This is a genomic window from Psychrobacillus psychrotolerans (assembly GCF_900115805.1).
In the GTDB taxonomy this organism is placed as follows: Bacteria; Bacillota; Bacilli; order Bacillales_A; family Planococcaceae; genus Psychrobacillus; species Psychrobacillus psychrotolerans.
In genome coordinates, this window is record NZ_FOXU01000013.1 from 1 (window position 1) to 55,642 (window position 55,642).

Below are 55,642 nucleotides of genomic sequence, written 5' to 3' on the forward strand. Positions count from 1 at the left end.
CACACCCGTTCCCATACCGAACACGGAAGTTAAGCTCTTCAGCGCCGATGGTAGTTGGGGGTTTCCCCCTGTGAGAGTAGGACGTCGCTGGGCACCAAAAAGAAGTCGTTACCGAGTTATATCGGTAACGACTTCTTTTTTCTATACTAGTCAAAAAAATAGACGACCATGCTCCAACCTTCACTAATGGAGTACTATACCCTGTATTCATTGGAGTGCCCGTGGAAGCGTCCACCTACTTGTATATCGCTCTACACTACCTTCAAAGAATGAAAGTGTGTTGAAACGGAAACAAGGAGTATTTTTCATTCTTTCCTCTCTTATGAATCCAGTGTTTGCAGGACACTTTTTAAACTTAAGGACAATTCATGTATAATAGAGAGAGAAATTAGAACGTATTGTGAGGTAAATATGATGCAAGAAAAAAGACCATTAGTTGAGGCATTGGAGCAATTTCATAAGAAAAAGTCGATTTCTTTTCATGTGCCTGGACATAAACATGGACTTTTATCCAATCTACCACAACTTATTAGTAATTCGATGCAATATGATTTAACTGAGTTAGATGGATTAGATGATTATCACCATCCAAAAGAAGCAATTAAAGAAGCAGAAGAGTTACTTACTAGACTATATAACACCGATGACAGTTTCTTTTTAGTGAATGGAACGACTATTGGAAATATAGCTATGATATATGCGACTTGCCAGTACGGTGAACAAATTATTGTGCAACGGAATGCGCACAAATCTATTTTTCATGCAATTGAACTGGTGGGCGCAGAGCCAATTTATGTATCACCTATATGGGATGAACATAGTAAGACGGCATCATATGTACCATTAGAGGTAATTGAAGAAGCAATTCAACAGTATCCTTTTGCTAAAGCAGTTGTCCTAACCTATCCAAACTATTATGGAGTTTGTTCTCGGGACTTAGAGGAGATCATTAACCTATGTCATAGTCTGGAAATGCCTGTGCTAGTAGATGAGGCACATGGCGCACATTTCCAGTCACATAAAGAGTTTCCAAAGTCAGCTTTGTTATATGGAGCTGATGTGGTTGTCCAATCAGCACATAAAACGCTACCTTCGCTAACAATGGGTTCATATATACATATTCGCTCTCACTTGATTGAAAGTAAGAGAGTTAATAAATACTTAAGAATGTTACAATCCAGTAGTCCTTCCTATTTAATCTTAGCCTCTCTTGATGATGCAAGAAGTTATGTGGAAAGATATAGCCCGATGGATTATAAACAGTTGTTGGATAGAAGAGAAGTGTTTATAGATGCATTAGAAACTATTCCATTAATAGAGGTAGTCCAAGTAGACGATCCTTTAAAACTGTTAATACGCGTCGAAAAATATTCTGGGTTTCAAGTGCAGCAAGCTTTTGAAAAACAAAATATATATGTTGAGCTTGCTGATATATATCAAGTCTTACTCATTCTCCCTTTACTAAAGGTGGAACATGAATTTCCGTTTGCAGAGATTAGAAAACGAATGAAATATGCTGTAGAGGACTTAAAAAAAGAGACTCCAGAGTATACGAGTAGCACACTTTACATGCAACAAAAAAATATTTCTACCTTACAGATGCATTTAGAACTAGTCAATGAGAAGCAAGGAGAATGGATTCCTTATGCAAGGTCAATCGGTAGGATAGCCAAGGGGATGATTGTTCCCTACCCCCCTGGGATTCCACTACTTCTACCAGGGGAAAAAATTACTGTTCCCATTCTAACGGAATTAGAGGTATGGATTGAAAAAGGTGCTTCATTTCAAGGGGAACATCAATTAGAGGAAAAGTTAATATATGTTGTGGAGGAGTAACTGTGCAAAAAAAAGGGTATTTTATAACAAGTGAAGGTCCAGAAGGTGCAGGAAAAACAACTGTTATGAATTTATTGGGTGAACGACTAATAGATGAAGGCTACGAGGTAGTAATGACTCGGGAGCCTGGTGGTATTATGATTTCCGAAAAGATTCGGGACATAATCTTGAATAATGAGCATACAATGATGGAAAGCCGCACAGAAGCACTATTATATGCTGCGGCTAGGAGACAACATTTAGTAGAGAAGGTTCTTCCTGCGTTAGCAGCTGGGAAAATTGTGATTTGTGATCGATTTATTGATAGTTCCTTGGCATATCAAGGGTTTGCTCGTGGTATTGGCGTAGAAGAGATATGGGCTATTAATAAGTTTGCTATCGGAGACACGATGCCAGAAAAAACATTGCTATTTGATATTGATCCAGCAGTAGGACTAGCTAGAATAAATGCTCATAAGGAACGAGAAAAAAATCGATTAGATGTAGAAAATTTAGCATTCCATCAAAAAGTACGAGCAGGTTATTTGTCATTAGTTGAAAAATACCCGGAACGTATACAAGTAATTGATGCCTCTCAGACAATTGAGAACGTTTTAGACGAAACATATGTAATCATCAAACGTGAGTTAGAAATAATTAGATAATTCGTGGTATAATAAAGAAAAAATATTAATAGGGGTGAGTATCGATGAAATTGATAGTAGCGGTAGTTCAAGATCAGGATAGTAATCGGTTGTCTAATGCATTAACAAAGGCAAAGTTTAGAGCAACAAAACTGGCAAGTACAGGTGGTTTCTTAAGGTCTGGGAATACTACATTTCTAATCGGTACCGATGATTCTCTAGTTGCTTCAGCTTTAGAGCTTATAAGAGATAATTGTAGAGCTAGAGAGCAGATGGTAGCACCTGTATCTCCAATGGGAGGAAATGCAGATTCGTATATTCCTTATCCTGTTGAGGTTGAGGTTGGAGGGGCTACAGTATTCGTACTCCCAATTGAACAATTCCATCATTTTTAATAATGAAGGAAGGAGTAGTAAACAGTGAAGATTAACCAAGATATGCGTGTCGGCATAGATAATATACGAAAAGACGCTATACAGAATGGAAATCAGTCAGTAAAATTTGGCCAAATGGTTATAAAACAAGAACAACGCATGCAGACAGATACGATGACAAGGCTACTAGGAGACATTTCCACAGCTGGAGATCGTCTCGCACGTTCCCGCAACCTACGTGATATGGCCAAATTTAAAATGCTTATCCGAAAATTTTTACACGAAGCCGTAGATTTTGGAATGGGGTTAAAGCAGTCCCATACATGGAATCGTTTCGGTGAAGGTAGAAAATTGAAACTTGTAGAAACAATCGACGAAAAATTAGTGGAATTGGCAGAAGAAATCTTAAACCAAGAAAAAAGTTCAATAGATTTGTTGGATAAAATTGGGGAGATAAAAGGATTACTGATCAATTTATACACGTAAGTTTCCCGTGTTTTCGCTTACTGCGAAACGCGGGATTTTTCACAAGAAAGTATATGCTTACACGAAGATTGCTGCAGAAGAACAGGTTGTTTCTTACATAAATAATTTTTCTTTTCTATAGAAAGAGGTGAAAGTTATGGAAAACTGGTCGATAGAGGATGTAGACAGATTACAACCTACCGTAGTTAAACAAATTCAAACAATTGTCTCTAAAAATCGAATCGGACATGCCTATATTCTAGAAGGGGCTAAGGGAACTGGGAAAGTGAAAGTAATGCAATTTTTCGTTCAGCTTCTTTTTTGTGAAAGTCCCGTAAATAATGTTCCATGTGAAACATGTCGATCATGTAAAAGATTAAAATCCTTCAATCACCTTAACTATATGCAACTAGAACCGGATGGTCAGTTTATAAAAAAAGGACAAGTAGATGAACTGGTTCATGCTCTAAGTAAAACAACTATTGAAAAGCAAAGAAAAATATATGTAATACATCATGCAGATCAACTAAATGCAAGTGCTGCAAACACATTATTAAAGTTTTTAGAGGAACCTCAAAGCGAGATAACGGCGATTCTATTAACAGATAAAATGCATGCATTACTTCCAACTATTCGATCAAGATGTCAGCATTTAAGTTTATCTCCAATGCCAACTGCTATCTTAAAACAGAAGTTAATACAAGAGGGAATCACTGACTCCATGGCGTCTACAGTTTCTAAAATGACGAATCAAGTAGAAGAAGCAATTAACTTGGCGAAAGATGAGCAGTTTGGACTTGTAAGGAAATCAGTGTTAAAATTGGTTGAAGCGAATGGAAGAAGTGTTCAGGATGCATTGATGTGTATTCACGAAGATTTTGGACCTTTGCTCAAAGAGAAAGAGCAGGCTGAACAAGCGTTAGATTTACTACTATTTGCATATCGTGATATAGTAGCTATAAAAGCAAGTCCCATCGCAGATTGTACTTTTCCAGATATGATTTCTTATTGGAAACAAATTGCTCTACAAACAACGTATGAGCAATTATCAAAGCAATTAGAAATGATTTTACATGCAAAACAAAACTTGCATAAAAATATGAACCGGACACTGATGATGGAGCAGTTAATGCTTAACCTGCAGGAGGGATTTACTTTTGTATAATGTTGTAGGAGTCCGTTTTAAAAAAGCGGGTAAAATATATTATTTTGATCCAGTAGAATTTGCTTTAGTGAAAGATGATTATGTAATCGTCGAAACAGCTAGAGGAGTAGAGTATGGTAAAGTTGTAGTTCCGATTAAGCAAGTTGAGGAACATGACGTTGTGCTTCCTCTAAAACAAGTAGTTAGGCCTTCTACTGATAAAGATCGCATCCAAGTAGAAGAAAATAGATTAGAGTCAGCCCAAGCCCTTGCACTAGGGACGGAAAAGATTATCGAAAGAAACCTAGAAATGAAGTTGGTAGATGTTGAGTATACATTCGACCGAAATAAGATTATTTTTTATTTTACCGCAGAAGGTCGCGTAGACTTCCGAGATTTGGTTAAAGATTTAGCATCCGTATTTAGAACTCGTATTGAGCTTAGACAAATTGGAGTTCGTGATGAAGCGAAAATGTTAGGTGGCATAGGTCCTTGTGGCCGAATGCTTTGCTGTTCAACATTTTTAGGTGATTTCGAGCCGGTTTCTATAAAAATGGCAAAAGATCAAAACTTATCACTTAATCCATCTAAGATCTCTGGATTATGTGGACGTCTGATGTGTTGCTTAAAGTACGAGAACGATGAATATGAAACTGCTAGAGAACAGATGCCGGATATTGGAGATAAAGTTGAAACTCCTGATGGCTTAGGTCGAGTAGTAAGTATGAATATTTTAGAGCGAGTTTTACGTATAGAGTTACCTGATCCACAACGTGTTCTAGATTATACGTTAGAAGAAATTACAAACCATGCGACAAATCAAGTGCAATGGTCGGGGCAATGAGGTGAATGTGTGATGGACCGCAATTTTTTTGATACAATTATAGATTTTGAAAAACAATTAGAGTCCACGCAGCTGCAATTTCGCGCTTTAAAAGAATTTGTGGCGATAATGGTTGAAGAACGTGAAGCGCTACAACAAGAGAATAATCATTTAAGACAACGACTCGATGAAATACATGAAAAAGAAGCAATGATTGAGAAATTACGAGACGAGAAATTGCATAAACTTGATGTAGGAGAGGGCCATGATAATCTAGCTCGACTATACCAAGAAGGCTACCATGTGTGTCACGTTCATTTTGGGAGTTCTCGTAAAGAAGAAGATTGTCTATTTTGTCTTTCATTTTTAAACAAACAAAACATCTAAACAATTGACTGATGCCACTCCATAAGTGGGTGTCAGTCTTTTGTTTTGCTTGGGGGTAATAAATATGGAACAATGGTTAAAGGATGACGAACGACTAGATTATTTGTTGGCAGAAGATTTACGTATTATTCAAAGTCCTTCTGTCTTCTCTTTTTCTTTAGATGCAGTGTTGCTAGCAAGGTTTGCATATGTACCGATGAAAAGAGGTAAAATCATTGATATTTGTTCAGGAAATGGAGCTATTCCATTATTTTTAAGCGCGCGAACAAATGTAGAAATTATTGGAGTGGAATTACAAGAAAGATTAGCAGATATGGCTACGAGAAGTGTTCAATTTAATAATCTGACCAACCAGATTACTATTGTGGAAGCAGACGTTAAAGGGATTGCGAGAGAGCTTGGTTCAGAAAAGTTTGATGTTGTTACTTGTAATCCACCTTATTTTCCAGCTCATGAGGCAAGTGAGAAAAACTTAAAAGAGCATTTAGCAATTGCCCGACATGAAATTCACCTTACTCTAGATGAAGCGGTTCAATCTGCTAGTGAATTATTAAAACAAGGTGGAAAAGCTGCTTTTGTTCATCGTCCCGGGAGACTTTTAGATATCGTCACCGCAATGAGAGCGAATCGTTTAGAACCAAAGCGAATCCGCTTCGTCTATCCAAAAGAAGGAAAAGAAGCTAATACGTTGTTAATAGAAGGTATAAAGGATGGAAAACCTGATTTGAAAATACTAGCGCCTCTATACGTGTATGGAGACGATGGTAAATACACGCAAGAAGTTAAAGAGATGCTGTATGGAAAAGAGTGAAAAACAGCATACTTTTTACGTCTTGGAATGCAAAGATGGATCTTATTATGCCGGTTATACAAATGACCTAGCGAAAAGAGTGAAGGTACATAATGAAGGCAAGGGAGCAAAATATACTCGAGCCAAACGGCCAGTCACTTGTATATACAGTGAATTGTATGAAACTAAGCAAGAGGCTATGCAAGCTGAATATGCATTTAAGCAGCTGACGAGAAAACAAAAAATAACATATATGGGGGCAAGTAAATGATTAAATCTCAGAAATCGACGGAACATGAACAGGGCAGCTGCTTGTATTTAGTTGCAACACCCATTGGTAACTTAGAAGATATGACGATGAGGGCTATTCGCATATTAAAAGAGGTAGATATTATTGCAGCAGAGGATACAAGAAATACCAAGAAACTGTGTAACTACTTTGAAATTTCTACACCACTGCTAAGTTATCATGATCATAACTTACAAGTTGGTGGAGAAAAATTATTAGAATTATTAAGAGAAGGTAAAAGCATAGCATTGGTTAGCGATGCGGGTCTTCCTTGTATTTCTGATCCTGGAGCAGATATTGTTGCTAAAGCAGTTCAAGAAGGTTTTGCGGTTGTACCAATCCCGGGTGCAAACGCTGCATTAAGTGCACTTATAGCATCCGGACTTTCGACACAACCCTTTTTCTTTTATGGCTTTTTAAGTCGCAATAAAAAAGAAAGAAAAGCAGAAATTGAAAAGTTGCAAAAAAGACAGGAATCCGTGATTTTATATGAGTCACCACACCGTTTAAAAGAATCATTACGAGATATGCAATCTATAATGGAAGGAACTCGCAAAATTGTATTAGCACGCGAGCTAACAAAGAAGTTTGAAGAGTTTTTAAGAGGTACAATTGACGAGGCTGTTGAGTGGGTGGAGCAGGCAGAGATACGTGGAGAATTCTGTATTGTTTTAGAAGGGAACGAAGAGGTTTCAGAAACAAGTGATGAAGCACAATGGTGGTCAGAACTAACCTTAGAAGAGCATGTGGGTCGCTTAATAGCAGAGAAACAATGTACTTCAAAAGAAGCTATTAAAGAAGTTGCGATTCAAAGAGGACTGTCTAAACGAGAAGTATATCAAAACTACCATGTAGAATAGAAAATTGTATGCCTAGGTGAGCCCCGACGTTCTTCTGAGAAGAGTTTTGTGGAGGAATAAGATCATAGGATCTACTCTTTATTCTATTTAATTATAAAAAAACCGCAAACTTAGTTAAGTTTGCGGTTTTTACAAAAATTATATGTAACTATTGGAATTTCAAAATTACTTAATGTTATTTTGAATCTCTTTAATTAGTAATTCTGCACCTTCTGGGCTTAAAATCAGTTTTCCACCAACTAGACGTAGGTTGTCATCTGATACTTCACCAGTTACAGCACAAGTCATATTTGGCATATATTTTTTTAGAATGATTTTATCATCATCTACGTAAATCTCTAATGCGTCTTTTTCAGCAATACCAAGCGTGCGACGTAATTCAATTGGAATAACTACACGACCTAATTCATCAACCTTACGTACAATACCTGTAGATTTCATATGAAAATTATTCTCCTCTCAAGAGTGCATATTTTTCGCCAAGATTCGACATAAACCTCTTTTATGTAATATATCATACCAAGTACTCCCATTTCCGTCAATAATTAATGCTTTAGCGAAAGAGAGAGTAACGATATAAATTTGATAATAAGTCGATTTTTTGTTAAAAAAATGATTATTTATTATGTAAATAGGAATTATTTTGATATATTATCTATTTTTTTGAAATTAATTATTTTATAATTTTCGTTCGACAAGACTGTATAAATGAATTGATTGAAACAAACTCTTCATTTAGATAGAATAAAGAATAAAGAGAATCAACATTGGAGGCATCTTTACATTGAAAGATCAACAGAAAACATTCTATTTAACAACGCCGATTTATTATCCGAGTGGAAAATTTCATATTGGCACCGCATATACAACCGTTGCTTCCGATGCGATGGCAAGATATAAAAGACTTAGAGGGTATGAAGTTCGTTTCTTAACCGGAATGGATGAGCACGGTCAAAAAATCCAAGAAAAAGCTCAAGAAGCGGGAAAAGAACCTCAAATTTATGTAAATGAAATTGCAGAGGCTGCAAAAAAGGTTTGGGCTTTAATGGATATTTCCTATGATGATTTTATCCAAACAACGGAAGAACGCCATACAAAAGTAGTGGAAAAAATATTCCAGAAGTTCTTGGATAATGGAGATATTTACAAGGGAGAATATGAAGGATGGTATTGTACACCTTGTGAGTCCTTTTTCACTGAGACTCAGTTAGTAGAAGGAAACTGTCCAGATTGCGGTCGTCCAGTACAAAAAGTAAAGGAAGAATCATACTTCTTTAATATGAAAAAGTATGCTGACCGTTTGTTGAAGTATTATGAGGAAAATGTAGATTTTATAGAGCCAGAATCTAGAAAAAATGAAATGATCAATAACTTCATTAAACCAGGTTTAGAAGATTTATCGGTATCAAGAACATCCTTCGATTGGGGTATAAAAGTGCCTAGCGATCCAAGACATGTAATCTATGTGTGGGTAGATGCTTTAACTAATTATATTACTTCATTAGGTTATCTATCAGATGATGATTCCTTATTCCAAAAGTTCTGGCCTGCGGATGTTCATGTAGTAGGTAAAGACATTGTCCGTTTCCACACAATCTATTGGCCAATATTCCTAATGGCTTTAGATTTACCGCTACCTAAAAAGATTTTTGCTCATGGATTTATCATGATGAAAGACGGTAAAATGTCTAAATCCAAAGGAAATGTCGTTTATCCAGAAGTGTTAGTGGAACGTTATGGATTAGATGCAACACGCTATTTCCTATTGCGCGAACTTCCTTTTGGTCAAGATGGGGTATTTTCTCCAGAGTCTTTCGTAGAGAGAACAAACTTTGACCTTGCAAATGACTTAGGAAATTTGTTGAATAGAACCGTTTCGATGATCAATAAATACTTTGATGGTAAAATTCCAGTAAATCTAAGTGAAACAACCGAGTTTGATGCAACTCTCCAGAACTTTGCCAAAAGCACAATCGATAAATATCAGGAAAATATGGAGAATATGCAGTTTAGCTTAGTACTTGGAGATTTATGGGCTTTAGTTTCCCGCACTAATAAGTATATTGATGAAACTCAACCTTGGGTACTTGCAAAAGATGAAACTACTCGAGGACAATTAGCATCTGTTATGACTCATTTGGCAGAAAGTCTTCGTCAAATTGCAACACTAGCTCAACCATTTATGACCAATAGTCCAAAACAAATTGCAGAGCAACTTGGTTTTACTGAGGATTATTTAAAATGGGACAATTTAGGATCATTTAATGTTATTAATGACGGTATAACAGTTATAAAAACAGGGGTTCCTATTTTCCCGAGACTAGATGTTGAAGTTGAAGTAGCTTATATTCGTGAACAAATGCTAGGTTCGGTTCAAACTCCTCAGGAAGAAGAAAAAGAAGAGGAACCTCAGGTAGAAGAAATAACAATTGATGACTTTTTTAAAGTAGACTTACGCGTTGCAACAGTATTATCTTGTGAAGCAGTGCCTAAAGCTGATAAATTATTAAAGTTGCAATTAGATATGGGGTATGAAAAGCGTCAAGTAATTTCAGGTATTGCACAGCATTTTAAACCGGATGAGGTTATTGGTAAAAAAGTAATCGTAGTAGCAAATCTCAAACCAGTGAAGTTAAGAGGAGAGTTATCTCAAGGAATGATTCTTGCTGGTGAAAAAAATGGTTATCTGACTTTAGCTACAGTAGATGAAAATCTTGAAAATGGCGCTCAAGTGAAATAAATTTCTAAATAGACCTGTCATTTTTAGACAGGTCTATTTTTATTCATATAATATTTTGGAATACTAATTTATACATTGCATATTACTGCAACCCTTATTAGAGCAAAGGAAAATTTGAAGAAAGTATTACTAAAATAGTATTAAAAAGAGTGTAATTTAACCTATAAAAGGCAGGGAGTAGTTCATATGTTTATCGATACACATGTACATTTAAATGCAGATCAGTATGAAGAAGATTTACAGGAAGTGATTGATCGTGCTTTGGAAGCTAATGTAAAAAAAATGGTCGTTATTGGGTTCGATCGTATCACAATTGAAAGAGCTATGAAGTTAGTGGAAGAATATTCTTTTATCTATGCTGTAGTTGGATGGCATCCTGTCGATGCGATTGATTGTACAGAAGAAGATTTAAGATGGATTGAAGAACTTGCGGCACATGAAAAGGTTGTAGGCATAGGGGAAATGGGACTGGATTATCATTGGGATAAATCTCCTAAAGATATTCAACAAGAGGTATTTCGGAAACAAATAAGGTTGGCTCAAAAAGTAAAATTACCAATTATTATTCATAATCGCGACGCAACAGAAGATGTGATTCGTATTTTACAAGAAGAAGAAGCGTATCTTACAGGAGGTATCATGCATTGTTTTGGGGGAAGTGTTGAAACAGCAAAGCAATGTATAGATATGAATTTTATGATATCACTTGGAGGGCCTGTAACGTTTAAAAATGCAAAGAAACCTAAAGAGGTTGCAGCAGAAATTCCACTGGAGTATTTGTTGATCGAAACAGATGCGCCATATCTAGCTCCGCATCCACATCGAGGAAAAAGAAATGAACCCGCACTTGTACCACTTGTTGCCGAGGAAATAGCGCGGTTAAAAGGAATTTCAATTGAAGAGGTCGCTGAAGCAACCACCAAAAATGCAGAAAGGTTCTTTAATTTAGCAAAGTAAAAAAGCGTTAATTAAGAGGTGTATAATTTATACCTTTTAATTAACAAGTTAACCTAATCGGTTGACAAGCTCTTTGGGACTCTATATAATCACTTCAGTGAACAAGGAGGCGTTTTTCATGTTACATAATCCCATGAAAAATCTGTTCTTTAATTCATTGAGGAGCAAGCAAACCTTAGTAAGTATAGTATCTTTACTATTGTTTCTTGCAGTGATTTCTTTCGTTTTATTCGAAGGAACAAAGAAAACTGTTGCTTTAACAGTTGATGGCAAACAACAAGAAATATTAACGCATGCAAATACAGTTGGTGAATTATTAAAGGATCACAAAATAGTAGTAGCCAATGAAGACTTTTTACATCCCTCAGTGAACACTTCAATCGAAAATAATTTATCGATTGAGTGGGAGCAGGCAAGACAGATAAAAATATCAGTAGACGGAGAAATTCAAACTCTTACAACTACTGAAGATTTAGTTTCAGAAATACTCGCGAAGGCTAATGTTGCAGTTACTGAACATGATGCAATAACACCTGCTGCAGATGCAGAGGTTGGACCTGATAACAATATTGCTATTGAAAAAGCATTTGAAATAACGCTTTTAGATGGTGGTGAAGAGAAGAAGGTACGGTCCACTTCGACTACGGTCGCTGACTTTTTAAAACAACAAAACATTCAATTGAGTGAATTCGACCGAGTAGAACAGAAAATGGATGAATCAATAGTTCCTAATTCTATAATACAAGTAGTGCGAGTAGAAAAGGTCACCGATGTAGTTGAGGAAGCAACAAACTTTGCTGTAGAAACGAAAAAAGAAGACTCGCTACTAAAAGGGAAAGAAAAAGTAGTACAACAAGGTGTAAATGGAACGGTTTCACGGACTTATGAAGTAGTGAAAGAAAATGGTAAAGAGATTTCTCGTAATATGATGAGTGAGAAGATAATTAAAGAACCCACTAAAAAAGTAGTGGCAGTTGGAACGAAAGTAATGACTGCTAGTGTTTCGCGTGGAACAAACTCAGCGGCAGCTCCATCTGGAGGGAAAGAGTTTTATGTAACTGCGACGGCATATACTGCTTATTGTAATGGATGTTCTGGCGTAACTGCGACAGGGATGAATTTGAAGACTAATCCTAATTTGAAGGTTATTGCCGTAGACCCTAGTGTTATTCCACTGGGTTCAAAAGTATGGGTAGAGGGCTATGGTCATGCGGTAGCTGGGGATACTGGGGGAGCTATCAAAGGGAATAAGATTGACCTTTTCATGGCTTCTAAATCACAGGCATATGACTTCGGTCGTAAAAAAGTACGTGTAAAAGTTTTAAACTAATCGTTATAGCTTTCCCTTTCATTGATTGGGAGAGCTTTTTTGCGTTATGATAGCTATAGCAAAAAGAAAGAAAAGAGGAAAACCGGTTGCAAATAAAAGAAATAATAGTTGTAGAAGGAAAAGATGATACAACTGCCATAAAACGTGCTGTAGAGGCAGATACTATTGAAACGAATGGTTCAGCCATTTCTAAAGAAACGCTTATGAAAATAAGTCATGCTCAAGATAAACGTGGCGTCATTGTCTTTACTGATCCTGATTATCCAGGAAGACGTATTCGTGCTATTATCGAAGAACAGGTTCCGGGTGTAAAACATGCATTTTTATCCAAGGAAAAAACGATTGCGAAAAACGGCAAGGGTTTAGGGATTGAACACGCGAAAGATGAAGATATTCGTACTGCTCTTTCTAATGTTTATACCCCAAAATCAGACACAGAAACGTTTTTAGAAATCCCGTTGTCTATTTTAATAGACGGACAACTAATAGGTCATCCCCATTCGAAGGAAAGAAGAACAAGATTGGGTGAACTATTGAAAATAGGCTACACTAATGGAAAACAGCTACAGAAACGACTATCTATTTTTCAGATTAGCCAACAGCAAGTGGAAGAAGCGATAGCACAACTCAATATGGAGGAAAAATAAAATATGCAAAAAGATATAGCTACACCAATACGGACACAAGAGATATTAAAAAAATATGGTTTCTCATTCAAAAAAAGCTTAGGGCAAAACTTTTTAATAGATCCAAATATATTACGTAATATTGTCAGTCATGCAGATCTTACGAAGGATTCCGCAGCAATTGAAATTGGGCCTGGAATTGGAGCATTAACCGAGCATCTAGCAAGAGCAGCAGGAAAAGTGGTTGCATTTGAAATCGACCAAAGGCTGCTACCAGTTTTAGCAGATACTTTATCTCCATATGACAACGTAGATGTTATTCATGCAGATATTTTAGAAGTAGATGTGAAACAAATCTTTGAAGAACAGCTTCAAGATTACAAAGACGTTATGGTGGTTGCCAATTTACCTTACTACGTTACAACGCCAATATTATTGAAACTGTTAATGGATCGTCTCCCTATCCGTGGGTTGGTGGTCATGATGCAAAAGGAAGTAGCTGATCGAATCACGGCTTCTCCGGGAACGAAAGCATACGGATCACTATCTATTGCTATTCAGTACTATATGCAAACAGAAATTGCAATGATTGTTCCAAAAGCAGTGTTTATGCCACAACCAAATGTTGACTCAGCGGTTATAAAACTTACTCGACGTGAAGCGCCACCGGTTCAAGTCATTGATGAAGAGTTTTTATTTAAAGTTTCTCGTGGTTCTTTTGTTCAACGAAGAAAAACGATTATTAACAATCTACAATCATCCCTTCCTAATGGGAAAGCTAAGAAGGATTTAATCATCCAAGCGCTAGAAAAAGTAGGGGTGGATCCAACGAGACGTGGAGAAACTTTAAGCATTGAAGAGTTCGGGAAATTATCCAATGAACTATATGCAGAATTTCATTAATGCTACTTGTTACAAAATAAGTAATATTTATAAAAAAAATGAGTACCTCAAACAAATAAAAACGTTGACAAGTATGCATAATGATTGTTAAAATATTTTGTTTGACAAAAATATAAATAGGTGATAAGATAGGTATTAGTGAGGTGTATGCGAAATGACAAAAACTTTAGCTGATATTAAGAAGTCATTAGATCATCATTTAGGCAAACGTTTGCAATTAAAAGCAAACGGAGGACGTAAGAAAACAATTGAGCGTGCAGGTGTACTTAGAGAGACATATCATGCAGTATTTGTTATCGATTTAGATCAAGATGAAAACTCTTTTGAACGTGTATCTTATAGTTATGCAGATGTTTTGACTGAAGCAGTAGAAATCACTATTTTTGACGAAGCAAATAATTTAATAGTTGTAAAATGATATTTAGAACTTTTATTTTTTTATAATTTTAAAAACCCCTTTTCTATTTTATTAAATAGAAAAGGGGTTTTCTTTTGATTTGTGGACATACTAAAAAAGCTAGTTGTTCCAAAGGAGGATTCACCTATGTCTAGAAAAGGGATAATGTCTAAAGAATTAAAAGAAGAGATAGCCAAAGATCTTGGATTTTATGATGTAGTCAAAACCGAGGGCTGGGGAGGAATTAAATCACGTGATGCAGGTAATATGGTAAAACGAGCAATTGAAATGGCTGAACAGCAAGCAAGATCACCAAAGTAAATAATCATTTACCGAAATTAACGTAAAAATGCGCACGAGAAGAAACTAAAGAGCAACTAGCAAAAAGAAAAGGCGGAGCAATCCGTCTTTTCTTTTAATGTATAAGCACATTTAAGAGGGTTAGATCTAATGTGCTTACCCTTTTAAATGTCTATTGTGGAATCCACATTGATAGAAGAAGTAAGTAATCTCATAGATTATAAATAAGCTTCACTTCCCTTCTGCTCCTTCCCTAGGTTTTATCAAAGAAGAGAAGCTTAATCTCACTTCCGTATTCCTTATACACTGTGTTAAAATAGGGGACAACATATTTGGGGGAAGGAGCAGATGGAATGTATTACGTAAAAGCACCTGCTAAAATAAACTTAACATTAGATGTATTACATAAGCGTCCAGATGGTTACCATGAAGTTGAAATGATAATGACTACTGTGGATTTAGCAGACCGTATAGGACTAGAGGTAAGAGAAGATGGAGCAATACATATATTATCAGTAGATCGCTTTGTTCCAAACGATCATCGGAATCTAGCATATCAAGCTGCAAAGATTCTAAAAGAAACCTATCGAGTGAAAAAGGGAGTTTCTATAACAATCGAAAAGAATATACCTGTAGCCGCTGGTCTAGCGGGTGGTAGTAGTGATGCAGCTGCCACTTTAAAAGGGCTCAATATTATTTGGGAATTAGGTCTTTCCCTGGACGAGCTTGCTCAAATTGGCACCAAAATAGGTTCAGATGTGCCGTTTTGTGTGTATGGAGGTACTGCTTTAGCTACCGGAAGAGGAGAGCGAATACAAGAACTTCCTTCGCCTGCTAATTGCTGGATCATTCTTGCTAAGCCGACGCTAGGGGTATCTACTGCAGATATTTACGGTAATTTAAAAGTAAATGAAATAAAACATCCGAATACTACTAAAATGATAGAATCTATTCATCAAAAAGACTTTGATCTAATGTGCGCTTCCGTCGGAAATGTATTGGAGGATGTAACACTCAAGCTATATCCAGAGGTTGCTGTTTTAAAAGAGCAAATGAAAAGATTTGGAGCGGACGCTGTATTAATGAGTGGAAGTGGTCCAACTGTATTTGGAATAGTAGATCATGAGACAAGAGTCCAGAGAATATATAATGGTCTTCGCGGATTTTGCGATGAAGTATATGCAGTTCGATTAATGGGAGATCGGGAACCACTTGCTTAAAACCGGATGTTTGTGTTAAGTTTTCTATAAAACATTCGTCTTTGGAGGTGATAGTATGAAATGGAAAAGAAGTGAACGGCTTGTAGATATGACTCAATATCTTATGGAGCATCCACATAAATTAATCCCTTTGACATTCTTTGCTAATTTATATCAATCTGCTAAGTCTTCTATAAGTGAAGATTTAACCATTGTAAAAGAAACATTTGAAGCGAGAGGTAGAGGCTTGCTTGTCACTGTTCCTGGAGCGGCAGGTGGAGTCAAGTTTATCCCAACAGTAGCAGAAGAAGATGTACTAGAAATAGCAGAAGATTTGATGACACAACTTTCTAAAGTGGATCGGTTGTTACCGGGTGGTTATTTATATATGACGGACCTGTTAGGAAACCCATCACTTATGAATAAGATCGGTAAAGTATTCGCATCTGCATTTGCGAATTCGAAAATTGATGCCATCATGACGGTAGCTACTAAAGGTATTCCAATTGCACATGCTATAGCAAGACATTTAAATGTACCTGTAGTCATTGTACGAAGAGATAGTAAAGTAACAGAGGGTCCAACGGTAAGTATTAATTATGTGTCTGGCTCAGCACGACGTATTCAAACAATGGTTCTTTCTAAAAGAAGTATGGAAAAAGGGCGACGTGTCTTAATCACGGATGACTTCATGAAAGTCGGAGGAACGATTAATGGCATGAAGAGCTTGCTAGAAGAATTCAATTGTGAGTTAGCTGGTATAGCTGTACTAGTAGAGGCAGAGCATCAAGGGGAACAATTAGTTGATGATTATTTATCTCTAGTAAAGCTTCACGAGGTAAATGAAAAAGATGGAACAATTGCTTTAACACAAGGAAATTACTTTGAGAAAGGTGGCAAATTAAATGAAAGCAGTATCAACAACTAATGCACCTGCAGCGATCGGTCCATATGTACAAGGGATGGTTGTGAATGGCATGTTTTACAGTTCAGGTCAAATTCCGTTAACATCTGCAGGAGAAGTGGTAGAGGGCTCTATTACAGAGCAAACAGCTCAAGTATTTGCTAATTTAGAGGCAGTTTTAACAGAAGCAGGCTCTTCCTTGTCTCAAGTAGTAAAGACCCTTGTCTTTTTAAAAGACATGAATGATTTTGCGGAATTTAACGAAGCTTATGAGAAGCATTTTAACGGTCACAAGCCTGCACGATCTGCGGTAGAAGTTGCGAGACTACCAAAAGACGTAAAGGTAGAAATAGAAGTAATTGCAGTAGTATAAAAGCAGATGAAAGGTGTTTCCTCGGAAACGCCTTTTTTGATATAGGAAAACACCATAATATTACTGAAAAAGGGATGCTAGTTGGTTGTGACGACAGTCGCATCCAACTAGCATCCCTAAGTTCTATTTCGAAATGGTTGTCTAAAGTACCTCGAAAAAGGGGAAAAACTGGTTTCGTTCTAAAGGAGCAGGTGTCTTTCGTTTTAAGGGACTTGTAAGAATGAACAATTAGATGACTGTTATTCCGTTCAGGTGGATTCTTTCCTTAATGCTTTTTTTACTTCTGGATTTTTCTTACTGGTTTGATTATAATCTCCATTTGTATCGTTTTAGAATTAATAATTTAAAATATTTAAAATATTTCTTGTAAAAAGAAGGAATTCAGAAGTTTTTGTGGAATAACAAATGAAAGAGATATTTGCAACTTTGAAAAAGGGTGGTGAGAGAATGGAAGTAACAGACGTAAGATTACGAAAAGTGACTACTGATGGTCGTATGAGGGCTATCGCTTCCATTACACTGGACAATGAGTTCGTTGTCCATGATATTCGTGTAATAGATGGAAATAATGGTTTGTTTGTAGCAATGCCAAGCAAAAGGACAACAGAAGGTGAGTTTAGAGATATTGCTCACCCTATTAACGTAGGAACACGTACAAAAATTCAAGATGCTATTCTTTATGCCTATCATTTAAGTAATGAAGTAGAAGAAAAAGTTGGAGAGCCAACTGTATAAGGGCAAATAAAACCATTTCTCTGAGAGATGGTTTTTTTATGTCGATTTCTCAAACATTAGCAAAACTAGTATAGATTAGTAGATTCTTTAAGAAATTCAAATATATTACTTGTTTTGTCATGTATTTGTCAAGAGATATTTCCTTGAAATCTTGCTTCATTTCGGCTATAGTCAAAAGAGTAAATTAGCCCACTGGAGGGAACTTGAAAAATGACAAATACTTATGCGGTTGTATTAGCAGCTGGTAAAGGTACACGTATGAAGTCTAGTTTATATAAAGTATTACATCCTGTATGTGGGAAGCCAATGGTAGAACATGTAGTAACAAACATGGAACTACTTGGTGTAAAAAAAATCGTCACAATCGTAGGGCACGGAGCAGAAGAAGTACAACGTCGATTAGGCGAAAGAAGTGAATATGCTTTACAAGAAGAACAGTTAGGAACTGCTCATGCAGTCTTACAGGCAGAAGAAGTGTTAAAGAACTTATCTGGAACAACTATTGTTATTTGTGGTGATACACCACTAATTACAGCAAAAACAATGAGTGATTTGTTGGAGCATCATAAATCTACAGGAGCAAAAGCAACAATTTTAACAGCTATTGCAGAAAATCCCACAGGTTACGGTAGAGTTATTCGTTCTGTAGATGGGAATGTTCAAAGTATTGTAGAGCAAAAAGATGCTACAGCAGAGGAACAACTTGTACGTGAGATTAACTCGGGAACATATTGTTTTGACAATGAAGCACTATTTAAATCATTAAAGCTAGTTAATAATAATAATTCTCAAGGCGAATACTATTTGCCGGATGTCATAGAAATCTTACAAAAAGAAAACGAAATCATCTCAGCGTATGCGGCAGATGAATTTGAAGAAATATTAGGCGTGAATGATCGCATCGCATTATCTCAAGCAGAAGAGACTATGCGTTTACGTATTGCCCAACACCATATGCGTGAAGGGGTTACAATCATCGATCCTAGAAATACATATATCAGCAGTGAAGCTATAATTGGGCCAGACACTGTCATTCAACCTGGAGTTATCATTGAAGGTAAAACAACCATTGGCATGAACTGTACGGTTGGTCCGAATAGCCATATAGTATCAAGTACTATAGGTGATGAAACGACAATACATTCGTCAGTAGTATTATCCAGCGAAGTTGGGGACCATACCTCTATCGGTCCGTTTGCTCATATTCGACCGCAATCAGATGTCGGCAATGACGTGAAGATTGGTAACTTTGTTGAAGTGAAAAAGTCAACAGTTGGCAACGGAAGTAAAATATCTCATTTAAGTTATATGGGTGACGCGTCAATTGGAACTAATGTTAATGTGGGTTGTGGAACAATTACAGTGAATTATGATGGAAAAAATAAATTTACCACAACAATTGAAGATGATGCATTTGTTGGATGTAATTCAAACTTAATAGCACCAGTGACTATTGGAAAAAAAGCTTATGTTGCAGCGGGTTCCACTATTACAAAGGATGTACCTGGTGAAGCACTTGCAATTGGAAGAGCACGACAAGAGAACAAAGATGGCTATGTGAACAAACTAAACATAAAATAACCCATTATCCAGGAGGACAATCATGCCAGAACAATATGCAAATTCGAAGTTGAAAATTTTCACACTAAATTCCAATAGGGAATTAGCGGAAGAAATCGCAAAAGAAGTAGGAGTACCTCTAGGTAAAAGTACAGTTACTAGATTTAGTGATGGTGAAGTACAAATCAATATCGAAGAAAGTATTCGTGGATGCGATGTATTCATTGTTCAGTCAACTTCAGGTCCTGTAAACGAACATATTATGGAACTATTAATAATGCTTGATGCTCTAAAACGTGCTTCAGCTCGTACAATTAGTGTAGTGATTCCATATTACGGATATGCACGTCAAGACAGAAAAGCACGTGCTCGTGAACCAATTACTGCTAAACTTGTAGCAGATCTATTAACAACTGCAGGTGCAACTCGTGCAATTGTACTTGATTTACATGCTCCACAAATCCAAGGATTCTTTAATATTCCAATTGATCATCTAGTTGCAGCACCAATTTTATCTGACTACTTCCTAGGTAAAAACTTTGACCCGGCAGAATTGGTAATCGTGTCTCCTGATCACGGTGGTGTTACTCGTGCTCGTAAGATGGCAGATCGCCTTAAAGCACCAATTGCTATTATTGATAAACGTCGTCCTCGTCCGAATGTGGCAGAGGTTATGAATATCGTAGGTAATGTTGAAGGGAAAACGGCCATTCTAATAGACGATATTATTGATACAGCTGGAACTATCTCTATTGCAGCAGCAGCATTGATGGAAAGTGGAGCGAAAGAAGTTTATGCTTGCTGTACGCATCCAGTATTATCCGGTCCTGCTATTGAACGTATAGATAACTCAGTTATTAAAGAACTAGTTATTACAAACTCAATCCAATTATCGGATGATAAAATGTCACCGAAGATTAAAGAATTGTCTGTTGCTAAATTACTAGGCGATGCAATTGTACGTGTTTTCGAACAAAAGTCAGTTAGTACATTGTTTGATTAATTTCTAAAATGTTTGAACTTTCCTGAAGATGGGTATTTATATTTATAGAACGCAATTCAGGAGGATGAAGAATATTATGAGTACAGTAGTGAAAACACAAAAACGAGATAAAAAAGAAAATGCAAAACTTCGAAATAGTGGGTTTATACCTGCAATAGTATACGGTTATGAAGTGGAATCTCAGTCTATCGCTGTTAGTGAAAAGGACTTTACAAAAACACTTCGTGAAGTTGGTCGTAATGGTGTCATGAAATTAGACATTGATGGTAAATCAGTAAACGTTGTATTGAGTGACTATCAGACGAATGTTCTAAAAGGACAAATGATACATGCAGACTTTTTAGCGATCAACATGAAAGAAGAGTTAGAAGTAAATGTTGCAGTTAATGTTACTGGAACTTCCGTGGGTGTTTCTGAAGGTGGTATGCTTCAACAGCCAAATCGCGAACTTACAGTTACAGTGAAACCTTCAGACATTCCAGATAGTATTGATATAGATGTATCTGGAATGGCTATCGGAGATACATTGACCGTAGCTGACATTAGAGAAAAAGTGGATTATCCAATTACAAACGAAGATGACTATACATTGGTTACAGTATCAGCACCTCGAGTAGAAGAGGAAACAGAGGATACTGAGGAAGAGCCAGAAACAACAACAACAACAGAAGAATAATAAAACAAAAGAGGTTGTCTTTAGGCAACCTCTTTTGTTTTATATATGGTAAAATTAATTAAAACTTGTAATAAGGGAATGGAACGAATGAAAATTATCGTTGGTCTTGGAAATCCAGGGAAACAATATGAGGCTACGCGTCACAATATTGGTTTCCATGTAATCGATGAACTTTCTAAGAGATTAGATATACCACTTACACAGTCTAAATTTAATGGGATGTACGGTATTGGGCATGTTGGTACTGAAAAAGTTATGCTTTTAAAACCACTAACGTATATGAATCTATCTGGGGAATGTATTGTACCAATGATGGATTACTATGAAGTAAATGATGATGAAATAGTTGTTATTTATGATGATTTAGACTTACAGGTAGGGAAATTACGACTTCGACAAAAAGGTAGTGCTGGTGGACACAATGGTATTAAGTCAATTATCCAACACTTAGGCTCACAGGAATTCAACCGCATTCGAATTGGTGTAGACCGCCCTAAAAATGGTATGAAAGTTCCGGACTATGTGTTATCAAATTTTAGTGAAGATGAAAAAATAGAAATGATACATGCTGTAAAGAATAGTGCAAATGCATGTGAAGATTGGGTAACGAAAAAATTTCTAGATGTAATGAATACATACAATGGTGCATAAAAAGTAAAGAAAAAGCCTATACTTCCTAAAAAGGAGGTTTTATGGCTATGCCAATTCGTTATAAATGTCGCCATTGTGAAACAGAAATTGGGCAGTTGCCATTCGATCACATAGATGACCAGTTTCTACAAAAACACGAGCTTACACAAGAAGATCAACATATATACATTAAAAATGGAGCAGAGGGCGACTACACTGTGCAGTGTATTTGTGAAGAGTGCCAGGAGTCCCTTCAAAAATTCCCAAATTACTATGCGTTAAAAAAATGGATACAGTAGATGCTTTGGCACGAATTTCGTGCACAAAGCCTTTTTCTATTTAGATTGGAGGTATACAGATGGAACCTTTAAGTAACTTATTGATGGAAGACACACAAATACAAAAGCTAGTAAAAGAATTAGAGAGTGGTAGAGACCAACAGTTACTAACCGGTCTTACTCCTAGTGCTAGAGCTGTCTTTACTAATATGCTTTATAACACAAGGCAGGGAGCTATACTAATCGTAACGCCTAACCTTTTGCATGCTCAAAAACTAACAGAGGATCTAGTAAAACTAATTGGGGAGGACCATGTACGTTTATATCCTGCGGATGAGTTAATTGCAGCTGATATATCTGTTGCCAGTCCAGAACTTCGTGCACAAAGACTAGAAGCAATAGATCATATGTTAACACATGATAAAGGTGTTTATATCGTTCCTATTGCGGGGTTAAAAAAACATATGCCCTCCAAAAAAGATTGGCAAGCTAGTAGCATATCGATTGCAGAAGGGGAAGAAATCAGTTTAGATTCCTTTTTACAAAGGCTTGTAAATATGGGGTATGTACGCCAGTCTATGGTGACAGCACCTGGAGAATTCGCTTTACGCGGCGGAATAATCGATATTTATCCACTTTATCTAGAAAATCCTATTCGTATAGAACTATTTGATACAGAAGTGGATTCTATTCGGACCTTTTCTGCAGAAGACCAACGCTCGTTGGAAAAACGAAAAGATATACGAATTTTACCCGCTACAGAATTTGTGTTAACTGAAGAGAAAAAAATGCTGTTAGCAGAGAAATTAGAAGAGGCATTAGCCGAAAGTCTAGAAAAAGTTAAAATACCAGAAGTAAGGGATCTCTTCTACCAAAATATTCAGCAAGATATTGAGTTGTTAAAGCAAGGCGAACAACCGCAAGAATATATGAAATATGTTTCCTTGCTGGAAGAGACTAGTAGTTTTTTAGGGAACTACTTTAACAAAAATGGAACCGTTTTATTTGATGAGCTTGGAAGAATTCAAGAAGTAACAGAGACTTTAGAAAGAGAGGAAAATGATTGGATTCTTTCATTATTAGAAGAAGGTAAAACTGTACACCGTGTAAAACCCTCTTTTAATCTAAAAGAAATCATCCAGATGTTTTCTAACGAAAAGCTATACTTTTCGTTATTTTCTCGTACTTTTTCAGGAATTTCGATTAAAAAGAATATTAGCTTCTCTTGTAAACCAATGCAAAACTTCCATGGACAAATGCATTTATTGAAGAATGAAATCGAGCGATTTACGCAAGGAAAGTTCCGCTTGTTTATACTAGCGGATGGGAAAGATCGCATCCAAAAAATACATGAAGTGTTAGAAGATTATGAGATTCCTTCACAACTGGGTGCTTCAGCCAATGATATGATGTCACCTGGTATTTTTATCATAGAGGGAGATTTAGAAGCTGGTTTTGAACTTCCATTACAAAGAATAGCTGTTATTACCGACTCTGAGTTGTTTAAACAAAAGCATAAGAAAAAAACGAGAGCTCAAAAGGTAACGAATGCGGAGCGTATAAAAAGTTACTCCGAGATAAAACCAGGAGATAACGTTGTACATATACATCATGGTATTGGGAAATATATTGGAATCGAAACATTGCATGTTAATGGAGTTCACAAAGATTATCTTCATATTCGTTATCGTGGAGAGGACAAATTATTTGTTCCTGTTGATCAAATAGATCTTATTCAAAAGTATGTGGCATCTGGTGAAAAAGATCCAAAACTTCATAAGCTGGGCGGAGCAGATTGGAAGAAGACCAAAACAAAGGTATCAGCAGCAGTTCAAGATATTGCGGATGAGCTAATAAAGCTTTATGCAAAACGGGAAGCAGAAGTAGGTTATGCATTTGAACCTGATAGCGATATGCAGCAGTCCTTTGAAGCAGCGTTTCCTTATGAGGAAACGGAGGATCAGCTTCGTACTATAATTGAAGTGAAAAAGGATATGGAAAAACCTAGACCAATGGATCGTCTAGTTTGTGGAGACGTAGGTTATGGAAAAACGGAAGTTGCCATTAGAGCAGCATTTAAAGCCGTCATGGAAGGTAAACAAGTAGCCTTTCTCTGCCCAACAACTATATTGGCCCAACAGCATTATGAGACTATGTTAGAGCGTTTTCAAGATTTTCCGATTGAAGTTGGTCTACTAAGCCGCTTCCGCAACAAAAAACAACAAACTGAAACAATTAGTGGGTTGAAAAAAGGACTAGTAGATGTAGTGGTAGGTACACATAGAATTCTATCCAAAGACGTGGAGTATCACGACCTAGGTCTTTTAGTTGTGGATGAGGAACAACGATTTGGAGTTAAACATAAAGAACGGATTAAACAAATGAAGACAAATGTAGATGTCATGACGTTAACAGCTACACCTATACCTCGTACATTACATATGTCGATGATTGGAGTACGTGATCTTTCTGTCATTGAAACTCCCCCTAAAAACCGTTTCCCGGTTCAAACCTATGTGATGGAGCAAAATAGTGGGCTAGTCCGTGAATCAATTGAAAGAGAACTTGCTCGCGGGGGACAGGCATTTTATCTATACAATAGAGTAGAAGATATTACGAGAAAAGTCGATGAAATACAAATGTTAGTTCCAACTGCAAGGGTAGGATTTGCACATGGACAAATGAGTGAAACGGAATTAGAGTCCGTTATCATTAGCTTTATAGAGGGAGAATACGATGTTTTAGTTACTACGACCATCATCGAAACAGGTATCGATATCCCAAATGTAAATACACTTATTATTCAAGACGCTGATAAAATGGGACTTTCCCAATTATATCAACTACGTGGTCGGGTAGGACGATCTAATCGTGTTGCTTATGCTTATTTAATGCATCAAAGAGATAAAGTTTTGACCGATGTCGCAGAAAAACGACTGCAGGCTGTAAAAGAATTTACAGAGCTTGGTTCTGGCTTTAAAATTGCAATGCGTGATCTATCTATTCGGGGTGCCGGAAACCTATTGGGCTCTCAACAGCATGGATTTATTGACTCAGTTGGATTTGACCTTTATACACAAATGTTAGAAGAAGCTATTGCGGAAAAACGTACTGGTATTAAAAAAGAAGATATACCAGATATGGAAATTGTCCTATCTACGGATGCTTATATATCCGATGAATATATTCCTGATGGATATCAAAAGATCCAAATGTATAAACGTGTTAAAGCAATGGAAAAAGAAGAGGAATATTTTGATCTCCTAGATGAATTCCAAGACCGGTTCGGGGATATACCTCTCGAAGCAGAAAAATTACTTCGTATAGCACGTATGAAAATTTGGGGCATAGAAGTAGGAGTAGTGTCTATTAAGGAAGTAAACAAAGTTATATCAATTTCTATAAGTGCAGAAGGAACAAGGGATATTAATGGAGCGAAACTGGTAGAAGAATCTATGAAGTATGGACGTGCGGTTGGTTTTAATATGGATAACGGTAGTTTAGTACTGACAATTGATGAACGTAAAACAGGTAAATTTAATCCATTTGATGTATTGGAAGAAATGATGAGACTTTTGCCTGAATCTAAAAAAGAAATAGCAGACGTTAAGTAGGTCTTTGCATATTTTTGGCTAACATGATGCATACTATGGCAGAAATGAACTTTAGTTTCCAATCTGTCGAAAGTGAGGCATATTACATGAAAGCAACAGGCATCGTACGTCGTATTGATGATTTAGGTAGAGTAGTAATTCCCAAAGAGATACGTCGAACCCTTCGAATCCGAGAAGGAGATCCATTGGAAATTTTCACGGATAGAGAAGGAGAAATAATCTTAAAAAAATATTCACCTATTAGTGAGCTTGGAGATTTTGCGAAAGAATACGCGGAAACCTTATATGAAACTTTAGGTACTCCGGTATTAATATGTGACCGTGACGAAATGATTGCGGCAGCGGGACTCTCAAAGAAGGATTATTTGAATCGTAGGTTAAGTCCTGGGATTGAAGACATTATAGGTCAGCGCTCCATCGTAATGGAGAAACATGAAAACTCAGTTGAGTGGATTCCTGGAGTAGTTGAAACTGTAAAATCATATTGTATTGCCCCGATTATTGCTTCGGGAGATCCAATTGGAGCTGTACTCATTATTTCAAAAGTACATTTTATAGGCGAAGCTGAACTAAAAGCAATTGAAACTGCAGCAAACTTTTTGGCAAAACAAATGGAAAGTTAATAAAATCTTCCTCTTCTACAAAAGAGGAAGATTTTTTTTGTTATACTATTCCTATCGTATTATGGGAGTAGGATTGGTTATGAGTAATGACTGGAATATGAAAACTTATATGAAGGGTGCAGCTATGCTGACGATTGCTGCTATTATCGTCAAGTTACTAAGTGCGGTTTATCGGGTGCCTTTTCAAAATTTAGTAGGCGATGAAGGATTTTATATATACCAACAAGTGTATCCATTCATTGGCATTATCACTACTTGGACATCGTTTGGTTTCGCAGTTGCGCTGTCTAAAATACTATCGGACTATAAAGCGCTTGGAAAAGAGTATGCTATTCCAAGGATAAAAAAAATTGCTTTTTATTATATCGGATTTATTTCTATTTTATTTTTTATATTATTGTTTATGGGAGCTGGATTCTTAGCTGAAGCTATGGGTGATGCAAATCTTGCGCAGTTATTAAAAGCTGGTTCTTTCGTCATTTTACTAATGCCCATGCTTGCTGTATTAAAAGGGGATTTTCAATCGGATGGGCGCATGCAGCCAGTGGCTTATGCACAGGTGTTGGAACAGGCAGTGCGCGTTTTTGTCATATTATTTGGTACTTGGATTATCGTGTCTACAAGTTTTGATCTATATAAGGCGGGAAGTATGGCTATGTATGGTGCAGTGGCAGGTGAATTAGCTGGCGTCGTACTACTATCCTTTATTTATTGGAAATCGATGAAACATACAAAGACTGAAAAGGCCCAGCAAAATGTACCTGTGTGGCCAATTATAAAGAACTTAACGCTACTGAGCTTAAGTGCTAGTATTAGTGCACTATTATTCTTGCTGTTTCAGCTAGTCGATTCGTTTACAGTCTTTCAAGTCCTGATGGAAAGTGGTATGGAAAGACAACAGGCAATGGAGAAAAAAGGCGTCTATGACCGAGGGCAACCACTGGTCCAATTAGGTATTGTCATAGCATCTACGCTTTCTTTAGCAATCGTTCCTCTGGTAGCGCACCGGATGGGTAAAAACTCGGGAAGAACAGCAGTGCCTTTCATGCAACTAACATACCGAGTAGCATTTACTTTTGGAATTGCGGCAGCTCTAGGGCTAATTGTTGTTCTTCCATATGTAAATGAGATGCTATTTCAAACAAAAGAGGAATCTATGACGTTAATGGTTTTTTCTTTTCAAATTGTATGGATGTCTTTAATACTTACATTAATGGCAATGTTACAGGGCAGTGGAATGGTGAAGATACCTACGTTTTTCTTGCTGCTTGGAGTTTTGTGTAAGTGGTTGTTAAATAGTTTACTTGTCCCCACTTATGGAGTATTAGGAGCAGCTATCTCAGGTAATGTTAGTTTAGCGATTATCTATGTGTTGATGTGTTATTATTTTAAAAAGACTTGGAATATCCAATTTGCCCCTGCAGTTTTCTATAAAGGGATTACAAAAGCCTCCCTATTAATGATCGTGTGTGTTGTTGCTTATGTAGTATTGGCTGATGTCGTGTTATTTGATAATCTTTCTAGTAGAATACAATCGGTTGTCATTTCGTTAACTGCAGTTATGTTGGGTGCGGCAATTTTTTTAGTAAGTATAGCAAAAGATCGTGTGATAGCAGAGAAAGAGTGGTTTTTATTGCCATTTGGTAGACGAATGGCGACTTTTCAGCTTTGGTTAAATAAAGAAAAGTAAGGTTGTGAGTAATATGAATGAAATTACGATTATTGGTCTTGGAGCGGGTGACCTAGATCAGCTGCCATTAGGTATATATAAAAAGTTAAAAACGGCCGAGTACTTGTATGTTCGGACGGAGCAGCACCCAGTTTTAGAAGAGCTAAAAGCAGAAGGACTTTCCTTCACTAGTTTCGATACAGTGTACGAAAATAATGATCAATTCGAAGGTGTCTATGAAGAAATTGTAAAACGGCTTCTAGAATTGGCACAAGAGCAATCAGTTATATATGCAGTACCTGGACATCCATTAGTTGCCGAACAAACAGTTCAGCTCTTAATTGAAGCGGAAAAACAAGGGAAAATTAAAATCCGTATAGAAGGTGGACAAAGTTTTCTAGACCCCATTTTTGGCGCTTTACGGATTGATCCCATTGAAGGATTTCAATTACTAGACGGAACAAGCTTTAAGCGTGATGAAGTTCAAATGAATGCACATGTGCTAATTGGACAAGTATATGATGCATTTAGTGCTTCCGAAGTAAAACTAACTCTAATGGAAAAGTATCCCGACGACTATGAGGTAACGATTGTAACTGCTGCAGGGTCTGCTACAGAAAGTTTAACGAAGGTCCCATTATTTGAACTGGACCGAGTGATGAAGTTAGATAATCTTACTACATTATACGTTCCGCCAATCTATAAAAAAGAAGATCGCTTAAAAGAGTGGCAAACACTTCGTCAAATTGTTTCTGAACTAAGGGGTCCTAACGGGTGTCCATGGGATAAGGAACAAACACATACAACCTTAAAGAAATACGCTGTAGAAGAGGTGTATGAGCTTCTACAGGCGATTGACGAGGAAGACGATGATCATATTGTAGAAGAATTAGGCGACGTTCTGTTACAAGTGTTTTTACATGCACAAATAGGAGAAGATAACGGATATTTTAGTATGGAAGACGTATTAAACGCTATTTCTGACAAAATGATTCGTAGACACCCTCATGTATTTGGTGAAGTAACAGTAGATAGCACGGAAGACGTTCTCCGTAATTGGCAACAAATAAAGGCAGAAGAAAAAAGAGATTCTGGTGATTCTTTATTAGAAGGAGAAATGCGAGCGGACTCTTCCTTGCTTACTTCTTTTAATTATCAAAAGAAAGTTGCGAAGGTTGGTTTTGACTGGCCAGACGTTTCAGGGGCTTGGGAAAAGTTTGAGGAAGAGCTCGGCGAATGGAAGAAAGAATTAGCGGAGGGTACAAAAGATTCACAAGTAGATGAATTAGGTGATTTGCTATTTACTATTGTAAATTTAGCGCGTTTTTATAGTTTATCTCCCGAGCAGGCAATGATTCAGGCTAATAAAAAGTTTAAAAGCAGATTCCAATTTATAGAGAGAAGTGTGAAGAGTGGAAAAGGAGACTTTTCTCACTATACTTTAGAAGAGCTAGATCTCTTTTGGAAAGAAGCTAAAAAATTAGAAGGGCAGTGACGAAATGAGATTAGATAAATACTTAAAGGTTTCCAGACTTATCAAGCGTAGAACATTAGCAAAAGAAGTAGCGGACCAAGGTAGAATAACGATTAATGGCAAAGTAGCAAAAGCAAGCGCAGATGTAAAAGCTGGGGATGAATTGTCCATTAGATTTGGTCAAAAAGTAGTAACTGCAACGGTAGATGCGGTTAGAGATTCTGCGAAAAAAGAAGAGGCATCATTGATGTTTACAATTATAAAAGAAGAGAGATTAGAAAAAGTAGATCCAGAATTTATTGATGATGAAGATTAGTTAGATATTTTTGTCTAAAACTGTTTATGTAGTATTCGAATGGCTTTGGACTGGCGGGTCGCTACATTATTACCGAGTGAATTTTTAAAGAGGTGGTTGTGACAGAAGTCACATCATGCCTCTTTTTCTATCGATAATTTTATGGCGTTTGTCTGTCCGCCATCCTTCTATAACTCTTAGAAACAGGTTAGTGCATTTTGAGATAACTAGAGATAAAATACTTTCCTACTTAAAGAGGAAGCTCGCGAAGATACAATTTCGCGAGCTACTTTGCTTCTCTATTGGCTATATACTTACTATTTCTCTAGATTTCCACTAGATAATAGAAAATCTACTTTCTTCATCCTTCATGATGAAATAGTATTCCTAATTCAACAGACGGTTATTTATTATAATTGCTTTGGTTACTCTTCTCATCTAAGCGATAGGCTATACTCTATCTTATAGTAATGTACTACTCACATAATTGATTGTAGTGAAAGGTGGCGACTCCGGCGGGATGAGTGAGTCAGATGAGATATCAAAACGACGCGTTAGCGACGGTGATAGCTCATCGCTCACCCCTCGGAGGCCAACAGGATGTTGGTCACGAAGGCGTTGCCACACGAGTGGCGCTCTTAGCCTTTGAACCCCACCTGTAACGGAAATCAGTAGTGTTATTATTCCATAGATCTAATTCTTTAGTATTCAGGTACTCTAGAATCTAGAGAAGTACCAAATAGAAATTAAATAGTTTCTTGTGAAAAAAAGCATGGTAGTTTGTCATGCTTTTTTTTTTGGAGCATACAATAAAATAGGACAAGAGAGGAGAGAGTATATATGCAATATCAAGCAGAAAATCAAACAATTACTATTCCATCGGGGGACCATTTGATTTCGCTTAGAAATCGTAAGCGCATGGACTTAACGTCTGTAAAATCTATTGAAAAATTTGATCAACAAGAATTTTATGTGAGAACTTCTCAAGGTATACTTCACATCAAAGGAGAAGACTTAAAAATTGTCCATCTTGATGTTGATAAAGGATTATTAACTTTGGAAGGAATCGTTCGGGCAATGCAGTATGATGATGAGCAAAGTTTAGACGGCGCTAGAGGATTACTTCATAAATTATTCGGATGACACTCTCATTACAATTCTTTAGTCTATTACTAATGGTCTGTAGTGGGGTATTGGTAGGGGCAATAATCGAAGGAACGCGCTTTATAACGGAAAGTTTCCCGAGGCGTTCCTACGTTTATAAATATCGTGTAGTGCTGGAGGTATTTGTTTGGATCGCACTGGGTTTAGGCTCATTTTATATACTTTATGATGTGCGGGATGGCGTATGGAGAATTTACGACCCATTAGCACAAATAGTAGGTATTCTCTTATACGATCAATTATTTCAGCCAGTGTTTCGTTTAACAGGTAGAATTATCTTGCGTTTGATCATCCAACCAATTTGGTGGATAATTCATTTCATTTGGATAGTTATTAATAAAGTTATTCATCTTATTTGGATGCTCATCTCCTTCATCTTAAAACCATTTCAATATATATTTCGAAAAACGTGGCATTTGGCCCTTCAGAAAAAGCCAAACTTCCGTTATAATAGAAAGTACACAAAAAAATTGAAATAGTTTGATAGGAGAGGGCAAAATGGGAGAGAAGCAAAGAAACATACCTACACGGAAACAAATTGCATCGATTAATACTGATTATGTTCGCTCTATCGAACGCCAAGAAAATCGGATCAAAGCAAAAAAGGTTCGTTTAGCTAGACGATTAGTATTATTTACAATTTTATCTTTTGCTTTAGTTGGATTATTAGTATCTACCCTATTGAATAGCAAAAGTGCATATGAAGAAAAACAATTACAAAAAGAGCAAGTGGCTCAGGAGTTGGAACAAGTTAAGGAAGAGCAAGAAATTCTTAAAGTGCAAATTTCAAAACTTAACGATGATGAGTACATTGGCAAACTATTAAGAAAGCAATATTTCCTTTCTGAGGAGGGTGAAATAATATTCACTTTGCCTGGAAAAGAAGAAAAATAACTTTAAAAAAACAAAAGCAAAAGAGTAGTCTTATTGACACTCTTTTTTTGTTAGCTATAATAAAGGTAGGGATTTGTACGGAAAAGCGTATAAGTTCGAAAAAAGAGTCGCTTAAATTTTAAGGAGGAGCATTTTTTTTATGTCAATTGAAGTAGGCAGCAAGGTAGAAGGTAAAGTAACAGGAATCACAAATTTCGGAGCATTCGTCGAACTACCAGGAGGCTCAACAGGTCTTGTTCACATTAGTGAAGTGGCGGACAATTATGTAAAAGATATTAATGAGCATCTGAAGGTTGGAGATGTGGTTGAAGTTAAAGTGATGAATGTTGAAGCGGATGGCAAAATCGGATTATCTATTCGAAAAGCAAAGCCTCAAGCGGAAAGACCAGAGAGACCCGAACGTCCTCAACGTCCACGTGGTGGTAATAATCGTCCAAATGATCGCGATCGTCCAATGAAAGAGAATTTTGAGCAAAAAATGACTAGATTCTTGAAGGATAGCGAAGATCGTTTGTCTACGTTGAAGCGCGCGACAGAATCTAAGCGCGGTGGCAGAGGCGCTAAAAGAGGATAATTTGCTGTCTGTTTTATAGGTAGAAAAAATGTCATATAGATGAAAAGGTGTTGGGCTATGCTAACACCTTTTTTTTGTACACAAAATAGAAGATTAAGCATATCCTTAAAGTAAGGTAACATTAAAAACATAGATATGTTTGAACTTTCAAGGAGGTTATTAGATGGATGCAATGGATGTACTAACGAATATAGAACATGTTAAAGCATATTATCAACCAATTTTTAGTGCGGACGAACATATTGTAATTGCGTATGAAGTATTAGGGAAGTTAGTCAACAAAGAGCAGCTTATAAATTTAAATACCTTTGCATATGATGAGGATATTCCGGTAGAGTATCGATTAGAAGTTGAACGTAAAATATTGCGCTTAGCTCTATCAGAGTTAATGGAAAAGACTAATGACTATGATATATACTTGCCGTGCAACGCGAATTTACTAATACTAGACTATGGAGAGAGTTACTTAGATATTATTAATGAGTTTGTCTCAGAAGACTATCTTTCAAGAATTGTACTAGTCCTTTCAGAGCATGATTATAAAGGTGATTTTGGTAAACTTAGTAATATACTGAAATATTACCGTACTTACGGTATAAAGATAGCTATAAATCAGGTAGGTTCGGAAAGTCATATAGATTATATAAAAATGTTGTCACCAAATATATTAAAAGTAAATATAGAAAAATTGAGTTATGAGTCTTGGAGTGCGCAAAATGACTTATTTACATCCTTAGGATCGCTTGCTCGGAAGATAGGGGCTAATATGCTGTTTGAAGGGATCGATAGTGTACACCAACTTCAATTTGCTTGGAAAAATGGCGGACGATATTATCAGGGGAAATATCTAGCAACAGCTCAAGCAGATACAGTCTCAAGAGAATTGTTAAAAGATCATTTTAAAGAAAAGTTTCAGCAATTTATAACAACAGAAAAGCGATTACTTGAAGAGAAATATAATGAATTAAAAAATTTGCAGAATATGTTAGAAACAGCAATTGGACATATAAATCCAACTAGTGACAATATAGAGCGGCTTTTATTACTTGCAGAAGAGTTAAATGATTGCTCATTCCGAATATATATTTGTAATGAAGATGGATTTCAACTATCCCCTAATATTATGCAAGTCGACAAAAAGTGGACAGTGCAAGAGGATGCTGTCAACAAAAATTGGAGTTGGCGTCCATACTTCTTAAAAACAATTATAAAAATGCGTAATGACCAAAGTGGTGTATTTTCGGACATGTATAGCGACATTGAAACAGGAGAAATGATGCGTACATTCTCCATTCCACTTAACGATAGGGAATATTTGTTTATTGATATCTCATACGACTATTTATTTAAATATAATATTTTTAGGTAAACTCATAAATAATGGGGGCTAAGCTTGTGACGAAAGAGGAACTATTAAAATCTTATAATGAATATATCAATTGGCTAGATTCTTTATATATATTAGACGAAATAAGAGCAACTGCACCATATACGAACGGAAAGTGGTCCCCAAATGAAATAGTGATGCATCTTGCAGAATGGGACCGATTTACTGTGGAACAGCGCCTACCAAATATGAAAGAAGGGGAAAGGTGTGAAGGGTATCCTGATTTTGAAGCATTTAACGCAAAAGCCGCAGCCCTTGCTCATGAACAAACATTTAAAGAAACCCTTTCTTATGCCAAAAAACAACGTCAAAAAATTATCGAAAAACTTCAGCAAATTGATGAAATAGATTGGAACAAAGTTTTTTATATTGGTAATAGTGAGTGTACTGTTCGTAGTTATTTCACAGACTTTTTGGAGCATGATGCGCACCATAGAAAACAAATCTCGGCTCTATGAAGGGTCTTGCATTTGTAAGGTTAAAAGGAATCTTTTTAAACAACTTCGACAAATTGCATACTTTTCAACATAAAAAAGCAGTTCCTAAAATTCTTAGGAACTGCTTTTTGAGATGACCCCTACGGGATTCGAACCCGTGTTACCGCCGTGAAAGGGCGGTGTCTTAACCGCTTGACCAAGGGGCCGTAAAATATGGCGGCCGAGGGGATCGAACCCCCGACCTCACGGGTATGAACCGTACGCTCTAGCCAGCTGAGCTAGGCCGCCGTTTTAACGAACAAATTATATATTACAAGCGTTTTGCCAAAGTGTCAATGCTTCTTTAAGAGAATTTTAAAAAGATTAAAAGAAAGTTTGTTGCGAATATTCAAATCATTTAATTTATTAGCTGATGAAGTCGAAAAGTTATTTTAAGTTCACGTCAGAAACAGACATACTTTTTGTAGTAATACTAGGTATACTTCCATCAATAGTTGAATAGGAGGTATTCGCTTTGAAGGTTTACGAACAGGAACAAAAACGCGGTATATCGATAAGAAAGATTATGGAGGGTTTCAAAGCCAAGAGAGTAACGCTTTTCTTTTCTATCATTTTTCTACTTCTATCATTTTTTCTAGCACAAGTTGTATTGTTCGAGGCCTCGGTTCCATTTTTCCTTCCTCTTTGGGCACTGGTTAATCTGAGGTTTCAACGTTTCGTACCTTGGACAGTTGCAGGTGCTATTCTAGGAAGCTTTACTCTCGGATTTGGACAAGTAATTATTCATGCTATGCAGGCATTATTATTTCCGTTTTATCAAAATCGATTTATTAGGAAGATCCCACTACCTTTATATGTGCTAATAGATGTCGTATGTATACAAATTGTGTGGCAGTTCGTTTCTTATGGGGGAGAGATTCCAGTTTCAATCTGGCTAGCCATTGGATATGAAGGCATACTAAGTCTATTTATGACCATATTTTTGTTTCAGTTATTTCTTCCCTTTCCGGACCTATTGCACAAAAGGTGGACAGGAGAAAGAATGGGTGCTGCATTACTTATAGGAGCACTTGTCTTGACTGGAATGTCTTCGTATATATTTGGTTACGTATCAATTCCGTTAATGGCGGCTCATTTGGTCATAGCGGTATCAGCGGCAATCGGAGGAGTCCAACTGGCAACGGTAGTAGCCGTACTTTCTGGAACAATATTAAGTATTTCCAAGCTTAGCTTTAGCGGTATGATTGCTGTCTACGCGGTAACTGGCTTCTTGGCAGGACTTCATAAGCCTTTTGGGAGACTGTGGCAAGCGTTTAGTATGCTCGGTGCTACATTTTTCTTTATATTATATGATCGCACCTTACCTTTAGATTCTGTATATATAGGATCACTTGTCATTGCCTCTCTATTATTCTTTATGGTTCCTTCTGCGTGGATTAAGCAATTGAAAGATCAATTGTATCCTGATACAACAAGTGTTCTTTTAAGAAGACAAAAGTGGATGACAGAAAAAGTAAATCATCAGCTTCAAGAGTTTCAGCATTTTGTCGACTTTATCACTCGGTTTATATCGGAGAAATTTGATTCGAAGGCGCTGAGAAAGGATGAAAAAACAGTGCCACTTCCAATTTGTCGTTCATGCTTTCAATATGAAAAATGTTGGGGAGAAAAATCCAATGGTATGCCTGTATTGATAAAGGAATGGGAAGACCAACCTAAAAAGTCTAGAATGCAAACAGAGAATCGAATTCAATATAAATGCGTAAAACCAATACAAGTGATGCATGAGCTGAAGGAAAAAGAAGCTAAGCAACAGCTCACGTATGAATTACAGCATGGAAAGAAGATGTTTGCGCTCAAATTGAAAGACATGGGCAATCACATGAGTGGGTTGATGAGCAATTTAGAAAACAATATAACTATGTATTCTTCTCATGAAGAAGTGATTAAAGAAAAGTTCCAACAAGCAAATATTCCCTTCTTCCAAATAGATGTGTTGAATATTGAGATAGGACAAATGGAGATTGTTTGTTGTTTACCAATTGAAGCAAGAGCAAAAATGGTAGGGGAACGTTTAATTGTTCCATTATTATATGACCTGTTGAACGAACCGTTTGAAATTACAGCTATGAAAGAAATCCATCACCCATACGAGCATATTCAATTAACGTGCAAATCGTCTGTTCGTTTTCAACTTACACATGATGTGTATACATCATCAAGTAAAAACACCATCTATTCGGGGGATGCCCATGCAGTATTCCCATTGCATCCAGGATTGATGGCAGTTATTTTATCAGATGGAATGGGGAATGATTTAGAGGCGCATAGAGAAAGTAGACGTGTCATGCAGTTCATGAGGGAGTGTTTAAATAAAAAAATGGATCCAGAAACAACCATGCATACACTGCACTACATGATGAGTCTACAAAATGACAATGATAGCTATGCAACTGTAGACCTTGCATTGATAGATCTGCAAAAAGGAGAATTGTGGTCTTGGAAGGCCGGAAGTATGTCGACATATCTAATTCGCGGAAATGAAATGAGAAAAATAGAAAGCAAACATGTCCCATTCGGATTCCTACCTACTTTCTCAATAGAAGCCAGAAAAATGGACATAAAAGACGGAGATGTATTGGTTATGCTCTCAGACGGTGTATTTTCAGGAAACACGACTGTCGAAAAACAGGAGCAATATTATCAAAAAATACTACAAGACCCAACCATGAATGCAGAACGCTTTGTGAAAATGTTAGAACAAACTTACTCACTACCAGGAGACGACCGCACAGTTATTTTCATGCATGTAGAGCATGTAGTACCAGAATGGTCCCTATTCACACCACGCCAAACAGCCAAACACCAAGAAAGAATGGTACACTAATAGAAAAGCGAAAGGTGCCCGTAAGCCTCGACAAGCGCTGGAAGACAAACGGTAAAGGCGTACTTTGCCTTAACCGTTTGTCTGAAGCGACTCGAGAGGCTGGCACCTGTAGCTAGACAGAATAGAAAAGCGAAAGCGCCTATGTCTGCCCTGGCAGGCACTGGAAGAATTTCGTGGAAAGGCGACCTTGCCTTTCTCGAAATTCTGAAGTGACCCGAAGGGCAAGGCGCTGTAGCTAGACAGAATAGAAAAGCGAAAGCTCCTATAGGGAAGGGTAGTCTAGGATGCGACATCGTGTCCTAGACTGCATAACCCTCATCGTGCGGACCCGTCAGGTCGGGTATTCACTAGGAGAGGGACCAATAATAGAGGTGGAAAAATGCATCCTTTCATTTTAAAAGTAAAAAAATATATAGATAAGTACCAGCTAATACAAAGGGGTGATCGTCTTCTTCTAGCTTGTTCTGGAGGAGCAGACTCGGTTGCTGCGGTGCTTACCTTTCATGAACTTAAGAAGTTATATAATTTACAGCTGGGTATTGTTCATACGGATCACCAGCTTCGAGGGGCAGAGTCGGCAGAAGATATGCACTTTGTTGAACAATTAGCTATTCGATTAGACATTTCTTTTTATGGTACTACACTGGAAGTGCCTTCTAGAGTCGAGGCAGAAGGTGGAAATGTTCAGGTGATATGCAGAGAAGAAAGGTATGCTTACTTTGATACTGTTATGAAACAAGAAAACTTTGATAAGCTAGTATTCGGTCACCATGCAGATGACCAGATAGAAACAATAATAATGTCATTGGTAAGAGGGACGTTGGCATCTTCTCTTACAGGAATACCGATAACAAGACCTTTTTCAAACGGTAGCATCATTCGTCCATTCCTATGTGTAACGAAGGATGAGATTTTGGATTATGTTCAGTTTCAAAAACAAGCATTTAGACATGACCCCAGTAACGATAAACATACATATACAAGAAATCGTTTACGCCATACTGTTGTACCTCTTTTGCGTCAAGAAAATGTACATGTGGCCGATAGTATCCGGACGTTCGTAGAAAAACAACAACAAGATGACCACTTTTTACAGACACTTGCAAAAGAGAAGTTTGACCAGCTTGTGACAGTTAAAAGTGAATCGAGCTTTTTTATGGATTCAATGCAGTTTAGGGAAATTCCAGTTGCTTTACAAAGAAGAGTGATTCTAATACTATTAAAGTATCTGTATGATAGCTCTAGTGCGCTATTAAATAATCGCTTAATTGAATCTATTTTAACTGCTTGTAATGAGCAGGATGGGAATACAGTGATTCATTTACCAAAAGATTTTTCCTTCATACGTCATTACAGTCAAATCCAGTTTTCCTCCACTCCCCTAAAATCTCTACCAATTCAAAGTCAAATAATTGATGAAGACTGTTGGGTAGAAGTTGGCACTGGTTATTCGATATACTTGACTAGAAACTTAAACGAGCAGATTCCTTCCGATGAAAAGTGGTTTATCCAATTGGACAGTGATTCATTACCTCTTTCTATACGAACGAGGATAGAAGGAGATCGAATACATTTAAAAGGGATGTCTACTCCAAAAAAAGTTTCACGATTGTTTATTGATGAAAAAATTTCGAGTGAAAAACGAGAGGGTTGGCCAATACTTATATCAGCTAAAAATGATATAATGGCTGTAATAGGTCTTCGTTGCGGGCAGCAACTTGAAAAGAATAGAACTACGCAAAATTTTGTATTATACGTGAAGAGATATTAAGCCATAGGAGGATTTAACGATGTTAGAAAAGGATATTTTAGAAGTTCTGTTATCTGAGGAACAAATCAATCAAAAAACACGTGAATTGGGAGCCTTATTAACTGAAGAGTACAAGGATCAATACCCACTTGCAATTGGAATTTTAAAAGGTGCAATGCCTTTCATGTCTGATTTGATGAAACGTGTGGATACATACATTGAAATGGATTATATGGATGTATCAAGTTATGGCAATGCAACAGTTTCTTCTGGAGAGGTTAAAATCGTAAAAGATTTGAACACAAGTGTGGAAGGAAGAGATATTTTAATAATCGAAGACATAATCGATAGCGGGATGACATTAAGTTACTTAGTGGACCTTTTCAAATATCGTAAAGCAAAATCCATTAAAATTGTTACTTTGTTAGACAAACCAACTGGTAGAAAAGTAGACTTAAAAGCAGACTTTGTAGGCTTTGAAGTTCCAGATGCATTTGTGGTTGGATACGGATTAGATTATGCAGAAAAGTATCGTAACTTACCATATGTAGGTGTATTGAAGAAAGAAGTTTACAGTTTTTAGTTTTAAGCCTAGTTAAAAGGCTTTTCATTGTACGTCCAAAAATTCGTATGATAAGATAATCATTAGTTTTTCTGTTTACCTTGTGAGGAGGCTGGGAATGAATCGAGCATTGCGCTACGCCATATTATACTTATTAATATTCTTTGTAATCGTTGGGATTTTTGCTACATTCAACACGAGCAATACGACTACTAAAAATATTAAGTTTAACGAGTTTATGACTTCTCTGGAAAAAGGAGAAGTAACAAGTGTTACATTACAACCTGAATCAGGTGTATATTACGCTGAAGGTGAAATGAAAGGCTATAAAAAAGGAGAAAAATATTTAGCGATTCTCCCATATAATAGCGAAGATTTACAAACAAAAATTTATACATTGGCAACATCCAATTCAGTGCCTGTGGAATATAAAGAAACTCCTAAAACAAGTGGTTGGGTTCAATTCTTCACTGGATTATTGCCGTTCTTAATTATTATCATTTTATTCTTCTTCTTATTAAGCCAATCACAAGGCGGTGGTAACCGTGTGATGAACTTCGGTAAGAGTAAAGCGAAGTTATACGATAATGATAAGAAAAAAGTTAGATTTAATGATGTTGCTGGTGCAGATGAAGAAAAAGCTGAACTAGTTGAAGTAGTAGATTTCTTAAAAGATCCACGCAAATTCGTGGAAATTGGAGCTCGTATACCTAAAGGGATTCTATTAGTAGGTCCTCCGGGTACTGGTAAAACATTACTTGCTCGTGCAGTTGCGGGTGAATCTGGCGTGCCTTTCTTCTCTATTAGTGGATCGGATTTCGTTGAAATGTTTGTTGGAGTAGGGGCTTCCCGAGTACGTGATTTGTTTGAAAACGCTAAGAAAAATGCACCATGTATTATCTTTATAGATGAGATTGATGCAGTAGGTCGTCAACGTGGAGCTGGACTTGGTGGAGGTCACGATGAACGTGAGCAAACACTAAACCAACTACTTGTTGAAATGGATGGTTTCGGTGCAAACGAAGGTATTATTATCATTGCTGCAACAAATAGACCAGACGTATTAGACCCAGCACTTCTTCGTCCAGGTCGTTTTGACCGTCAAATTACTGTAGGTCGTCCAGACGTTAAAGGTCGTGAGGCGGTACTTCAAGTACATGCTCGTAATAAGCCACTTGATGAATCAGTTGACTTAAAAGCGATTGCACAGCGTACACCAGGATTCTCTGGAGCAGACTTAGAAAACTTATTAAACGAAGCAGCTTTAGTAGCAGCTAGACGTGATAAGAAAAAAGTCGATATGCGAGATATAGATGAAGCGACTGACCGTGTTATTGCAGGTCCGGCAAAAGCTGGAAAAGTCATTTCTGAAAAAGAAAGAAATATTGTTGCATACCATGAAGCAGGGCATGTGGTTGTTGGTTTAACTTTAGATGATGCAGATATCGTTCATAAAGTAACAATCGTTCCTCGTGGTCAAGCAGGTGGATATGCAGTTATGCTTCCTAGAGAAGATCGTTATTTCATGACAAAACCGGAATTACTAGATAAGATTGCTGGTTTGCTTGGTGGTCGTGTAGCAGAGGATATTATTTTCGGTGAAGTTTCTACCGGAGCACATAATGACTTCCAACGCGCAACAGGTATTGCTAGAAAAATGGTTACAGAATATGGGATGAGTGACAAGCTAGGGCCAATGCAATTCGGTCAAGCACAAGGAGGCAACGTCTTCTTAGGTCGTGATTTTAACTCTGAACAAAACTATTCGGATGCAATTGCTTATGAAATAGATCAAGAAATGCAAATAATGATTAAAGATCAGTATACTCGTACGAAACAAATATTAACGGAAAAACGTGAATTATTAACATTAATCGCAAAAACGTTACTAGAGGTAGAAACACTAGATGCTGCTCAAATAATGCATTTACAAGAGCATGGTACCCTCCCTGAACGCTCATATGATGAGATAGATCAAAAAGCTGCTATTGAGCTGAAGAAAGAAGAAGTATCGGATGCAGTAGGTGCACCTGCGGATCCATCTATTAGTGATTTACCAAAAGAAGAGGGTTCACTAAAAGAAACAGAAAGCCCAGTTCAAGAAGAACGTAGAGATTAATAGATAAGAAAAAGCTGATTGCCTCCTTATAACTCGAGGCAATCAGCTTTTTTCTTCGTATATATATATGGTATGATGTGTGGGAAACGCAACAAAAAGGTGAGGATAAGCTAGATGATACTTGTTTTAGATACAGGAAATACTAATATTGTGTTAGGGGTTTACGAAAACGATAAGCTGATACATCACTGGCGTATGGAGACAGATCGTTTAAAAACGGAAGATGAGTATGGAATGCAGGTGAAGGCATTATTTACTCATGCCGCCATTTCTTTTGATCAAATAGAAGGCATCATAATCTCTTCTGTTGTTCCACCTATTATGTTTTCCTTAGAAGCTATGTGTAAAAAATATTTTGGCATTAAGCCCATTGTGGTTGGTCCTGGAGTCAAAACGGGATTGAATATTAAATATGATAATCCGCGTGAAGTCGGGGCCGATCGAATAGTAAATGCGGTAGCTGCTATTCATGAATACGGAAGTCCTCTAATCATTGTAGATTTTGGAACTGCTACGACCTATTGTTTTATCAATGAACTTGGAGAGTATATGGGTGGGGCCATTGCTCCGGGTATAGGTATCTCAACAGATGCCCTATTTAATAGAGCTAGTAAGCTTCCGCGTATAGAGTTGACAAGGCCTGAAAATGTCATTGGGAAAAATACAGTTGCTGCAATGCAAGCTGGAATCGTGTACGGTTATGTAGGGCAAGTAGAAGGTATTGTAAACCGTATGAAGCAAGTATCAAAGAAAACACCTAAAGTAATAGCTACAGGTGGTATGGCTTCCTTAATAGGGGACGAAACGACTATAATGGATGTTATTGATCCATTCTTAACGTTGAAAGGTTTATATTTAATATATCAACGAAATATTGATGAAAGAGGTAATAAATAGATGAGTGATTATTTAGTAAGAGCTATAGCGTTTGAAGGGAGTGTACGTGCCTTTGCGGTTCGTACAACTGACACAGTAGGAGAAGCACAAAGACGTCACGGGACTTGGCCAACCGCATCTGCTGCACTTGGAAGATCGATGACGGCTTCACTAATGATGGGTGCTATGTTAAAAGGTGAGGATAAAATAACGGTAAAAGTAGAAGGAAATGGTCCAATTGGTCCAATGATTATTGATAGTAATGCAAAAGGTGAAGTACGTGGTTATGTAACTAATCCTCAAACCCATTTCGATTTAAACGAACATGGTAAATTAGATGTTCGTCGTGCTGTAGGGACAGAAGGTACACTTACGATTGTAAAAGATTTGGGCATGCGAGACTTTTTTACAGGACAAGTTCCAATTGTATCGGGTGAACTTGGCGAAGACTTCACATATTATTTTGCTGTTTCTGAACAAGTTCCTTCTTCTGTTGGACTTGGCGTTCTTGTAAATCCAGACAACACTATTCTGGCGGCTGGCGGATTTATAATACAATTACTACCTGGAACAGATGATGAAACGATTACAATTATTGAAGAGCATTTATCTAAGATGGAGCCTGTTTCTAAACTAATCGAAAGAGGTTTAACTCCAGAAGAAATACTATTTGAAATTCTTGGTAAAGATAATGTTCGGATTTTAGATTCTGCACCAGTTTCTTTTGATTGTAATTGCTCTAAAGAAAGATTCGGGAAGGCCATTTTCACACTAGGTGAAAAGGAAATTCGTGAAATGATCGAAGAAGACGGAGGGGCCGAAGCACACTGTCATTTCTGTATGGAGAAATACAATTATTCAGTAGATGAATTGGAGTCATTTATCGATGAAATTAACGCATGATAATAATGCCCCTACTAAAAAGCGCTTAAAAACTAAACCGGTATTAGTTGTTCTGAGTATCCTGTTGCTAGGTAATTTACTGTGGTTCATCGCATGGTTAATACCAAACGATACGACTAAATCTAATGATTCGGAAGAAGTTGCGTCCGTAGCGGGAAAAGTTATTACGAAAGAACAATGGATGGCTTCTATGGAGTCTATCTACGGTAAAGAAGTTTTGTTAGATATTGTGAATGCAGAAGTTATGGAAGCTGCGGCTAAAAAATATAAGATTAAAGTAACGGATGACGAAGTGGATTTAGAACTTGCTTTAATACGTTCAACGCAAGACGGCGTGTCCTTACAAACCAATGATGAAGACATTGTTAGAAAGAGTATTCGTTCTCGCTTAATTCTAGAAAAAGTATTAGCCAAGGATATTGTCATTGAGGACGAGGCGATTAAAGCATTTTATGACAATAACAAAAATCTATACAATACTGCAACATCTTATCGAACAAGTGTCATTTATGTAAACACAGAGGCTGAAGCCGAAAAAGTTGCAAAAGAGTTAGAAAATGGTTCGTCTTTTGAAGGACTTGCTAGAGAACGATCTGCTGATCCAAGTTCGGCAAGTCTAGGTGGAGATATCGGTTATATATCCGAAGGAAATGAATCGGTGGATAAAGTTTTAATTGATGCAATTCAGAAGACCAAAAAAGGTAAATGGAGTAAACCAATTACCTTAGCGGATGGAAGATTCGCTGTAGCAATGGTGAAGAGTATATTCGAAGGTAAATCCTTTTCCTATCCTGATGTAAAAGGTCATATTCGCAGAGAACTGGCGCTTGATCAAATTCCGCAATCAGTTACACAAGAAGCTTTTTGGGAAGAGTTTGATGCAGATTGGGTTTATAGTGAGTAATTCATATGTTTAGAGACCATCTTTTATAATAAAGATGGTCTTTTTTAATTTAGATGATCTGAAAAGTAGCATGTGTCACTTTATTCCTTCCGCTTTCCTTTGAAGAATAGAGTGCTTTATCTGCATGTGCCATAATAGAAGAGGTTGTATCCATAGGATTACTAGTCGCTACACCAATACTCACGGTAATTTTCATGATCTCCCATTTAGCAAATTGAATGGTACTTCTTAATAGCTCTGCTTCTTTTAAAGACTCTTCCTCATTTCTCAAAGGCAAAATTACAACGAATTCCTCACCACCATATCGAGCGATCGTATAGTCTTTTGGGAAAAAATCCGCCAATAGCTTAGCTAATTGGATTAAAACCTCATCGCCTATAAGATGTCCATGTGTATCATTGACCGATTTAAAATGATCAATATCTAATATTAACAGTGAAAAGAGGCAATTGGTTTGTTTAAGTTGCACTAAGTATTCATCTAATTTTTCAATGAAGTATCTGCGGTTTTTTAAACCAGTAAGCCCGTCAGTAATGGAAAGTATCTCGAGCTTATTGTTTAGTTTTAGTAATTCTATTTGCTTATGTTCAAGCTCAAGATGTAGTTCTTCCATTTTTACTAAAGCGACATTTTTCTCACGATAGGCTTCCTCTACCAGTATTTTAGCTTTACGTATTTCTTGTTCATAATCTATTCGTCTACCCATATGTACAAAAATACAATCTACAACATCAGTTTCCTCATAATATTTCCCGTTAAATAATACTGGAATATCTGTACCATTACTTCCTTTTAAGTTTAAATATATTTCATCCACATATCCATTTAGTTGGATAAAAGGATAAAAACAGGAGTGGAACAATAATTTATTGGCAACGGACATAATAGATTCAATATGATGGGAGATTAAATTGTCTTGTGTGTAGTTTCCCATCTCAAGGAATGTTCTATTTACATCTAAAATTATTCCTTGCGGGGTCATGGAAATGTAACCACACGGCAAACTATGCAATCTCTTATCCATCAAAGTACATCCTTCCAATTCAAATATTTACGTCAATAGAAAATTATTTATATAACTAATCGTTTCTTTGGGATGGCTAAGGTGAGGGTAATGCCCCTTAGCTTCCATTAAGTAAAGCGTACTATTCTTCATATGCTCGTGTAAATAATTGCCTACTACTAGAGGTACGATACTGTCATCAGAACATTGCATTATTAACGTAGGTGTTGTTACTTTATCTAAATCTGCACGATGGTCAGAAAAGAACGTAGTCTCAGCAAATTGTCTAGTTATTAAAGGATTTGATCGAGTAAAGCTCTTTTCAAGTTCTTCTGTTAGTGCAGGAACGTCAGGGTTTTTCATACCGAGCGGTGCCATAAAGCTAGCCCAACTAAAATAATTCATTTCCATCATAGTGAGTAGTTCTAGGACATCCTTTTCTTCGAACCCACCATGATATATGTCCCCCTCATTGATATAGCAAGGAGAAGGTCCAATCATTATCATTTTACTGAAGTATTCAGGGCGTTCAATAGATGCAAGCATGCCAATCATGGAACTGACCGAATGTCCGATAAATATAACATTCTTTAATTTGAGTGTTTCCAGAATGTCTAAAACGTCCTGAGCGTAGCCATGAAGTGTGCTGTACTTTTCGAAATCATACGCAGTTAAATCTGAATTTCCTGACCCTACATGATCAAACAAGATTATTTGATAATTTTTTTCAAAAAATGGTGTAATATATCTCCACATATTTTGATCGCATCCAAAACCATGTGCGAATATAATAGTGCGGTCGCCCTCACCTAAAATTTTCACATTATTTCTAACTAGTATATTATTCATAAAAAAACCCCGATCATCTTAGATTTGTTTTCATTAAATTTAAGTTGACATTTGCACAAAATTCTCCGAAGTATAATCATTGTAAATAATCAATTATACACGAGTTACTTTTAGTATTCTATCGCTTAAATGATAATATGGATAAATTTTCATGATGGAATATTCAGAAATATTGAATGTAAATTTATTGACATTTTCACTGAATCATTGGTATGATTAAGAAATAAAACCTATTAGACAAGTAGGGATTGGGAGTGGAGAAATGACGAAGTTAGCGCAATCTGTATTGGATTTGATCGGAAATACACCAATCGTAAAATTAAACCGTGTAGGAAACCCTGAAGATGCTGAGGTATATGTAAAACTTGAATACTTTAATCCAGGGAGTAGCGTAAAGGATCGTATCGCAATGGCCATGATTCAAGCTGCTGAAAAAGAAGGTAAGTTAAAAGAAAATGGCACAATTATAGAGCCTACAAGTGGTAACACAGGGATTGGTCTTGCTATGATAGCGGCAGCAAAAGGCTATAACGCTGTATTAGTTATGCCTGATACTATGAGCTTAGAGCGTAGAAACCTACTTCGCGCTTACGGAGCGGACCTTGTATTAACTCCAGGTGCTGACGGTATGAAGGGTGCTATTGCAAAAGCGGAAGAGCTTGCAAAAGAAAATGGTTGGTTTATGCCCCAACAATTCAATAATGGAGCAAATCCAGAAATCCATCGCTTAACAACTGGTCCTGAAATCGTAGAGGCATTCGATCAATTAGATGGATTTGTATCAGGTATTGGTACTGGTGGAACAATTACAGGAGCAGGTGGAGTGTTAAAAGAAAACTTCCCAGGTATCCATATTGCTGCAGTAGAGCCAACTGATTCAAATATATTATCTGGTGGTAAACCAGGCCCTCATAAAATTCAAGGTATTGGTGCAGGATTTATACCAGAAGTTCTGGATACAAAGCTTTATGACTCAATCATTCAAGTAACGAATGACGATGCATATGCCACTTCTCGTGAAGTAGCGAAACTAGAAGGTATTCTTGGTGGAGTTTCTGCAGGTGCAGCAATTTATGCGGCCCTTCAACTTGCTAAAGAACTTGGAAAAGGGAAAAAGGTATTAGCGATTGTTCCGGATAATGGAGAGCGTTACTTAAGCACACCTTTATACAAATTCGAAGATTAATAACAAATAGATAGAAAATATGAAGAGAGGGAGCAGTTAATGCTTCCTCTTTTTTCTGTATTTCTATTTTATAAATAGTTTCAATTATTTTCTTAGTGGCGAAAAGGAGTAGTTTCAAGTTAAGATGAAATCAAATCGTTTATAGGGGGATTTGAGAAAGTGAATATCAAACTAGATACACATACCTTTCATATGACAAAGGAAACATTTTTCTATGCTTATAAAATGTTAACAAAAGAGCAACCATATAACGTGTTTTTAGAGAGTGGCAGGGGTGGTCACTTATCTGTTGCAGCTTGGAATCCTGTAGCTATAGCAAAGTCAGTAGAAAATGGCTTGCAGATTCATTGGAGAAGTGGAGAAAGAGAAGTTCGTGAAGGAGAGGCACTAGAGGAGTTAGAAAAACTAGTTTCTGAATATAAGTTGCCTTTTCAGCAAAATCTACCCGACTACCAAGGTGGGGCTATTGGTTTTATTAGTTATGATTATGCAAGGAAGATAGAAGTTTTACCGGATTTGGCTGAGAATGATTTACATATTCCAGATATCTATTTCCATCTGTACGATTGTTGGGCAGTATTAGATATAAAAACAGAAGTGGTCACGTTAATGAAGCTCTCTACTTGTGATGTAGATTTAATGGAACTAAAGCAAGAGTATATGGAAGCTGCTGAAAAGGGAATGGATTTAAGGAAGTTTCATCCTGGTTCTGCAATGGAAGTAGCGGAAGACCCAGCTGAGTTAAAGGTGTCGGTAAGCTCAAGTGAGTTTGAATCTGCCGTATCGAAAGTTCAACAATACATAGCGCAAGGCGACGTTTTCCAGGTTAACTTATCTGTCAGACAATCGAAACAATTGAAAGTAAGTCCAATAGAAATGTATGAAGCATTGCGTGCATTCAACCCTTCTCCTTATATGGCTTATATACAAGCACCAGAGTTCTCTGTTGTCTCAGGATCACCCGAATTATTAGTAAAGAAAAAGGGGACTGAGTTATCTACTAGACCAATTGCTGGAACAAGACCACGGGGGAAAAGTGACTCGGAAGATATCTTGTTAGCAAATGAATTGATTGAAAATGAAAAAGAGCGTGCGGAGCATGTCATGCTTGTCGATTTGGAGCGAAATGACCTTGGCCGTGTTTCGTCCTATGGAACAGTGGAAGTGGATGAGTTTATGGTTATAGAAAAATACTCTCATGTGATGCATATTGTCTCTAATGTAAAAGGGACACTTCAATCTGGTACATCCAATAAAGAGATCATTCGTGCAATGTTCCCTGGAGGTACGATAACCGGTGCACCTAAAATTCGGACGATGGAAATAATCGAAGAGCTAGAGCCAGTGCGTAGAGGGCTATATACTGGGTCAATTGGGTGGTTAGGATTTTCCGGAGATTTAGAATTTAATATTGTAATACGCACTGCATTTATTCAAGACGGGATGGCTCATATACAAGCTGGTGCTGGCATTGTCATTGACTCGGTACCGAGCGCGGAATATACGGAATCATTAAACAAAGCAAAAGCAGTGTGGCAGGCGAAGGCTATGGCAGAAGGAGGGTACAAATGATCTTAATGATTGATAACTATGATTCTTTTACTTATAATCTCGTTCAATATATAGGAGAGTTAGAAATTGAAGTAAAGGTGGTTCGTAATGACGAAATAACTATAGAGAATATTCTAGAACTAGACCCTCAAGTCATTGTTGTGTCGCCTGGACCATGTACACCAAATGAAGCTGGTATTAGTTTGGAGGTAATTACGTATTTTGCAGGGAAGATTCCTATTCTGGGTGTTTGTTTAGGTCACCAGGCTATTGGACAAGCATTTGGAGGAAAGGTTATACGTGCCGAACGATTAATGCATGGGAAAGTTTCTCCAGTTTTCCATGACGAAACTGGTGTGAATAGCGATATGCCAAATCCTTTTCAGGCGACAAGGTACCATTCCTTACTTGTGGAAAGAGAATCATTACCGGACTGTTTGGAGATTACCGCTTGGACAGAAGAAGGGGAAATAATGGGACTTCGTCATAAAAAGTATGCTGTAGAGGGAGTTCAATACCATCCGGAGTCAATCATGACCGAAGAAGGTAAAAAAATCATCCGTAACTTTGTTGAAACGTATAACTTTACCGCTAAGGAGAGTCATTAAATGGATGCATGGAAAGATGGAAGACTTTACCGCGCAGACGAACTAATGGTATCTGCATATGATCACGGCTTTTTATATGGACTTGGCTTTTTTGAAACGTTTCGTACATACAATGGAAAAGTTTTTTTATGGGATGCGCACTGGAATCGTTTATGCCGGGCACTTTCCGACTTCCGAATAGAGTTGCCCTGTGAAGAACAGGAGCTAATTGCAGCGGTAGCAGCACTTACAGAAGCGAATCATGGGGAGGATGGCTATTTTCGGTTGAATATTTCGGCTGGTCCCCACGACATTGGTTTGCAACCTTCGTATTATAAGAAGCCGACAGTAATTTTATATCGTAAAGCATTGCAAATTGCAACTAGGGGCACAGAGAAATCTGCTATCTGGCTAGAGACAGTTAGAAATACTCCTGAAAGTGGTATGCGTCATAAATCCCACCACTATGCGAATAACGTACAAGCTAGATTCGAGTTAGAGTCGCTAGCTTCTTGTGAAGGTTTTTTCCTAACGGTAGATGGGTTTGTAGCAGAGGGAATAACATCGAACATTTTTTGGTCCACTAATGGGAAGTTGTATACTCCATCTTTACAAACGGGTATTTTAGCAGGTACGACACGTGAGTGGGTGAGAAACTGTTCTTTATTTGAAGTGGAAGAAGGTTTCTTCACAAAGGATGAATTAGAAAAGGCGGATGAAGTATTTATCACTAATGCGGTACAGGAAATAATACCGATTAAGCAATTGGGGAAAATCCAGTTTTGGGGTAATGCGGGACCAGTTTATAAGGCGTTACATGATAGCTATAAAAGATGCATACAGCAAGAAGGGATCGAATGATGAATTTACACAAAAATAGTGGCAAGTTTGAAGCTGGTGGAGTTGCGTTAGACTTTCAGAAGGAAACGATTGTGATGGGTATATTAAATATTACTCCTGACTCTTTTTCAGACGGTGGAAAGTTTAACGAAATAGAAACTGCTGTTGCAAGAGCGAAACAAATGGTTGCTGATGGTGCCAAAATAATAGATATTGGCGGTGAATCTACAAGACCTGGCTATACCCGTATTTCAGATGATGAAGAAATTGCTCGTGTTGTTCCTGTCATTCAAGCGATAAGAGCAGAAGTAAATACAGTAATCTCGATTGATACATATAAATCCGCAGTTGCAAAAGCTGCAGTACTTGCGGGTGCACATGTGATAAACGATATTTGGGGAGCTAAGAGAGATCCTGAAATAGCAAAAATTGCAGCTGATCATGGAGTTCCGATAATATTGATGCACAATAGAGACAATGAAGAGTATGCTGATTTCTGGTCAGAAGCAAAACAAGATTTAGAAGAGAGTATTCAAATAACGAAAGCGGCTGGAGTTCCGGACGAGCATATATGGTTGGATCCGGGTATTGGTTTCGCCAAATCAACTACTCAAAACATCTGGATGATACAGCATTTAAGTGATTTAGTTGAGATGGGTTACCCTGTATTATTGGCAACGTCTCGTAAACGATTAATCGGTAACGTTTTGAATCTTCCTGTCGATGAACGAATGGAAGGTACTGGAGCAACAGTTTGTTATGGTGTTCAAGTTGGGTGTCATTTGGTGCGAGTACATGATGTAAAAGAAATAACTCGTATGACGAAAATGATGGATGTATTGACTGGAAAAGTGAAGTATATGGAAAGTGAGGCGTAATATAAATGGATTATATACATTTGAATGACTTAGAATTTTACGGATTTCACGGAGCATTGCCAGAGGAAACAAAGTTAGGTCAAATATTTAGAGTAACCATCACGTTAGCGTGTGATTTGAAAAAAGCAGGTGAAACCGATAATTTAGAGGAAACTGTAAACTATGCAGAGGTCTTTGAGCTATGCAAAGGAATAGTAGAAGGCAAACCGTATTTATTAATAGAAGCAGTTGCAGAAAAAGTCGCTACATCTATCTTACAAGAATATGCAGAGAAGGTTAGTGGCTGCCGTATCCAATTAGTAAAACCGAATCCCCCGATTGTTGGACATTATGCTTCTGTGGCCGTCGATATTACTAGAGGGACATTATGATGAATCCTGTATTTATATCGCTAGGATCAAACATAGGAAATCGTTTGGAGTTCCTTCAGCAAGCAGTGCGGTTGTTGCAGCAAGTAGAAGGAGTGAATGTAGTCAAAGTATCTTCGGTTTATGAAACAGACCCGGTGGGGTATGAGGATCAGGCTGCATTTTTGAATATGGTAGTAGAGATTGAAACGTTATGTAGTCCACATGAAATATTAAAAAAGTGTAATGAGATAGAGGCGCAATTAGGACGAACTCGAGAAATCCATTGGGGGCCCCGAACTGTAGACCTTGACATTTTGTTGTATAATAAAGAGAATATGAAAACGGAGGACCTTATTATCCCACATCCACGGATGATGGAAAGAGGCTTCGTGCTTATACCACTTGTGGAATTACAAGCGGATTTAGTAGATCCACAATCTAAGCAGTTAATAGCAGATGCTGCGCAAGTTCAGAAAGAAGGCGTCCATTTATGGAGAACATTCGATGGGGTCGGCGCATTCGTGCATTTCGTAGGTTAAAAATGGTAAAGCAGGTTGAACTTGCAAAAGAAATGGAAATGTCTGTGTCTATACTTGGTCAAATTGAGCAGGGTAAACGAATTCCGAGTGAGGAGCAATTAGAAAAGATTGCCTCTATACTTCATATACAAGTAGAAGAATTAAAAGGAGAAACAAAGGTAGGTGAACAATGATGGCAAATGCATCGACAAAACCATTTAAAATAGGTAATCACATAATGGATAATCGAGTAGTATTAGCACCAATGGCTGGTATTTGTAATTCAGCATTTCGATTGACTGTAAAGGAATTCGGAGCTGGCTTAGTATACGCTGAGATGATCTCGGATAAAGGGATTGTACAGAAAAACGAAAGAACCTTGAGTATGCTTTATATTGACGAGCGTGAAAATCCACTATCACTTCAGATTTTTGGTGGAGAAAAAGAAACTCTTGTAGAAGCAGCTAAGTATGTTGACCAAAACACGTCAGCGGATATCATTGATATCAATATGGGTTGTCCTGTAAACAAAATCATTAAATGCGAGGCCGGAGCTAGAATGCTTTTGGATCCTAACAAGATTTATGAAATGGTTGCAGCGGTAGTAGATAACGTTAAAAAACCAGTAAGTGTGAAAATGCGTACTGGTTGGGATGAAGAACATCTATATATGGTGGAAAATGCCCAAGCTATAGAACGTGCTGGCGGATCAGCAGTAGCTGTCCATGGTCGTACACGCGTCCAAATGTATGAAGGACAAGCAAACTGGGATTTAATACGTCAAGTGAAAGAGGCGGTGAATATTCCTGTTATCGGAAATGGTGACGTAAATACACCTCAAGATGCAAAACGTATGCTAGATGAGACAGGTGTAGATGCAGTTATGATTGGTCGTGCTGCGCTAGGTGATCCGTGGATGATTTATCGTACAGTAGAGTACTTGGAATCGGGTCTGTTAAAACCAGAACCAACTGTACAAGAAAAAATGGACATATGCTTACTGCATTTTGAACGTTTAATGGCCCTAAAAGGTGAAAATATTGCGGTTAGAGAAATGCGCAAACATGCATCTTGGTACTTAAAAGGTATTCGGGGCAATGGTATAGCAAGAAACAAGATTAATCAAACTGAATCTGCACAAGAGTTAAAAGACTATTTACGTTACTTTGCAGAGGAGTCTTCTAAAGAATATGAGGCTGCAGAATCTATCCTGATTTAATCGATAAACCAAAGGGCTGTCACTATAGGTGGCAGCTTTTTCCGTTTAAAACCATAATCAGAATAATAGAAAAAGTATTCTTCTATTAGAAAAAGATGATTAGAATGCAGAAATTGTGTACAATAAATGCAACGTGAAAAAGTAATTACGGATAATAGATAGTGGAGGAGTGACGAACATGTCTAATATGGAAGAATTAAACGATCAACTTTTGGTGAGAAGACAAAAGATGGCTTCAATACAAGAAAAAGGGCTAGATGCTTTTGGTAGTAAATTCGTACGTTCACATTTAAGTAATGAAGTAGTTGCTGAGTTTGATCAATTTACAAAAGAACAATTAGAAGAAACACTACATGAAGTGATTATTGCTGGTAGAATTATGACGAAGCGTGGAAAAGGAAAAGCAGGATTTGCGCATATTCAGGATCTTGGTGGCCAAATTCAAATTTATGTACGTAAAGATGCTATTGGTGATGACGCTTATGAGTTATTTAATACAGCTGATTTAGGAGATATAGTGGGTATACGTGGAAATGTATTCCGTACACAAGTTGGAGAGCTATCTGTAAAAGCAACTGAGTTCACATTCTTAACTAAATCTCTACGACCGATGCCGGAGAAATTCCATGGCTTAAAAGATGTCGAGCAACGTTATCGTCAACGTTATTTAGATCTAATGACTAGTGAAGAAAGTAAAAATACATTTATAACGAGAAGTCGTATTATTCGTGCTATGCGTCGTTACTTAGATAACGAAGGCTACTTAGAGGTGGAAACACCAATGTTACATACAATAGCAGGTGGAGCAGCAGCTCGTCCCTTCATAACGCATCATAATGCGTTAGATATGGAATTATATATGCGTATCGCAATTGAATTACATTTAAAACGCCTTATCGTAGGTGGATTAGAGAAAGTCTATGAAATTGGTCGTGTATTCCGTAACGAAGGTGTATCTACACGCCATAACCCAGAGTTTACGATGATTGAATTGTATGAAGCTTATGCAGACTATAATGATATTATGAATCTAACGGAAAACTTAGTTGCTCATGTAGCGCAAGATGTTTTAGGGACAACTACGGTAACTTACGGGGAAGATCAGATTAATCTTGCGCCGGGTTGGAGACGTTGGCATATGGCTGATGCGGTAAAAGAAACTACGGGTGTTGACTTCTGGGCAGAGCTTACAAAGGAAGAGGCGCACGCTTTAGCTAAGGAGCACGGAGTAGATGTAAGACCATCTATGGAAGTAGGACATGTATTAAATGAATTCTTCGAACAAAAAGTAGAAGAAACACTAGTGCAACCGACATTTATCTTTGGTCATCCAGTAGAAGTATCACCACTTGCGAAGAAAAATCCAGAAGACGGCCGCTTTACTGATCGTTTTGAATTATTCATCGTCCGTCGTGAGCATGCGAATGCTTTTACAGAGTTAAATGATCCTATTGATCAACGTCAGCGCTTCGAAGCACAAATGGTAGAAAAAGAAGCTGGTAATGACGAAGCGCATGAAATGGATGAAGATTTCTTAGAAGCGCTTGAGTATGGAATGCCGCCAACAGGTGGTCTAGGTATCGGTATAGATAGATTAGTGATGTTATTAACTAACTCGGCCTCTATTCGCGATGTACTATTATTTCCGACAATGCGTCATAAAGATTAAGATAGGTATTATAAAAAGTGAGTTACTACTATTAGTAGTGGCTCACTTTTTATATTTATACTATATATTGTGTGTAGAATAGTCGTTAGAAGTTTTTAAATAAAATTTAAGAAAACCACTTGTCAGAACGTTTCACAGGTGGTATAGTTATCAAGTTGTCATTTTCATTAGTGACTTACACGAAAAACAAATTAAAAAAAGTTGTTGACAACGATATCAGGATTTGGTATGATATTAAAGTCGCCAAAACGACATTACAACAACATGAACATTGAAAACTGAACATGCAAAACGTTAAGAAACATAGCTTTCAACTAACTTGTTAGGATGATAGCAAAACAATTTTGGACATCATTTAATGATGATGCCAGCAAAACAAAATGAGCTTTTAAACTAGTTCTGATTTGTTCCTTCCGATGTGCTCTGCATATCGGAAGGAACTATTATGGAGAGTTTGATCCTGGCTCAGGACGAACGCTGGCGGCATGCCTAATACATGCAAGTCGAGCGAATGACGAAGAAGCTTGCTTCTTCTGATTTAGCGGCGGACGGGTGAGTAACACGTGGGCAACCTGCCCTGTAGATTGGGATAACTCCGGGAAACCGGGGCTAATACCGAATAATCCATTTCCTCTCATGGGGAGATGTTAAAAGACGG

At 37.3% G+C, this 55,642-nt stretch carries 57 protein-coding genes, 2 tRNA genes and 2 rRNA genes; 56 read left to right on the forward strand and 5 right to left on the reverse strand.

The window, feature by feature from the left end; genetic code table 11:
* The 11 genes from rrf to rsmI all read left to right on the forward strand — a co-directional run.
* Positions 1-93 (forward strand): 5S ribosomal RNA (gene rrf / locus BM260_RS17420); the annotation flags it as partial.
* A 321-nt stretch (positions 94-414) separates the two neighbouring features.
* On the forward strand, positions 415-1,836 hold the full coding sequence (locus BM260_RS17425; RefSeq protein ID WP_093538620.1) for an aminotransferase class I/II-fold pyridoxal phosphate-dependent enzyme: 1,422 nt from the start codon (positions 415-417) through the stop codon (positions 1,834-1,836).
* Positions 1,837-1,838: 2 nt separating this feature from the next.
* Complete coding sequence (gene tmk, locus BM260_RS17430) at positions 1,839-2,480, forward strand: dTMP kinase (protein ID WP_093538621.1); 642 nt, start codon at positions 1,839-1,841, stop codon at positions 2,478-2,480.
* 44 nt (positions 2,481-2,524) lie between these two features.
* Positions 2,525-2,854 carry a cyclic-di-AMP receptor gene (locus BM260_RS17435; RefSeq protein WP_093276576.1) on the forward strand — a complete coding sequence of 110 codons (330 nt, stop codon included), beginning with the start codon at positions 2,525-2,527 and terminating at the stop codon, positions 2,852-2,854.
* 24 nt (positions 2,855-2,878) lie between these two features.
* Positions 2,879-3,319 carry a YaaR family protein gene (locus BM260_RS17440; RefSeq protein ID WP_093538622.1) on the forward strand — a complete coding sequence of 147 codons (441 nt, stop codon included), beginning with the start codon at positions 2,879-2,881 and terminating at the stop codon, positions 3,317-3,319.
* A gap of 136 nt (positions 3,320-3,455) precedes the next feature.
* A complete protein-coding gene (holB, locus tag BM260_RS17445) occupies positions 3,456-4,463 on the forward strand; it encodes a DNA polymerase III subunit delta' (protein ID WP_093538623.1) in 1,008 nt (335 codons plus the stop codon).
* Positions 4,456-5,286, forward strand: coding sequence for a PSP1 domain-containing protein (locus BM260_RS17450; protein ID WP_093538624.1), 831 nt, complete (start codon positions 4,456-4,458; stop codon positions 5,284-5,286). Before holB ends, BM260_RS17450 begins: the two co-directional genes overlap by 8 nt.
* Before the next feature lie 12 nt (positions 5,287-5,298).
* Positions 5,299-5,652 (forward strand): DNA replication initiation control protein YabA, encoded by a 354-nt coding sequence (yabA, locus tag BM260_RS17455; RefSeq protein WP_175496343.1) that lies wholly within the window; start codon positions 5,299-5,301, stop codon positions 5,650-5,652.
* 64 nt (positions 5,653-5,716) lie between these two features.
* Positions 5,717-6,463 (forward strand): tRNA1(Val) (adenine(37)-N6)-methyltransferase, encoded by a 747-nt coding sequence (locus BM260_RS17460; RefSeq protein WP_093538626.1) that lies wholly within the window; start codon positions 5,717-5,719, stop codon positions 6,461-6,463.
* Positions 6,450-6,713 (forward strand): GIY-YIG nuclease family protein, encoded by a 264-nt coding sequence (locus BM260_RS17465; protein WP_093538627.1) that lies wholly within the window; start codon positions 6,450-6,452, stop codon positions 6,711-6,713. Before BM260_RS17460 ends, BM260_RS17465 begins: the two co-directional genes overlap by 14 nt.
* On the forward strand, positions 6,713-7,591 hold the full coding sequence (rsmI, locus tag BM260_RS17470) for a 16S rRNA (cytidine(1402)-2'-O)-methyltransferase (protein WP_093538666.1): 879 nt from the start codon (positions 6,713-6,715) through the stop codon (positions 7,589-7,591). Before BM260_RS17465 ends, rsmI begins: the two co-directional genes overlap by 1 nt.
* A gap of 165 nt (positions 7,592-7,756) precedes the next feature.
* On the opposite strand, the gene BM260_RS17475 is transcribed toward rsmI, so the two are convergent.
* Positions 7,757-8,032, reverse strand: a complete 276-nt coding sequence (locus BM260_RS17475; RefSeq protein ID WP_093538628.1) for an AbrB/MazE/SpoVT family DNA-binding domain-containing protein — start codon at positions 8,030-8,032, stop codon at positions 7,757-7,759.
* Between the two features lie 343 nt (positions 8,033-8,375).
* Here BM260_RS17475 and metG point away from each other — a divergent pair, with 343 nt between their 5' ends.
* The 27 genes from metG (at position 8,376) to BM260_RS17610 (ending at position 34,354) form a co-directional block, all read left to right on the forward strand.
* Positions 8,376-10,331 carry a methionine--tRNA ligase gene (metG, locus tag BM260_RS17480; RefSeq protein ID WP_093538629.1) on the forward strand — a complete coding sequence of 652 codons (1,956 nt, stop codon included), beginning with the start codon at positions 8,376-8,378 and terminating at the stop codon, positions 10,329-10,331.
* A 186-nt stretch (positions 10,332-10,517) separates the two neighbouring features.
* Entirely contained in the window at positions 10,518-11,288 is a 771-nt protein-coding gene (locus BM260_RS17485; RefSeq protein WP_093538630.1) for a TatD family hydrolase, read from the forward strand.
* Positions 11,289-11,406: 118 nt separating this feature from the next.
* Entirely contained in the window at positions 11,407-12,618 is a 1,212-nt protein-coding gene (locus BM260_RS17490) for a G5 and 3D domain-containing protein (protein WP_093538631.1), read from the forward strand.
* Positions 12,619-12,704: 86 nt separating this feature from the next.
* A complete protein-coding gene (gene rnmV, locus BM260_RS17495; RefSeq protein WP_093538632.1) occupies positions 12,705-13,265 on the forward strand; it encodes a ribonuclease M5 in 561 nt (186 codons plus the stop codon).
* A 3-nt stretch (positions 13,266-13,268) separates the two neighbouring features.
* A complete protein-coding gene (gene rsmA / locus BM260_RS17500; RefSeq protein WP_093538633.1) occupies positions 13,269-14,147 on the forward strand; it encodes a 16S rRNA (adenine(1518)-N(6)/adenine(1519)-N(6))-dimethyltransferase RsmA in 879 nt (292 codons plus the stop codon).
* Positions 14,148-14,301: 154 nt separating this feature from the next.
* Complete coding sequence (gene veg / locus BM260_RS17505; protein WP_093538634.1) at positions 14,302-14,565, forward strand: biofilm formation stimulator Veg; 264 nt, start codon at positions 14,302-14,304, stop codon at positions 14,563-14,565.
* A gap of 126 nt (positions 14,566-14,691) precedes the next feature.
* The gene (locus BM260_RS17510; protein WP_093538635.1) at positions 14,692-14,865 is read left to right on the forward strand and encodes a small, acid-soluble spore protein, alpha/beta type; all 174 of its coding nucleotides are present in this window, start codon (positions 14,692-14,694) and stop codon (positions 14,863-14,865) included.
* A gap of 332 nt (positions 14,866-15,197) precedes the next feature.
* A complete protein-coding gene (ispE, locus tag BM260_RS17515) occupies positions 15,198-16,064 on the forward strand; it encodes a 4-(cytidine 5'-diphospho)-2-C-methyl-D-erythritol kinase (protein WP_093538667.1) in 867 nt (288 codons plus the stop codon).
* A gap of 55 nt (positions 16,065-16,119) precedes the next feature.
* Positions 16,120-16,971, forward strand: coding sequence for a pur operon repressor (purR, locus tag BM260_RS17520; protein ID WP_093538636.1), 852 nt, complete (start codon positions 16,120-16,122; stop codon positions 16,969-16,971).
* Positions 16,949-17,320: a RidA family protein gene (locus BM260_RS17525; RefSeq protein WP_093538637.1), complete on the forward strand. Its 372-nt coding sequence runs from the start codon at positions 16,949-16,951 to the stop codon at positions 17,318-17,320. The genes purR and BM260_RS17525 overlap by 23 nt, the downstream gene beginning before the upstream one ends.
* Positions 17,321-17,767: 447 nt before the next feature.
* On the forward strand, positions 17,768-18,055 hold the full coding sequence (gene spoVG, locus BM260_RS17530; protein ID WP_093538668.1) for a septation regulator SpoVG: 288 nt from the start codon (positions 17,768-17,770) through the stop codon (positions 18,053-18,055).
* 210 nt (positions 18,056-18,265) lie between these two features.
* Positions 18,266-19,636, forward strand: coding sequence for a bifunctional UDP-N-acetylglucosamine diphosphorylase/glucosamine-1-phosphate N-acetyltransferase GlmU (glmU, locus tag BM260_RS17535; RefSeq protein WP_093538638.1), 1,371 nt, complete (start codon positions 18,266-18,268; stop codon positions 19,634-19,636).
* Between the two features lie 22 nt (positions 19,637-19,658).
* Positions 19,659-20,618: a ribose-phosphate diphosphokinase gene (locus BM260_RS17540; RefSeq protein ID WP_093538639.1), complete on the forward strand. Its 960-nt coding sequence runs from the start codon at positions 19,659-19,661 to the stop codon at positions 20,616-20,618.
* A 76-nt stretch (positions 20,619-20,694) separates the two neighbouring features.
* Positions 20,695-21,294, forward strand: a complete 600-nt coding sequence (locus BM260_RS17545; protein WP_093538640.1) for a 50S ribosomal protein L25/general stress protein Ctc — start codon at positions 20,695-20,697, stop codon at positions 21,292-21,294.
* 87 nt (positions 21,295-21,381) lie between these two features.
* On the forward strand, positions 21,382-21,945 hold the full coding sequence (gene pth, locus BM260_RS17550) for an aminoacyl-tRNA hydrolase (RefSeq protein WP_093538669.1): 564 nt from the start codon (positions 21,382-21,384) through the stop codon (positions 21,943-21,945).
* 47 nt (positions 21,946-21,992) lie between these two features.
* Positions 21,993-22,223 (forward strand): anti-sigma-F factor Fin, encoded by a 231-nt coding sequence (locus tag BM260_RS17555; RefSeq protein WP_093538670.1) that lies wholly within the window; start codon positions 21,993-21,995, stop codon positions 22,221-22,223.
* Positions 22,224-22,282: 59 nt separating this feature from the next.
* Entirely contained in the window at positions 22,283-25,816 is a 3,534-nt protein-coding gene (gene mfd / locus BM260_RS17560) for a transcription-repair coupling factor (RefSeq protein WP_093538641.1), read from the forward strand.
* Between the two features lie 86 nt (positions 25,817-25,902).
* A complete protein-coding gene (spoVT, locus tag BM260_RS17565) occupies positions 25,903-26,439 on the forward strand; it encodes a stage V sporulation protein T (protein WP_093538671.1) in 537 nt (178 codons plus the stop codon).
* Between the two features lie 79 nt (positions 26,440-26,518).
* A complete protein-coding gene (locus tag BM260_RS17570; RefSeq protein ID WP_093538672.1) occupies positions 26,519-28,129 on the forward strand; it encodes a putative polysaccharide biosynthesis protein in 1,611 nt (536 codons plus the stop codon).
* Positions 28,130-28,142: 13 nt separating this feature from the next.
* The gene (gene yabN, locus BM260_RS17575) at positions 28,143-29,603 is read left to right on the forward strand and encodes a bifunctional methyltransferase/pyrophosphohydrolase YabN (protein ID WP_093538642.1); all 1,461 of its coding nucleotides are present in this window, start codon (positions 28,143-28,145) and stop codon (positions 29,601-29,603) included.
* A 4-nt stretch (positions 29,604-29,607) separates the two neighbouring features.
* Positions 29,608-29,898 carry an RNA-binding S4 domain-containing protein gene (locus BM260_RS17580; RefSeq protein WP_093538643.1) on the forward strand — a complete coding sequence of 97 codons (291 nt, stop codon included), beginning with the start codon at positions 29,608-29,610 and terminating at the stop codon, positions 29,896-29,898.
* Positions 29,899-30,717: 819 nt separating this feature from the next.
* Entirely contained in the window at positions 30,718-31,020 is a 303-nt protein-coding gene (gene yabP / locus BM260_RS17585) for a sporulation protein YabP (protein WP_093538644.1), read from the forward strand.
* Complete coding sequence (gene yabQ / locus BM260_RS17590) at positions 31,017-31,520, forward strand: spore cortex biosynthesis protein YabQ (RefSeq protein WP_093538645.1); 504 nt, start codon at positions 31,017-31,019, stop codon at positions 31,518-31,520. The genes yabP and yabQ overlap by 4 nt, the downstream gene beginning before the upstream one ends.
* A gap of 19 nt (positions 31,521-31,539) precedes the next feature.
* Positions 31,540-31,935, forward strand: a complete 396-nt coding sequence (locus tag BM260_RS17595) for an FtsB family cell division protein (protein ID WP_093538646.1) — start codon at positions 31,540-31,542, stop codon at positions 31,933-31,935.
* A gap of 139 nt (positions 31,936-32,074) precedes the next feature.
* Entirely contained in the window at positions 32,075-32,509 is a 435-nt protein-coding gene (locus BM260_RS17600; RefSeq protein ID WP_093496479.1) for a S1 domain-containing RNA-binding protein, read from the forward strand.
* 163 nt (positions 32,510-32,672) lie between these two features.
* Complete coding sequence (locus BM260_RS17605) at positions 32,673-33,878, forward strand: EAL domain-containing protein (RefSeq protein WP_093538647.1); 1,206 nt, start codon at positions 32,673-32,675, stop codon at positions 33,876-33,878.
* A gap of 26 nt (positions 33,879-33,904) precedes the next feature.
* On the forward strand, positions 33,905-34,354 hold the full coding sequence (locus BM260_RS17610; protein ID WP_093538648.1) for a DinB family protein: 450 nt from the start codon (positions 33,905-33,907) through the stop codon (positions 34,352-34,354).
* A 113-nt stretch (positions 34,355-34,467) separates the two neighbouring features.
* Here BM260_RS17610 and BM260_RS17615 read toward each other — a convergent pair.
* Together BM260_RS17615 and BM260_RS17620 are read right to left on the reverse strand one after the other, a co-directional pair.
* Positions 34,468-34,539: transfer RNA gene (locus BM260_RS17615), tRNA-Glu, on the reverse strand.
* An 8-nt stretch (positions 34,540-34,547) separates the two neighbouring features.
* Positions 34,548-34,621: transfer RNA gene (locus tag BM260_RS17620), tRNA-Met, on the reverse strand.
* A 226-nt stretch (positions 34,622-34,847) separates the two neighbouring features.
* Here BM260_RS17620 and BM260_RS17625 point away from each other — a divergent pair.
* The 7 genes from BM260_RS17625 (at position 34,848) to BM260_RS17655 (ending at position 44,334) form a co-directional block, all read left to right on the forward strand.
* Entirely contained in the window at positions 34,848-37,220 is a 2,373-nt protein-coding gene (locus BM260_RS17625; RefSeq protein WP_093538649.1) for a SpoIIE family protein phosphatase, read from the forward strand.
* A 379-nt stretch (positions 37,221-37,599) separates the two neighbouring features.
* On the forward strand, positions 37,600-38,991 hold the full coding sequence (gene tilS, locus BM260_RS17630; protein WP_093538650.1) for a tRNA lysidine(34) synthetase TilS: 1,392 nt from the start codon (positions 37,600-37,602) through the stop codon (positions 38,989-38,991).
* A 19-nt stretch (positions 38,992-39,010) separates the two neighbouring features.
* Complete coding sequence (gene hpt / locus BM260_RS17635) at positions 39,011-39,553, forward strand: hypoxanthine phosphoribosyltransferase (protein ID WP_093538651.1); 543 nt, start codon at positions 39,011-39,013, stop codon at positions 39,551-39,553.
* 97 nt (positions 39,554-39,650) lie between these two features.
* Positions 39,651-41,651, forward strand: coding sequence for an ATP-dependent zinc metalloprotease FtsH (gene ftsH / locus BM260_RS17640; protein ID WP_093538652.1), 2,001 nt, complete (start codon positions 39,651-39,653; stop codon positions 41,649-41,651).
* Between the two features lie 114 nt (positions 41,652-41,765).
* The gene (locus BM260_RS17645; RefSeq protein ID WP_093538653.1) at positions 41,766-42,548 is read left to right on the forward strand and encodes a type III pantothenate kinase; all 783 of its coding nucleotides are present in this window, start codon (positions 41,766-41,768) and stop codon (positions 42,546-42,548) included.
* Positions 42,549-43,430, forward strand: coding sequence for an Hsp33 family molecular chaperone HslO (gene hslO, locus BM260_RS17650; RefSeq protein WP_093538654.1), 882 nt, complete (start codon positions 42,549-42,551; stop codon positions 43,428-43,430).
* A complete protein-coding gene (locus BM260_RS17655; RefSeq protein WP_093538655.1) occupies positions 43,414-44,334 on the forward strand; it encodes a peptidyl-prolyl cis-trans isomerase in 921 nt (306 codons plus the stop codon). The genes hslO and BM260_RS17655 overlap by 17 nt, the downstream gene beginning before the upstream one ends.
* Before the next feature lie 49 nt (positions 44,335-44,383).
* On the opposite strand, the gene BM260_RS17660 is transcribed toward BM260_RS17655, so the two are convergent.
* Together BM260_RS17660 and BM260_RS17665 are read right to left on the reverse strand one after the other, a co-directional pair.
* Positions 44,384-45,358 carry a sensor domain-containing diguanylate cyclase gene (locus tag BM260_RS17660; protein ID WP_093538656.1) on the reverse strand — a complete coding sequence of 325 codons (975 nt, stop codon included), beginning with the start codon at positions 45,356-45,358 and terminating at the stop codon, positions 44,384-44,386.
* Positions 45,359-45,385: 27 nt separating this feature from the next.
* Positions 45,386-46,186 (reverse strand): alpha/beta fold hydrolase, encoded by an 801-nt coding sequence (locus BM260_RS17665; RefSeq protein ID WP_093538657.1) that lies wholly within the window; start codon positions 46,184-46,186, stop codon positions 45,386-45,388.
* A 262-nt stretch (positions 46,187-46,448) separates the two neighbouring features.
* Here BM260_RS17665 and cysK point away from each other — a divergent pair, with 262 nt between their 5' ends.
* The 11 genes from cysK to BM260_RS17720 form a co-directional block, all read left to right on the forward strand.
* Positions 46,449-47,372 (forward strand): cysteine synthase A, encoded by a 924-nt coding sequence (gene cysK, locus BM260_RS17670; RefSeq protein ID WP_093538658.1) that lies wholly within the window; start codon positions 46,449-46,451, stop codon positions 47,370-47,372.
* A 192-nt stretch (positions 47,373-47,564) separates the two neighbouring features.
* Positions 47,565-48,944: an anthranilate synthase component I family protein gene (locus BM260_RS17675; RefSeq protein ID WP_093538673.1), complete on the forward strand. Its 1,380-nt coding sequence runs from the start codon at positions 47,565-47,567 to the stop codon at positions 48,942-48,944.
* Positions 48,941-49,531 (forward strand): aminodeoxychorismate/anthranilate synthase component II, encoded by a 591-nt coding sequence (gene pabA / locus BM260_RS17680; protein ID WP_093538659.1) that lies wholly within the window; start codon positions 48,941-48,943, stop codon positions 49,529-49,531. Before BM260_RS17675 ends, pabA begins: the two co-directional genes overlap by 4 nt.
* Positions 49,532-50,371 carry an aminodeoxychorismate lyase gene (gene pabC / locus BM260_RS17685; RefSeq protein ID WP_093538660.1) on the forward strand — a complete coding sequence of 280 codons (840 nt, stop codon included), beginning with the start codon at positions 49,532-49,534 and terminating at the stop codon, positions 50,369-50,371. It begins immediately after the preceding gene.
* Entirely contained in the window at positions 50,371-51,228 is an 858-nt protein-coding gene (gene folP / locus BM260_RS17690) for a dihydropteroate synthase (RefSeq protein WP_093538674.1), read from the forward strand. Before pabC ends, folP begins: the two co-directional genes overlap by 1 nt.
* Before the next feature lie 5 nt (positions 51,229-51,233).
* On the forward strand, positions 51,234-51,599 hold the full coding sequence (gene folB, locus BM260_RS17695; RefSeq protein ID WP_093538661.1) for a dihydroneopterin aldolase: 366 nt from the start codon (positions 51,234-51,236) through the stop codon (positions 51,597-51,599).
* Positions 51,596-52,117, forward strand: a complete 522-nt coding sequence (gene folK, locus BM260_RS17700) for a 2-amino-4-hydroxy-6-hydroxymethyldihydropteridine diphosphokinase (RefSeq protein ID WP_093538662.1) — start codon at positions 51,596-51,598, stop codon at positions 52,115-52,117. The genes folB and folK overlap by 4 nt, the downstream gene beginning before the upstream one ends.
* Positions 52,069-52,290 (forward strand): helix-turn-helix domain-containing protein, encoded by a 222-nt coding sequence (locus BM260_RS17705; protein ID WP_093538663.1) that lies wholly within the window; start codon positions 52,069-52,071, stop codon positions 52,288-52,290. Before folK ends, BM260_RS17705 begins: the two co-directional genes overlap by 49 nt.
* A complete protein-coding gene (gene dusB / locus BM260_RS17710; RefSeq protein WP_093538664.1) occupies positions 52,290-53,315 on the forward strand; it encodes a tRNA dihydrouridine synthase DusB in 1,026 nt (341 codons plus the stop codon). Before BM260_RS17705 ends, dusB begins: the two co-directional genes overlap by 1 nt.
* Positions 53,316-53,493: 178 nt before the next feature.
* Positions 53,494-54,984, forward strand: coding sequence for a lysine--tRNA ligase (gene lysS / locus BM260_RS17715; RefSeq protein WP_093538665.1), 1,491 nt, complete (start codon positions 53,494-53,496; stop codon positions 54,982-54,984).
* Positions 54,985-55,426: 442 nt separating this feature from the next.
* Positions 55,427-55,642: ribosomal RNA gene (locus BM260_RS17720) — 16S ribosomal RNA — on the forward strand; the annotation flags it as partial.

Excerpts from the sequence above, each read along its gene's own strand:
- BM260_RS17425 (WP_093538620.1), top strand. The coding sequence starts at position 415 with ATGCAAGAAAAAAGACCATTAGTTGAGGCATTGGAGCAATTTCATAAG.
- BM260_RS17435 (WP_093276576.1), top strand. The coding sequence starts at position 2,525 with ATGAAATTGATAGTAGCGGTAGTTCAAGATCAGGATAGTAATCGGTTG.
- holB (WP_093538623.1), top strand. The coding sequence starts at position 3,456 with ATGGAAAACTGGTCGATAGAGGATGTAGACAGATTACAACCTACCGTA.
- yabA (WP_175496343.1), top strand. The coding sequence starts at position 5,299 with ATGGACCGCAATTTTTTTGATACAATTATAGATTTTGAAAAACAATTA.
- BM260_RS17460 (WP_093538626.1), top strand. The coding sequence starts at position 5,717 with ATGGAACAATGGTTAAAGGATGACGAACGACTAGATTATTTGTTGGCA.
- BM260_RS17465 (WP_093538627.1), top strand. The coding sequence starts at position 6,450 with ATGGAAAAGAGTGAAAAACAGCATACTTTTTACGTCTTGGAATGCAAA.
- BM260_RS17475 (WP_093538628.1), bottom strand. The coding sequence starts at position 8,032 with ATGAAATCTACAGGTATTGTACGTAAGGTTGATGAATTAGGTCGTGTA.
- BM260_RS17485 (WP_093538630.1), top strand. The coding sequence starts at position 10,518 with ATGTTTATCGATACACATGTACATTTAAATGCAGATCAGTATGAAGAA.
- BM260_RS17490 (WP_093538631.1), top strand. The coding sequence starts at position 11,407 with ATGTTACATAATCCCATGAAAAATCTGTTCTTTAATTCATTGAGGAGC.
- rsmA (WP_093538633.1), top strand. The coding sequence starts at position 13,269 with ATGCAAAAAGATATAGCTACACCAATACGGACACAAGAGATATTAAAA.
- veg (WP_093538634.1), top strand. The coding sequence starts at position 14,302 with ATGACAAAAACTTTAGCTGATATTAAGAAGTCATTAGATCATCATTTA.
- BM260_RS17510 (WP_093538635.1), top strand. The coding sequence starts at position 14,692 with ATGTCTAGAAAAGGGATAATGTCTAAAGAATTAAAAGAAGAGATAGCC.
- ispE (WP_093538667.1), top strand. The coding sequence starts at position 15,198 with ATGTATTACGTAAAAGCACCTGCTAAAATAAACTTAACATTAGATGTA.
- purR (WP_093538636.1), top strand. The coding sequence starts at position 16,120 with ATGAAATGGAAAAGAAGTGAACGGCTTGTAGATATGACTCAATATCTT.
- BM260_RS17525 (WP_093538637.1), top strand. The coding sequence starts at position 16,949 with ATGAAAGCAGTATCAACAACTAATGCACCTGCAGCGATCGGTCCATAT.
- spoVG (WP_093538668.1), top strand. The coding sequence starts at position 17,768 with ATGGAAGTAACAGACGTAAGATTACGAAAAGTGACTACTGATGGTCGT.
- glmU (WP_093538638.1), top strand. The coding sequence starts at position 18,266 with ATGACAAATACTTATGCGGTTGTATTAGCAGCTGGTAAAGGTACACGT.
- BM260_RS17540 (WP_093538639.1), top strand. The coding sequence starts at position 19,659 with ATGCCAGAACAATATGCAAATTCGAAGTTGAAAATTTTCACACTAAAT.
- BM260_RS17545 (WP_093538640.1), top strand. The coding sequence starts at position 20,695 with ATGAGTACAGTAGTGAAAACACAAAAACGAGATAAAAAAGAAAATGCA.
- pth (WP_093538669.1), top strand. The coding sequence starts at position 21,382 with ATGAAAATTATCGTTGGTCTTGGAAATCCAGGGAAACAATATGAGGCT.
- BM260_RS17555 (WP_093538670.1), top strand. The coding sequence starts at position 21,993 with ATGCCAATTCGTTATAAATGTCGCCATTGTGAAACAGAAATTGGGCAG.
- mfd (WP_093538641.1), top strand. The coding sequence starts at position 22,283 with ATGGAACCTTTAAGTAACTTATTGATGGAAGACACACAAATACAAAAG.
- spoVT (WP_093538671.1), top strand. The coding sequence starts at position 25,903 with ATGAAAGCAACAGGCATCGTACGTCGTATTGATGATTTAGGTAGAGTA.
- BM260_RS17570 (WP_093538672.1), top strand. The coding sequence starts at position 26,519 with ATGAGTAATGACTGGAATATGAAAACTTATATGAAGGGTGCAGCTATG.
- yabN (WP_093538642.1), top strand. The coding sequence starts at position 28,143 with ATGAATGAAATTACGATTATTGGTCTTGGAGCGGGTGACCTAGATCAG.
- BM260_RS17580 (WP_093538643.1), top strand. The coding sequence starts at position 29,608 with ATGAGATTAGATAAATACTTAAAGGTTTCCAGACTTATCAAGCGTAGA.
- yabP (WP_093538644.1), top strand. The coding sequence starts at position 30,718 with ATGCAATATCAAGCAGAAAATCAAACAATTACTATTCCATCGGGGGAC.
- yabQ (WP_093538645.1), top strand. The coding sequence starts at position 31,017 with ATGACACTCTCATTACAATTCTTTAGTCTATTACTAATGGTCTGTAGT.
- BM260_RS17595 (WP_093538646.1), top strand. The coding sequence starts at position 31,540 with ATGGGAGAGAAGCAAAGAAACATACCTACACGGAAACAAATTGCATCG.
- BM260_RS17600 (WP_093496479.1), top strand. The coding sequence starts at position 32,075 with ATGTCAATTGAAGTAGGCAGCAAGGTAGAAGGTAAAGTAACAGGAATC.
- BM260_RS17605 (WP_093538647.1), top strand. The coding sequence starts at position 32,673 with ATGGATGCAATGGATGTACTAACGAATATAGAACATGTTAAAGCATAT.
- tilS (WP_093538650.1), top strand. The coding sequence starts at position 37,600 with ATGCATCCTTTCATTTTAAAAGTAAAAAAATATATAGATAAGTACCAG.
- hpt (WP_093538651.1), top strand. The coding sequence starts at position 39,011 with ATGTTAGAAAAGGATATTTTAGAAGTTCTGTTATCTGAGGAACAAATC.
- ftsH (WP_093538652.1), top strand. The coding sequence starts at position 39,651 with ATGAATCGAGCATTGCGCTACGCCATATTATACTTATTAATATTCTTT.
- BM260_RS17645 (WP_093538653.1), top strand. The coding sequence starts at position 41,766 with ATGATACTTGTTTTAGATACAGGAAATACTAATATTGTGTTAGGGGTT.
- hslO (WP_093538654.1), top strand. The coding sequence starts at position 42,549 with ATGAGTGATTATTTAGTAAGAGCTATAGCGTTTGAAGGGAGTGTACGT.
- BM260_RS17655 (WP_093538655.1), top strand. The coding sequence starts at position 43,414 with ATGAAATTAACGCATGATAATAATGCCCCTACTAAAAAGCGCTTAAAA.
- BM260_RS17660 (WP_093538656.1), bottom strand. The coding sequence starts at position 45,358 with ATGGATAAGAGATTGCATAGTTTGCCGTGTGGTTACATTTCCATGACC.
- BM260_RS17665 (WP_093538657.1), bottom strand. The coding sequence starts at position 46,186 with ATGAATAATATACTAGTTAGAAATAATGTGAAAATTTTAGGTGAGGGC.
- cysK (WP_093538658.1), top strand. The coding sequence starts at position 46,449 with ATGACGAAGTTAGCGCAATCTGTATTGGATTTGATCGGAAATACACCA.
- BM260_RS17675 (WP_093538673.1), top strand. The coding sequence starts at position 47,565 with ATGACAAAGGAAACATTTTTCTATGCTTATAAAATGTTAACAAAAGAG.
- pabA (WP_093538659.1), top strand. The coding sequence starts at position 48,941 with ATGATCTTAATGATTGATAACTATGATTCTTTTACTTATAATCTCGTT.
- pabC (WP_093538660.1), top strand. The coding sequence starts at position 49,532 with ATGGATGCATGGAAAGATGGAAGACTTTACCGCGCAGACGAACTAATG.
- folP (WP_093538674.1), top strand. The coding sequence starts at position 50,371 with ATGAATTTACACAAAAATAGTGGCAAGTTTGAAGCTGGTGGAGTTGCG.
- folB (WP_093538661.1), top strand. The coding sequence starts at position 51,234 with ATGGATTATATACATTTGAATGACTTAGAATTTTACGGATTTCACGGA.
- folK (WP_093538662.1), top strand. The coding sequence starts at position 51,596 with ATGATGAATCCTGTATTTATATCGCTAGGATCAAACATAGGAAATCGT.
- BM260_RS17705 (WP_093538663.1), top strand. The coding sequence starts at position 52,069 with ATGGAGAACATTCGATGGGGTCGGCGCATTCGTGCATTTCGTAGGTTA.
- dusB (WP_093538664.1), top strand. The coding sequence starts at position 52,290 with ATGGCAAATGCATCGACAAAACCATTTAAAATAGGTAATCACATAATG.
- lysS (WP_093538665.1), top strand. The coding sequence starts at position 53,494 with ATGTCTAATATGGAAGAATTAAACGATCAACTTTTGGTGAGAAGACAA.